At 44.5% G+C, this 57,671-nt stretch carries 51 protein-coding genes and 1 CRISPR repeat array (1 of these 52 running past the window's edge); of the genes, 35 read left to right on the top strand and 16 right to left on the bottom strand.

The genetic code is table 11. The annotated features are described in order from the left end of the window. A protein-coding gene (locus KQI32_RS06525) for a leucine-rich repeat protein (RefSeq protein ID WP_216424380.1) crosses the window boundary here: on the top strand, nucleotides 1–1,577 show its 3' portion. Its footprint begins 1,303 nt before the window's first position; the window shows 1,577 of its 2,880 coding nt (coding positions 1,304–2,880); its start codon lies off the left edge, out of view; it ends in the stop codon at nucleotides 1,575–1,577. Here KQI32_RS06525 and dapA read toward each other — a convergent pair. Continuing rightward, on the bottom strand, nucleotides 1,491–2,090 hold the full coding sequence (dapA, locus tag KQI32_RS06520) for a 4-hydroxy-tetrahydrodipicolinate synthase (protein ID WP_216424379.1): 600 nt from the start codon (nucleotides 2,088–2,090) through the stop codon (nucleotides 1,491–1,493). The two genes, KQI32_RS06525 and dapA, sit on opposite strands and share 87 nt — an antisense overlap. A 426-nt stretch (nucleotides 2,091–2,516) precedes the next feature. Between dapA and KQI32_RS06515 the strand changes: the two genes are divergently transcribed. The 11 genes from KQI32_RS06515 to ftsH all read left to right on the top strand — a co-directional run bounded on the left by KQI32_RS06515 (nucleotide 2,517) and on the right by ftsH (nucleotide 13,992). After that, nucleotides 2,517–3,065 carry a hypothetical protein gene (locus KQI32_RS06515; RefSeq protein ID WP_177690378.1) on the top strand — a complete coding sequence of 183 codons (549 nt, stop codon included), beginning with the start codon at nucleotides 2,517–2,519 and terminating at the stop codon, nucleotides 3,063–3,065. A gap of 22 nt (nucleotides 3,066–3,087) precedes the next feature. Next, nucleotides 3,088–3,495: a hypothetical protein gene (locus tag KQI32_RS06510; RefSeq protein WP_177690380.1), complete on the top strand. Its 408-nt coding sequence runs from the start codon at nucleotides 3,088–3,090 to the stop codon at nucleotides 3,493–3,495. 141 nt (nucleotides 3,496–3,636) lie between these two features. Beyond that, nucleotides 3,637–4,599: a DMT family transporter gene (locus KQI32_RS06505; protein WP_216424378.1), complete on the top strand. Its 963-nt coding sequence runs from the start codon at nucleotides 3,637–3,639 to the stop codon at nucleotides 4,597–4,599. A gap of 2 nt (nucleotides 4,600–4,601) precedes the next feature. Further along, the gene (locus KQI32_RS06500; protein ID WP_177690384.1) at nucleotides 4,602–5,024 is read left to right on the top strand and encodes a PaaI family thioesterase; all 423 of its coding nucleotides are present in this window, start codon (nucleotides 4,602–4,604) and stop codon (nucleotides 5,022–5,024) included. A 179-nt stretch (nucleotides 5,025–5,203) separates the two neighbouring features. Continuing rightward, entirely contained in the window at nucleotides 5,204–5,899 is a 696-nt protein-coding gene (locus KQI32_RS06495; RefSeq protein ID WP_308167042.1) for an ABC transporter ATP-binding protein, read from the top strand. Nucleotides 5,900–6,221: 322 nt separating this feature from the next. Next, nucleotides 6,222–8,228, top strand: a complete 2,007-nt coding sequence (locus tag KQI32_RS06490) for a DHH family phosphoesterase (protein WP_216424377.1) — start codon at nucleotides 6,222–6,224, stop codon at nucleotides 8,226–8,228. Between the two features lie 14 nt (nucleotides 8,229–8,242). After that, nucleotides 8,243–8,689 carry a 50S ribosomal protein L9 gene (rplI, locus tag KQI32_RS06485; protein ID WP_216424376.1) on the top strand — a complete coding sequence of 149 codons (447 nt, stop codon included), beginning with the start codon at nucleotides 8,243–8,245 and terminating at the stop codon, nucleotides 8,687–8,689. Nucleotides 8,690–8,706: 17 nt separating this feature from the next. After that, the gene (dnaB, locus tag KQI32_RS06480; RefSeq protein WP_216424375.1) at nucleotides 8,707–10,041 is read left to right on the top strand and encodes a replicative DNA helicase; all 1,335 of its coding nucleotides are present in this window, start codon (nucleotides 8,707–8,709) and stop codon (nucleotides 10,039–10,041) included. After that, complete coding sequence (tilS, locus tag KQI32_RS06475; protein ID WP_216424374.1) at nucleotides 10,025–11,374, top strand: tRNA lysidine(34) synthetase TilS; 1,350 nt, start codon at nucleotides 10,025–10,027, stop codon at nucleotides 11,372–11,374. Before dnaB ends, tilS begins: the two co-directional genes overlap by 17 nt. Nucleotides 11,375–11,383: 9 nt before the next feature. Beyond that, a complete protein-coding gene (hpt, locus tag KQI32_RS06470; protein WP_177689795.1) occupies nucleotides 11,384–11,923 on the top strand; it encodes a hypoxanthine phosphoribosyltransferase in 540 nt (179 codons plus the stop codon). Nucleotides 11,924–12,033: 110 nt separating this feature from the next. Then, the gene (gene ftsH, locus KQI32_RS06465; protein WP_374197057.1) at nucleotides 12,034–13,992 is read left to right on the top strand and encodes an ATP-dependent zinc metalloprotease FtsH; all 1,959 of its coding nucleotides are present in this window, start codon (nucleotides 12,034–12,036) and stop codon (nucleotides 13,990–13,992) included. Nucleotides 13,993–14,035: 43 nt separating this feature from the next. Here the strand turns inward: ftsH and KQI32_RS06460 are convergent, their stop codons facing one another. Further along, nucleotides 14,036–14,515 (bottom strand): hypothetical protein, encoded by a 480-nt coding sequence (locus KQI32_RS06460; protein WP_216424373.1) that lies wholly within the window; start codon nucleotides 14,513–14,515, stop codon nucleotides 14,036–14,038. A gap of 362 nt (nucleotides 14,516–14,877) precedes the next feature. On the opposite strand from KQI32_RS06460, the gene KQI32_RS06455 reads away from it, so the two are divergent. The 9 genes from KQI32_RS06455 (at nucleotide 14,878) to KQI32_RS06415 (ending at nucleotide 24,926) form a co-directional block, all read left to right on the top strand. Continuing rightward, complete coding sequence (locus KQI32_RS06455) at nucleotides 14,878–15,306, top strand: MarR family winged helix-turn-helix transcriptional regulator (RefSeq protein WP_216424372.1); 429 nt, start codon at nucleotides 14,878–14,880, stop codon at nucleotides 15,304–15,306. Nucleotides 15,307–15,378: 72 nt separating this feature from the next. After that, nucleotides 15,379–17,112 carry an ABC transporter ATP-binding protein gene (locus KQI32_RS06450; protein WP_216424388.1) on the top strand — a complete coding sequence of 578 codons (1,734 nt, stop codon included), beginning with the start codon at nucleotides 15,379–15,381 and terminating at the stop codon, nucleotides 17,110–17,112. After that, nucleotides 17,105–18,961 carry an ABC transporter ATP-binding protein gene (locus KQI32_RS06445; protein WP_216424371.1) on the top strand — a complete coding sequence of 619 codons (1,857 nt, stop codon included), beginning with the start codon at nucleotides 17,105–17,107 and terminating at the stop codon, nucleotides 18,959–18,961. The genes KQI32_RS06450 and KQI32_RS06445 overlap by 8 nt, the downstream gene beginning before the upstream one ends. A gap of 106 nt (nucleotides 18,962–19,067) precedes the next feature. Further along, complete coding sequence (locus KQI32_RS06440; RefSeq protein WP_216424370.1) at nucleotides 19,068–20,006, top strand: LCP family protein; 939 nt, start codon at nucleotides 19,068–19,070, stop codon at nucleotides 20,004–20,006. A 194-nt stretch (nucleotides 20,007–20,200) separates the two neighbouring features. Next, nucleotides 20,201–21,139 carry an LCP family protein gene (locus tag KQI32_RS06435; RefSeq protein ID WP_216424369.1) on the top strand — a complete coding sequence of 313 codons (939 nt, stop codon included), beginning with the start codon at nucleotides 20,201–20,203 and terminating at the stop codon, nucleotides 21,137–21,139. A 275-nt stretch (nucleotides 21,140–21,414) separates the two neighbouring features. After that, the gene (gene yfcE / locus KQI32_RS06430; RefSeq protein WP_177689780.1) at nucleotides 21,415–21,960 is read left to right on the top strand and encodes a phosphodiesterase; all 546 of its coding nucleotides are present in this window, start codon (nucleotides 21,415–21,417) and stop codon (nucleotides 21,958–21,960) included. A 251-nt stretch (nucleotides 21,961–22,211) separates the two neighbouring features. After that, nucleotides 22,212–23,138, top strand: coding sequence for an LCP family protein (locus KQI32_RS06425; protein WP_216424368.1), 927 nt, complete (start codon nucleotides 22,212–22,214; stop codon nucleotides 23,136–23,138). 177 nt (nucleotides 23,139–23,315) lie between these two features. After that, nucleotides 23,316–24,656, top strand: coding sequence for a phosphomannomutase/phosphoglucomutase (locus KQI32_RS06420; RefSeq protein ID WP_177689782.1), 1,341 nt, complete (start codon nucleotides 23,316–23,318; stop codon nucleotides 24,654–24,656). 51 nt (nucleotides 24,657–24,707) lie between these two features. Beyond that, entirely contained in the window at nucleotides 24,708–24,926 is a 219-nt protein-coding gene (locus tag KQI32_RS06415; RefSeq protein ID WP_177689783.1) for a DUF378 domain-containing protein, read from the top strand. 118 nt (nucleotides 24,927–25,044) lie between these two features. Here KQI32_RS06415 and KQI32_RS06410 read toward each other — a convergent pair whose 3' ends face one another. From KQI32_RS06410 to KQI32_RS06400, 3 genes are all read right to left on the bottom strand, one after another. Beyond that, on the bottom strand, nucleotides 25,045–26,502 hold the full coding sequence (locus KQI32_RS06410; RefSeq protein ID WP_216424367.1) for a stalk domain-containing protein: 1,458 nt from the start codon (nucleotides 26,500–26,502) through the stop codon (nucleotides 25,045–25,047). A gap of 10 nt (nucleotides 26,503–26,512) precedes the next feature. Next, nucleotides 26,513–27,979, bottom strand: a complete 1,467-nt coding sequence (locus tag KQI32_RS06405) for a stalk domain-containing protein (RefSeq protein ID WP_216424366.1) — start codon at nucleotides 27,977–27,979, stop codon at nucleotides 26,513–26,515. Between the two features lie 143 nt (nucleotides 27,980–28,122). After that, nucleotides 28,123–28,614 carry a shikimate kinase gene (locus tag KQI32_RS06400; RefSeq protein WP_216424365.1) on the bottom strand — a complete coding sequence of 164 codons (492 nt, stop codon included), beginning with the start codon at nucleotides 28,612–28,614 and terminating at the stop codon, nucleotides 28,123–28,125. A 223-nt stretch (nucleotides 28,615–28,837) separates the two neighbouring features. Here KQI32_RS06400 and KQI32_RS06395 point away from each other — a divergent pair, with 223 nt between their 5' ends. Together KQI32_RS06395 and KQI32_RS06390 are read left to right on the top strand one after the other, a co-directional pair. Further along, entirely contained in the window at nucleotides 28,838–30,208 is a 1,371-nt protein-coding gene (locus tag KQI32_RS06395) for a 2-isopropylmalate synthase (RefSeq protein WP_216424364.1), read from the top strand. Further along, entirely contained in the window at nucleotides 30,205–30,867 is a 663-nt protein-coding gene (locus KQI32_RS06390; RefSeq protein ID WP_177689790.1) for a GntR family transcriptional regulator, read from the top strand. Before KQI32_RS06395 ends, KQI32_RS06390 begins: the two co-directional genes overlap by 4 nt. On the opposite strand, the gene KQI32_RS06385 is transcribed toward KQI32_RS06390, so the two are convergent. Continuing rightward, nucleotides 30,855–31,682: a 4Fe-4S dicluster domain-containing protein gene (locus KQI32_RS06385; protein WP_216424363.1), complete on the bottom strand. Its 828-nt coding sequence runs from the start codon at nucleotides 31,680–31,682 to the stop codon at nucleotides 30,855–30,857. The genes KQI32_RS06390 and KQI32_RS06385 overlap by 13 nt on opposite strands. A 142-nt stretch (nucleotides 31,683–31,824) precedes the next feature. Between KQI32_RS06385 and KQI32_RS06380 the strand changes: the two genes are divergently transcribed. From KQI32_RS06380 to ymfI, 3 genes are all read left to right on the top strand, one after another. After that, nucleotides 31,825–32,613, top strand: coding sequence for a type III pantothenate kinase (locus KQI32_RS06380; RefSeq protein WP_177689792.1), 789 nt, complete (start codon nucleotides 31,825–31,827; stop codon nucleotides 32,611–32,613). A gap of 1 nt (nucleotide 32,614) precedes the next feature. Further along, nucleotides 32,615–33,121: a flavin reductase family protein gene (locus KQI32_RS06375; RefSeq protein WP_216424362.1), complete on the top strand. Its 507-nt coding sequence runs from the start codon at nucleotides 32,615–32,617 to the stop codon at nucleotides 33,119–33,121. 167 nt (nucleotides 33,122–33,288) lie between these two features. Next, a CRISPR array of direct repeats spans nucleotides 33,289–34,397; the repeat unit is 33 nt; unit sequence GTCACGCCTCGCATGAGGCGTGTGGATTGAAAT. A 77-nt stretch (nucleotides 34,398–34,474) separates the two neighbouring features. Beyond that, the gene (gene ymfI / locus KQI32_RS06370) at nucleotides 34,475–35,200 is read left to right on the top strand and encodes an elongation factor P 5-aminopentanone reductase (protein ID WP_216424361.1); all 726 of its coding nucleotides are present in this window, start codon (nucleotides 34,475–34,477) and stop codon (nucleotides 35,198–35,200) included. 39 nt (nucleotides 35,201–35,239) lie between these two features. Here ymfI and KQI32_RS06365 read toward each other — a convergent pair whose 3' ends face one another. The 7 genes from KQI32_RS06365 to rbr all read right to left on the bottom strand — a co-directional run bounded on the left by KQI32_RS06365 (nucleotide 35,240) and on the right by rbr (nucleotide 45,926). Then, the gene (locus KQI32_RS06365) at nucleotides 35,240–35,422 is read right to left on the bottom strand and encodes a DUF951 domain-containing protein (RefSeq protein ID WP_177690132.1); all 183 of its coding nucleotides are present in this window, start codon (nucleotides 35,420–35,422) and stop codon (nucleotides 35,240–35,242) included. 12 nt (nucleotides 35,423–35,434) lie between these two features. Beyond that, complete coding sequence (locus KQI32_RS06360; RefSeq protein ID WP_177690134.1) at nucleotides 35,435–36,100, bottom strand: HAD hydrolase-like protein; 666 nt, start codon at nucleotides 36,098–36,100, stop codon at nucleotides 35,435–35,437. 299 nt (nucleotides 36,101–36,399) lie between these two features. Then, the gene (locus tag KQI32_RS06355) at nucleotides 36,400–38,202 is read right to left on the bottom strand and encodes an S-layer homology domain-containing protein (RefSeq protein ID WP_216424360.1); all 1,803 of its coding nucleotides are present in this window, start codon (nucleotides 38,200–38,202) and stop codon (nucleotides 36,400–36,402) included. Nucleotides 38,203–38,380: 178 nt separating this feature from the next. Beyond that, entirely contained in the window at nucleotides 38,381–41,509 is a 3,129-nt protein-coding gene (locus KQI32_RS06350) for a hypothetical protein (protein ID WP_216424359.1), read from the bottom strand. A gap of 14 nt (nucleotides 41,510–41,523) precedes the next feature. Continuing rightward, nucleotides 41,524–43,992 (bottom strand): stalk domain-containing protein, encoded by a 2,469-nt coding sequence (locus KQI32_RS06345; RefSeq protein ID WP_216424358.1) that lies wholly within the window; start codon nucleotides 43,990–43,992, stop codon nucleotides 41,524–41,526. 77 nt (nucleotides 43,993–44,069) lie between these two features. After that, nucleotides 44,070–45,077, bottom strand: coding sequence for a LacI family DNA-binding transcriptional regulator (locus KQI32_RS06340; RefSeq protein ID WP_216424357.1), 1,008 nt, complete (start codon nucleotides 45,075–45,077; stop codon nucleotides 44,070–44,072). A gap of 312 nt (nucleotides 45,078–45,389) precedes the next feature. Continuing rightward, complete coding sequence (gene rbr / locus KQI32_RS06335) at nucleotides 45,390–45,926, bottom strand: rubrerythrin (RefSeq protein WP_216424356.1); 537 nt, start codon at nucleotides 45,924–45,926, stop codon at nucleotides 45,390–45,392. 287 nt (nucleotides 45,927–46,213) lie between these two features. Here rbr and KQI32_RS06330 point away from each other — a divergent pair, with 287 nt between their 5' ends. From KQI32_RS06330 to KQI32_RS06305, 6 genes are all read left to right on the top strand, one after another. Beyond that, on the top strand, nucleotides 46,214–46,720 hold the full coding sequence (locus KQI32_RS06330; protein ID WP_216424355.1) for an NUDIX domain-containing protein: 507 nt from the start codon (nucleotides 46,214–46,216) through the stop codon (nucleotides 46,718–46,720). Nucleotides 46,721–46,812: 92 nt separating this feature from the next. Then, on the top strand, nucleotides 46,813–47,382 hold the full coding sequence (locus tag KQI32_RS06325; RefSeq protein ID WP_216424354.1) for a nitroreductase family protein: 570 nt from the start codon (nucleotides 46,813–46,815) through the stop codon (nucleotides 47,380–47,382). 204 nt (nucleotides 47,383–47,586) lie between these two features. After that, nucleotides 47,587–47,871 carry a co-chaperone GroES gene (gene groES / locus KQI32_RS06320; RefSeq protein WP_177690144.1) on the top strand — a complete coding sequence of 95 codons (285 nt, stop codon included), beginning with the start codon at nucleotides 47,587–47,589 and terminating at the stop codon, nucleotides 47,869–47,871. A gap of 29 nt (nucleotides 47,872–47,900) precedes the next feature. Further along, the gene (gene groL / locus KQI32_RS06315) at nucleotides 47,901–49,529 is read left to right on the top strand and encodes a chaperonin GroEL (protein ID WP_216424353.1); all 1,629 of its coding nucleotides are present in this window, start codon (nucleotides 47,901–47,903) and stop codon (nucleotides 49,527–49,529) included. A 320-nt stretch (nucleotides 49,530–49,849) separates the two neighbouring features. Beyond that, complete coding sequence (locus KQI32_RS06310) at nucleotides 49,850–50,329, top strand: GNAT family N-acetyltransferase (RefSeq protein WP_216424352.1); 480 nt, start codon at nucleotides 49,850–49,852, stop codon at nucleotides 50,327–50,329. A 70-nt stretch (nucleotides 50,330–50,399) separates the two neighbouring features. Then, nucleotides 50,400–51,911, top strand: a complete 1,512-nt coding sequence (locus tag KQI32_RS06305; protein ID WP_253291090.1) for a Na+/H+ antiporter NhaC family protein — start codon at nucleotides 50,400–50,402, stop codon at nucleotides 51,909–51,911. A 178-nt stretch (nucleotides 51,912–52,089) separates the two neighbouring features. Here KQI32_RS06305 and KQI32_RS06300 read toward each other — a convergent pair whose 3' ends face one another. The 3 genes from KQI32_RS06300 to vanR form a co-directional block, all read right to left on the bottom strand. Then, a complete protein-coding gene (locus tag KQI32_RS06300) occupies nucleotides 52,090–53,025 on the bottom strand; it encodes a M15 family metallopeptidase (RefSeq protein WP_216424351.1) in 936 nt (311 codons plus the stop codon). A 130-nt stretch (nucleotides 53,026–53,155) separates the two neighbouring features. After that, the gene (locus tag KQI32_RS06295; RefSeq protein ID WP_253291089.1) at nucleotides 53,156–54,247 is read right to left on the bottom strand and encodes a cell wall metabolism sensor histidine kinase WalK; all 1,092 of its coding nucleotides are present in this window, start codon (nucleotides 54,245–54,247) and stop codon (nucleotides 53,156–53,158) included. After that, a complete protein-coding gene (gene vanR / locus KQI32_RS06290; RefSeq protein ID WP_216424350.1) occupies nucleotides 54,237–54,932 on the bottom strand; it encodes a VanR-ABDEGLN family response regulator transcription factor in 696 nt (231 codons plus the stop codon). The genes KQI32_RS06295 and vanR overlap by 11 nt, the downstream gene beginning before the upstream one ends. 112 nt (nucleotides 54,933–55,044) lie before the next feature. On the opposite strand from vanR, the gene KQI32_RS06285 reads away from it, so the two are divergent. From KQI32_RS06285 to KQI32_RS06275, 3 genes are all read left to right on the top strand, one after another. Then, nucleotides 55,045–55,593, top strand: coding sequence for a TIGR01440 family protein (locus KQI32_RS06285; RefSeq protein ID WP_216424349.1), 549 nt, complete (start codon nucleotides 55,045–55,047; stop codon nucleotides 55,591–55,593). Next, complete coding sequence (locus KQI32_RS13390; RefSeq protein WP_253291088.1) at nucleotides 55,574–56,809, top strand: stalk domain-containing protein; 1,236 nt, start codon at nucleotides 55,574–55,576, stop codon at nucleotides 56,807–56,809. The genes KQI32_RS06285 and KQI32_RS13390 overlap by 20 nt, the downstream gene beginning before the upstream one ends. A gap of 119 nt (nucleotides 56,810–56,928) precedes the next feature. Then, the coding region (locus KQI32_RS06275) for a hypothetical protein (RefSeq protein WP_216424348.1) at nucleotides 56,929–57,671 on the top strand (743 nt) is incomplete at its 3' end.

Here is a 57,671-nt window from a genome sequence, read left to right as displayed (position 1 = left end):
CGGTGAGTGCCGAAAACAAAAATTATTCATCTTTGGACGAGGTGTTGTATGATAAGGGAAAGACCAATTTAATTACATATCCGGTCAATAAAGCCGATAGTGATTTTACTGCACCGGCAACCGTAAAAACTGTTAGTGAATATGCGTTTGGCGGCAATCAAAACCTTAGAACCGTGAATTTGTCGGGTGTTGAAGAAATCGGCGACAGTGCGTTTGCAAATATGGATATTACAGAGGTAACATTTTTGTCCTCGCTTAAAAAGATCGGCACCTGGGCATTTTCCTGGTGTACAGAGCTTAAAAAAGCAGATTTGCCAGAAGGCGTTGAATATATCGGAAACAGTTCGTTCAACAACTGTGAGGCACTGGAGAATATCAAAATTCCCGAAAGCGTAACCTTTGTAGGCGATTATGCATTTTATTATACTTCTATTTGTGACATAAAAACCAAAAAAGATGTTTATTATCACGACAATTGGCTTTTATATACAAGGTATGACGCAGATTTATCCGAAAACTTTGAGGTTCAGGAAGGCACTGTGGGAATTTGCGAAGGTGCGTTTAGTTATCATGATGAAATCACTTCTGTGAAATTGCCGTTAAGTATAAAATATATAAATGACAGAGCGTTTGCCAAAGTCGACGGCTTGACAGATATTTATTACGGCGGAAGCAGAGCAGCTTGGGCAAACGTAGTAATTGGCAACGACAATGAAGAATTAAAAAAAGCAACGCTGTACTTTACGGAGCCTCCTGAAAAATCGGCGCTTTCGGTAACAGGTACATACGTCTATACAGGAAGTGAGCAGACTGCGCAGGTTAAGGGCTTTGATTCGCAGACGATGACAATTTCCGGAAATGTTCAAACAAATGCCGGCAAATACGAAATCACAGTTGCTCCGAAAACTGCCTGGAGTGACGGCTCAACCGATGCGGCCAAGATAAGCTGGACAATCGACAAGGCGAAGCCGACAGGTAAGCCGAGTGTCGCATTGATTAAAGAATCCGGAAAAACGCTTGCAGACGCACTTCTTTCACTGGAGGCCGCAAGCCTCAGCGTAAACGGAACTGTAATGTGGGTGGCTGACGACGGCGAAACCCCCCTTGATACGACAACCGTTGTTGAGGCGAACAAATATTACAAATGGCTCTTTACCCCGGCCGATAAGGATAATTACGAAACATTAACGGGTACGATTAAGCTCTACTCAAAATCGACAGGCGGCGGAACGACACGCTATACCGTAACCTTTGAAACAAACGGCGGAAGTAAGCTGGTAAGCCAGAGCGTTACAAGAAATACGGCAATGAAAGAGCCGACCGCACCGACAAAAGAAGGGTTTGATTTTGCAGGCTGGTATACTGATAAGGAACTCAAAACAAAGTATGATTTTTCCGGAAAGGTAACAAAGAGTTTTACGCTTTATGCCGGTTGGACAGAAAAAGATAATTCGGAAAATCAGCTCATACTCAAAATCGGCGAAAAATCCTCAAAGGTTTTCGGAAAGACAAAGACGAACGATGTTGCACCGAAAATAGTAAACGACCGCACAATGCGGAAGTTTTTTCATTTGTAAAAAATTTCCGCTTACCTCTTTAACCGCAACGATGTTTGATATAGCGGATAGCTTCTGATACGTTTCAGGAAGAATATTAACGCCTGTTCTTGTGGGAACATTATACAGTATAACCAGAAGGTTAGTGGATTCCGCACATGCTTTAAAGTGCAGATATAACCCATTTTGCGACGCTTTATTGTAATACGGAGTGACGTGAAGCAGGGCGTCGGCACCGCACGCTTCGGCGGCTTTGGATAACTCCACTGCATGCCGGGTGTTATTGCTTCCGACGCCTGCGATAACGGGAATTGCCCCTTTGACCTTTTCCACACAGAATTTTATGATTGCGATATGTTCTTTATCGCTGAGCGTTGCGGATTCGCCGGTTGTGCCGGCTGCGACAATAGCGTCTGTTCCGTTTGAAAGCTGAAAATCAATGATTCTATCCAATGTGTCATAATTTACTTCATAATCTTTCCCCATTGGCGTTACAAGCGCTGCAGCAGATCCTTTAAAAACAATAGGTTTCATAACATGATTTCCTTTCAAGATAATGTGGTGGATACGTTTTTATGAAAAGATTATAGCATGGCTCACACTAAGATGGTAAAAGGATTCGATGAAATATATTAAAATGATATAAAATTCAATTAATTTATATTTAAGCTGGAAAGTGTTCGGTATATCAGCCTGACAAAAGAGATCTTATTCAGATCCAATTCTGGGAATGCCTGGAGAAAGAGAAAGGAAAGCGGTTCTGAAGGTGAGAAATCTATTTTTCTGCCAGATAAAAATGGCCAAGTTGTATCAAACAGCGGTTTTCATGCATACCATTATAGTACACAGACAGGAATACAATTACAACATCCCGGTTTTATCGATTGCATTTCTATAGATTTGCTCCTTCCTTTACATACAGTATAATTTATATTGTATGTAAAGGAAGGAGCAAAATTTATGGATAAAATTAATTTAGGAAAATTATCGCTGGGAAATCAATTTTCTGAAATGAATGCGCAGTCCCAATCGGAAGCAGAAACATCATTCGTCCCAAAAAGTTCAAAAGAATCCTTTTGCAAGTCTTCTCCCTGTTCCAGAAATGAGATTGCCTTTACGTCTTGTGAAGATGCAAAGACAGTTGAGTTAAGCAGACCGATAGAAAATCAGGGAAGAATTCTGGACCTAACCGTTACGCTGCGCAATATATGTCCTGGCAAACGGGTTGCGTTAAGTGTCCAGCTCTATGAACTGGATTGTTTTCAGAGAGAATACCATCGGGGGCTGAAGATAATGACGGTTCCAGCTCATCACAACATGGGATGCACCAATGTTAGAGTGGCGCCGATTCGTTTTATCATGCCGGAGGATATCAGTGTAAGCATGCCGCAGGATGGGTGTAGATCCGGAAGGCGGTTTAAAGTTCGTGTTGACGCCCACTATATTGATATCAATTTAGGGGCCGGTGCAGTTTTGCTGAATGCGGACAACGCAGGCTTTGGCGAATAATATAATAAAAGGAGAGTTTTATATGTGTCATGATAAAAATTATGATGTTCTGTGTTTGCTCATAAGTATTTTAGCGGGGATCGGATTTGCAATTATTGCATTTATAAATTTTATCACATCATTTTTGATAGCACCATGGATTGCCATTGGTCTTGCCGGTTTTTCACTTTTGGTGCTCACGATAGTAGGCTCCAGCCTGCTAAGGCAGGATCCTTCGATTGACAAATGTGTTCGCCAATGCGGGAAACGCTTGCTTGTAGCAGCGCTTGCCCTTTTTGCCGGCAGTGTCATCAGTATTCTTTTTGCCCTTACAAATCTTTTGATTCTGGTTGTGCTTGTATTTTTAGTTACCACTTTTTTTGTGTATACCGTCATCAGCCTATACAGCTTTTTGACATGTGTGCTCAAAGATCAAAATTGTCAGAAGTAGGATTTTTCTTTCCAAAAGCGTCCTGCCTGTTACGGCGGGACACTTTTTTATGGCTGGATATTGTGCATCTTTCACATTGATTTTGCGAATTTGATTTGTTATAATGAATCACACAAAATGAAGAAACGGAGATGCTGTTGGTTGAAAAAGGGGTATTTGTACATTCTGATTGCGACCATACTGTTCAGCAGTATGGAGATTGCTTTAAAAACACTGGCGGGGGCATTTCATCCTATCCAGATGACATTGACGCGCTTTCTGGTCGGCGGAATCGTTCTTCTGCCTTTTGCGCTGCGTGCTCTGGCAAGAAAACAAATTTCACTGGATAAAAAGAGCTTGGGCTATTTTGCTTTGCTTGGATTGATGGGGGTTGTTGTCAGCATGTCCTTTTATCAGCTGGCCGTGGAGCGGGTAAAGGCGTCTGTGGTTGCGGTGCTGTTCAGTTCCAACCCGGTTTTTGTTCTGTTTTTTGCCTATTTTATTCTGCGGGAAGCTATCACAAAAAGGCATATTGCCGCCCTCATTTTAGAGATTGCGGGTATTATCGCCATCATCAATCCCTTTCAGATGGAGATTGACGGAGCAGGATTGCTGTTTACGGTTTTGGCCACTGTTACCTTTGCATTGTACGGCGTGCTTGGTAAAAAGAAATGCCGTCAGTTCGGAGGAGTTGTTGTAACCTGTTTTAGCTTTTTATTTGGCAGCTTGGAAATGCTTTTGCTGGCTGTTTTGACCAAGATTGGTCCGATAGCCGATTTTATAACGGCTCATGGAATGGAGACGTTTGCGGACATACCTTTGCTGGCTGGCTATACGCCGGACAATATCCTGACGGTTTTATACATAGCTGTGGGAGTTACGGGAATCGGATACGCAGCTTATTTTCTGGCAATGGAAGCGGCCTCTGCCAATACGGCCTCCCTAGTGTTTTTCTTTAAGCCAGCCCTTGCTCCGGTGCTCGCGCTTGTCATTTTGGGTGAGGCGATTCCTCTGCATATGTTTCTGGGGATTCTTCTGATTCTATCGGGCTCACTTACGACGATTCTGCCGGATCTGCTGGAGCAGAAAAGACAAAAACCCCCCATACGGACCGAGGAGATATAAGTATGGACTATCAGAAATTTATCAATTACATCAATGAGAAGAATGCGTTCGGTTATTCCAATGGAATTGTATTAAAAAAATGTGGTCCGGGCTTTGCGGAAGCAGAGCTTCTTCCGTCCGGCACCTCAAACAGCAATATTGGGTTCCCCCATATCCACGGAGGTCTTCTGTTTACCATGGCGGATTCGGTTGCGGGGACAGCCGCCATGACCAGCGGGCATATCTGCGTCACTTTAAACAGCAGCATCTCCTACATCAAATCGGCGACAAGAGGGCTTCCCCTAAAGGCGGTTGCCAAGAAGATACATCAAGGCCGAAGCACAGGTGTCTATGATGTGGAGATAACAGAGGATGGTCTTCCAATTGCAAGGGGAACGGTAACAATGTTCATGCTGGAACAGAGAGTGGAAGATACAATGAAATAATTTCCATGTATTTTTCAATTGAATTGATTTAAGATAATAGTGTAGAGTTCGCTAGGTGTAAATAGAGCTTTCAAAACGGTTCATCCGTGAGAATATATGATATGAAGTTGGAAAACAGCATGTGATATAGAGAGCTCGTTTTATATTTAACGGGCTCTCTTTTTTTCGGAACAGATACAATGAAAGCCGGAAGGCAGACAGGAGAGAAAAATATGATCACGGTCAATCATATTACAAAGACATATCAGCTGAAGAACAGGGAACTTTTGATTTTAAAAGATATTAACCTGGAGATCCCAAATCAGTCCTTTGCGGGTATCATCGGTGATTCGGGAAGCGGGAAATCCACTCTTTTGAGTATCATGGCCGGCCTGGAGAAGCCTACAGACGGTGAAGTGCTGGTGAATGGCAAAAATCTGTTTCAAATGAAAGACAGGGAGATCTCACGGTTTCGGAATCAAAGCATCGGCTTTGTATTTCAGTCGTTTCATTTGCTGGATAATTTGACGGCACTGGAGAATGTGATGCTTCCCATGCAATACGGAAATGTGCCGCCGAAACAGAGAGTGGAATCCGCCAGGGAGGCGCTCGGACAGGTGGGACTGTCCGACCGGATGAACCATAGGCCGCAGGAACTTTCCGGAGGACAAAAGCAAAGAGTTAGCATCGCCCGCGCTATCGTCAATGATTCCAGACTGATCATTGCGGACGAACCAACTGGAAATTTGGATTCCAAGTCGGGCGAGACGGTGATGAATTTGTTTCAAAACCTGCACAGGCAGGGGTACACCATTATCATGGTAACGCATAATATGGAGCATCAAAGACTGTTTACCCAGGCGATTCGGATGCGAGACGGAGAGATCGTGGGATAGGAGTTTCCGATAAGAAGGCTTGCATTGCGAAAGGATTCTCATTTCTGAGGTTTTATTTGACTGGAAGAATCCGTTGTGGTATAATTTAATATAACCTTGTCAGCAATGTTTCCTGTTTCTGTAAGCGGTTGAAGCGAATTTATGAGCAGCGGAGGAAAGCAGCCCTCGTTTCGCAGGATTGAAACGTTTGCAGAATGCTTTTGCAAAGCATTTTGTTTTGTTTCATAAGGAGCATTGCCCCGCTATGCAACGATTCGGCGGGAGACCTCTTGCTTTTCGGTATAAACTTAAAATCAGTGCCCTTTTTAAAGGAGTAACCAAAATGAAGCATAACCTGTTGGGGAAAATCACAGGGATGATCAATTCAAAACTGATGATTGTATATTTCCTCATTGTCATATTCGCCTTGTTAATGTTTATATATAATCCCGTTCTTGGGATTATACAGCTGGGAATTATTATTCTTGTCATCCTGTGTCAGACGGTTTTTACCAGTGAGAAGAATCGGAAGCTGTCTGACTTTATTGAAGATGTGTATCTTTCCAGCGATTCCATCACAAAGAATTTTATTGTGAACAGCAATTTCCCTTTGGTCATTCTGACAGAAAAGAATCAGATGATCTGGGGAAACGATAAATTTTGTGACATTCTGGGAAAGCGGATTATCTCCACCGAAAAGATCACTGACGTTGTGCCTGATTTTCCTAAGCTGACCTATGAAAAGGGACGGAAGGAACTGAATTTCACCTGCCGGTTAAACGATCGGGAGTACAACGTGGTTGGTTCGGTAGAAAATTTTCAGGAGGAAAAATCAAAAAAATGGGCTCTGCTTTATTGGGTGGACATCACACAGTATGCGCAGCTGGAGGAAAAGTATGAAAACGAACGGCTGGCATATGCCTCCATCGTCATAGATAACTACGAGGAGAGCATCTCCGGTTTAATCGGAAGCGATATCGCACAGCTGACCGCAAAGATAGATAATTTGATTTTCCAGTGGGCAAAAAACATATCCGGTTACATCAAGAAACTGGAAAAGGATCGCTATATCCTGCTGATCCAGGAAAAATACTTAAAAGAATATAAGAAGAACAACCGCTTTGAAATTTTGGAGAGCGTAAAAAATATTGATATGGATTTGAGCATTCCGGTTACATTGAGTATTGGAATCGGTGTATCCGATGAAAATCCGATGACGGCGGATGAGTATTCAAAGGCGGCACTGGACATGTGCCTGGGCCGTGGCGGAGACCAGGTTGTCATTAAGGATAAGGATGGATTTTCCTATTATGGGGGAAACACCAAGGAGACGGAAAAGCGCACCAAGGTTCGTGCGCGGGTGATTTCCTTTGCGTTCAGGGAACTGATCGAGAGCAAAAAAAATGTGATCGTCATTGGACATAAAAATCCCGATCCGGATTTGCTGGGAGCTGCGCTGGGAATTTACCGTGCTGTCAGGACCCTGAACAAGAATTGTTACATTGCGCTGGACACCATCAATCCTTCTATTCACAATATGAAGGAACGTATCGACAGCGACGACGAGTACAACGATACGTTTATCTCGAAATATCAGGCGGAGATGATGATGAATTCCGATGCGGTTCTCGTGATTCTGGATACCCACAAGAAAAGTGTGGTGTCTTTCCCGGAACTGGTGGATATGGCGGAGAGTATTGTTTTGATTGACCACCACCGCAAAAGTGCAGACTTTATCACCAATACAGTGCTTTGTTATCATGAGCCCTATGCATCTTCTACTTCCGAGTTAATCATTGAGATGCTGCAATACATTGATGACAAGGTAAAACTGACCAAGGTAGAATGCGATTCCCTGTATGCAGGGATACTGGTTGATACCAAGAATTTTGCTTTTAAAACCGGTGTGCGAACCTTTGAGGCCGCCTCCTTTTTAAGGAGGGCAGGGTTGGATCCTATCGCCGCAAAGGAAATGGTGAAATGTGATCTGGATACCTATTTAATCCGTTCCAGCATGGTGCGGAATGCAAAGATTTACCGGGATCAGATTGCCATCAGCGCTTCCTCAGGCAGTGAGCTGGAAGATCTCACTATTATCGCCCAGGCGGCGGATGATCTGATAAATATCAAGGGCATCACCACGACATTTGTTCTCTACCATTATAATCATATTACGAAAATAAGCGCCCGTTCTGTGGGAGATGTCAATGTCCAGGTGATTATGGAGCAGTTGGGGGGCGGAGGGCATCAGCTTGCCGCTGGAACCGAAGTTTCCGGAAAAACGCTGGAGGAGGTTACCGCGGAACTGGAAAAGGCGATTGATCACTATCTTGAAAACAACAACACATAGAACGGAGAGATATCATGAAAGTAATTTTATTAAAAGACGTGAAAGCGCAGGGCAAGAAAGGCGATGTCATCAATGTCAGTGATGGGTATGCCAACAACTTTTTGCTGAAAAAAGGATTGGCGGCTCCTGCGACCAACGATAATATGAACAAGCTGAACAACGAGAAGAGCGCACAGGCGCACCGCAGGGAAGTGGAATGGAACAACGCACAGCAAATTAGGGAAGCAATTCAGGATAAGACGGTTTCCCTGCAGGCAAAAGCCGGAGATGGAGGCAGACTGTTTGGTTCTGTGACAACGATGGATATTGCGGAAGCGGTGAAAAAAGAATTAAAGGTAGAGATCGATAAGCGCAAAATCATTTTGAGCGATCCCATCAAAAATATCGGAAACTATACGGTGGAAGCAAAAATTCATCCGGAAGTTACCGCGACCTTTACCGTTGCGATCAAAGAGCTCTAAAAGTAAGGAGAAGCCATATGGAAATCGGGAGAGAGGTGCCATATTCCAGCGAAGCGGAACAGGCCATTATCGGTTCGATTTTAATCAAGCCCTCCTGCCTGCCGGAGGTGCTGGAGGCGGTTGCCCCCCACAATTTTTACATAGAAAAAAACAAACTGATTTTCACAGCGATTGTGGAGCTTTTTAACAGCAATAAGCCTATCGATGTGGTGACGCTGGGGGAAAAGCTGATTGAAAATGATGTGTATGATGCGGTTGGCGGCAAGATATACCTGCAGGAGATCATCACCAATGTGCCTATTGCTCTGAATGTTCTCTCCTACGCGGAGATCGTCAAACAAAAATGGGAAATCCGCAGTTTGATTGACGCCTCCAAGGATATTGAACAGGCATGCTTAAACAACGGAGAAGCCAATGATGTGATGGAATACGCGGTGCAGAAGATATTTGATGTGGCACAAAACCGTGATTCCCAGGGAGTTTCCCATATTAAACCCATCATTTATGAAAATTATAACCGTCTGTCGGAGCTGATGAAAAACGGAAATAAGATTTCCGGCATTTCCAGCGGCTATACCGATTTGGACAGTGTACTTCTGGGATTGCAGCCCGGTCAGCTGATTCTGATCGCGGCTCGGCCGGGTATGGGGAAATCCAGTTTAGCGGTCAATATTGCGCAGAACGCAGCAATCCGCGGCAATATTCCTGTGGCGATTTTTAATCTGGAAATGGCGAAGGAGGAGATGGTAAACCGTATCATCTGTTCCGAGGCAAAAATCAGCTCCCAGAAATTAAAGACCGGCGATATTAATGCGGAGGAGTTGGGGCGCTTTATCGATCTGCTTGAGCCGATTGCGGCTTCCCCGATTTATATTGACGATACCTCAGCTATTTCCGTTACCGAGCTTCGGGCGAAATGTAAGCGGCTGAAGCTGGAGCGGAATATTGGTTTGGTTATCATTGACTATCTGCAGTTGATGCAGGGTTCTGGAAAGGAATCCCGGCAGCAGGAAATTTCAGAGATCAGCCGTTCTTTGAAAATTCTTGCGAAGGAACTGTCGATTCCTGTCATCGCGTTGTCCCAGCTGTCCAGGGCGGCGGAACAGAGAAAGGACGACCCTGTACCGCGGCTTTCCGACTTGAGGGAATCCGGTGCGATTGAGCAGGACGCGGATATTGTCATGTTTTTATATCGGGAAGAATATTATAATGCAGAGACCGAGCGTAAAAATATCTGTGACTGCTATATATCAAAAAACAGGGGCGGTTCTACCGGCAAGGTGGAACTGGTCTGGCTTGGTGAATACACTACGTTCTATAACAAGGAGATTTCCCATGATGTTCCTTACTAAAGTAAGCGCTTTCATGGATGAATATCAGATGCTTCAAAATGGCGGCAGGGTCCTGGTCGGACTTTCCGGCGGTGCGGACTCGGTTGCCCTTTTATGTTTATTGCATGATATGGCCTCCCGGGATCCGTCTATCCAGATAGCCGCTGTTCATGTCAACCATATGCTGCGGGAGGATGCGCAGAGGGATGAAGCTTTTTCCCGTGAGCTGTGCAGGAAAAGGGAGATTCTGTTTTTTGCAGAGCGGGCGGATGTGGCTGAGGTCAGCCGCAGGAAGAACATTTCCCTGGAGGATGCAGGCCGGCAGGAGCGGTACCGGATTTTTCAGAAGTACCGCAAAAGACTTTGCTGCGATGTCATTGCGACGGCACACCATAAAGACGACGCGGCGGAGACCGTGCTTTTAAGACTGCTACGGGGTTGTGGTACGGAGGGGCTCAAAGGGATTCTGCCGGTGAGAGAGGATGGCGTGATACGTCCCCTTCTTTGTGTTTCCAAGGCAGAAATTCTGGATTATCTAAATCAAATCAGTCAGGTTTATGTGACGGATGAAACCAATTTTTCCTGCGATTATACCCGCAACAAAATCCGCAATGAGTTGCTTCCCTGCCTTGAAAGGGAATATAATCCGGGGATAAAGGAGGCACTTTTCCGGCTTTCCGCCCTTGCCTCGGAGGACTGTGCCTGCCTTGAAAAAAGGGCGGAAACGCGTTTTGCATCCCTCTGTAAGATTTGGGATGGCGAGGCGAGGTTTTCCAAAAAAGAACTCCAACACGAGGAGCCGGCAATTCGCTCCCGCTTGATTCGGAAGGCCTATCAAAAACTGGCAGGGAAGCGGCTTGCGTATCATCATATCAAGGCGGCGGAAAAACTTTTGGCCAATCAAACGGGAAAACAGATATCTCTACCCGGAGGAATCCTGGCTGAAATCCGGTATGATTCTTTTGTTATGCACCCGCGGTCTTCTGCAGAAAAGACGTTTTCCTTTGCGATTACCGATGGCTTTTCCCATCTGTTCGCAGAGACTGGTTTTCGTATCAGCGCGAGGCTCTCCTCCCAGAAGGAAGCGGGAAAAAACCTTTTGTCTCTTCCGGCAGACGGACGGATTACGGTTCGTTCCCGGAGAGAGGGAGACAGCATGCAGCTTCCGGGAACCGGAAGCAAGAAGGTAAAGGATATTTTTATAGATAAGAAAATTCCCCGTTCCATGCGGAATGCTTGGCCTTTTATCACTTATCAGGATGAGATTGTATGGATGGCGGGTTTTTATAAAAATGAGGTCCGGCAGAACGGAAAGCAATATTATATTATAACCATTGAAAAACAGGAGAGATAACCTATGATGATGCACAGTGACTGCGAAAAAATTCTATTGTCTCAGGAGCAGCTGAAAGAGAGAATTGCCCGGATGGGAAAAAAGATTTCAACAGATTTTGATGAGAGTGAACCGATTATCGCCATTGGTATACTCAAGGGATCTGTTATCTTTATGGCCGATTTAGTGCGGGAGATTGAAAAGAGCGTGGAGCTTGAGTTTATGGCGGTATCCAGCTACGGAGCTTCCACCAAGTCCTCCGGTGCCGTAAAAATTTTAAAGGATCTGGATATTGACATCAGCGGAAAAAATGTTTTGATTATAGAGGATATTATCGATTCGGGAATCACTCTGTCCTATCTGAAGGAAATGCTGTTAAAACGCAATCCAAAAAGCTTGAAAATATGCACACTGCTCAATAAGCCGGAACGCAGAAAGGCGGATGTAAAGGTAGATTACATCGGTTTTGATATTCCGGACGAATTTGTCATCGGCTATGGATTGGACTATGACAACAAATACCGAAACCTGCCCTATATCGGAATTTTGAAACGTGAAATTTACGAATAGTTTTATTGTTCGGTTTGAAATGCTTAAAATAGGTAACAATATTATACGGAAACGAATGTTGTAATTTTGGAAAATATATGTTAGAATTATCATAATTTGATTTGTAAGGCATGGTGCGCTGTTTTTTTCGCACGAGGAGGTTTGGACGTTTGAAAAAATACGTAAAAGAGATCAGTTTCTATCTGCTAATGTTTGTTTTGTTTATTTCGATGGTCTTTTTGCTGACTAACAATAACAAGATGGATCAGAAGACCTATTCCCAGCTGGTGAGGGATATTCATTCCGGGCAAATCAAGCAGATGGAAATTACCGAATCCAACAAGGCCTATATTATTTATAACAATGATAAGAAGGCGGAGGTTGATATTCCAAGCAAGGATATTCTATACCGTGACGCAGGGGCTGCTATCAATGAACAGATACTCAAGCAAACGCTGGATATCACAACACCTGTCTCACCTGGAATGCCCTGGTGGGTTACTTTGATTCCGCCTCTGGGAATCGTTTTGGTTGCCGTATTCTTCTGGATGTTCTTCATGAAACAGTCCCAGGGCGGCGGAGGAAAAGCGATGTCCTTTGGAAAGAGCCGCGCGAAAGTGGCGGATACCGATAAAAATAAGGTAACCTTTGCCGACGTTGCAGGCGCTGACGAAGAAAAGGAGGACTTGAGTGAAATCGTTGATTTCTTAAAAGATCCTTCCAAATTTACGGAAATCGGTGCGAGGGTGCCTAAGGGCGTACTTTTGGTAGGCCCTCCCGGAACGGGTAAAACATTGCTGGCAAAAGCCATTGCAGGCGAAGCAGGCGTTACCTTTTTCAGTATCAGTGGTTCTGACTTTGTGGAAATGTATGTGGGTGTCGGCGCGTCCCGTGTGAGAGATTTGTTTGAACAAGCGAAAAAGAGCGCTCCCTGCATCATCTTTATTGACGAGATTGATGCTGTCGGCCGGCATAGAGGTGCTGGCTTGGGCGGTGGACATGACGAGAGAGAACAGACATTAAACCAACTGTTGGTGGAGATGGATGGATTTGCATCCAATACAAATATTATTGTAATTGCAGCCACCAATCGTCCTGATATTCTGGATCCTGCACTGCTGCGTCCCGGACGTTTCGACCGCCAGATTGTTGTAAATTATCCTGATATCAAGGGCAGAGAAGAAATTTTGAAGGTTCATGCGCGCGGGAAAAAGTTTGAGCCGGATGTAAGCTTTAAGGTTTTGGCAAAGACCACTCAGGGCTTTACCGGGGCAGATTTGGAAAATCTTTTGAATGAAGCTGCTTTGCTTACGGCAAGAGGAAACCGCAAGCTGATCGGCAACCGGGATTTGGAGGAGGCAATGATCAAAGTCATTGCCGGGCCGGAAAAGAGATCCAGAAAAATTACCAAAAAAGAAAAACGCCTGACCGCATATCACGAGGCAGGCCATGCGATTGTCACAGCGCTCCTGCCTTCTCAGGACAAAGTACATCAGATTTCCATTATCCCCAGAGGAATGGCGGGGGGATATACCCTTTCTCTGCCTTCCCATGATAAGAGCTATTCCTCCAAAATCGAGATGGAGGAGGAGATTGTTGCTCTGCTGGGCGGACGTGTCGCTGAAAAGTTGATCTTGGATGACATCAGCACAGGAGCATCCAATGACATTCAGCGTGCGACCAAAATTGCGAAGGATATGGTCACAAAATATGGTATGAGCGACAGGCTGGGAACCCGCTGTTTTGGCACCGGCCACGATGAAGTCTTTATTGGCAAGGATTTTGGCCAGACACGAGACTATTCCGAAAGTATTGCGGCAGAAATTGATGAGGAAATCAAATCCATCATTGATACCGCTTATGAAAAATGCAAGGAATTATTGGAAACCAATATTCAAAAACTGCATGAGGTTGCACAGGCCCTTTTGGAGAAAGAAAAACTGGACGAGGAAGAATTCATGGTAATCTTCCCTTATGAAAAGGAAGAGCAGGAAGACTTGCTGGCCGATGAGGTCGAAAAGGATGTGCAAAAGGAAGAGATAGCATCTCAGGAACACCTGAAATCCTCAGAAGAAAGCACAAAAGAATGAGAAAAAGCGCACTGCATTGTATTGCGGTGCGCTTTTAAAATTTTTAAGATTTACGTCTTATCTCTTCTATCTGATGTAATTTTAGAATGACCGCCCGGGCGATAGGCTGAGCGATGATTGCTTCCACTGCAAAGGATATTGCAAAATTCCGAGGCCATTTATAGAAGAACAGAAGGATTGGCTCCCAGGAGATTTGCCGGCTGCCGATTACGGTCAAAAAGATAGACATCAAAAAGACAGTACACAAAATATTGATGGTAATGTGTGAACAAAAGCTGTCACCCTCCGCTACGATTTTTGATGTCAGCCATTCAGCTGGTTTATAGGTAATGAGAACCAATGCGATGACACTCAACCATAGAAATGGTATCACTTTTAAAACATCCGCCCATACATGCAGGTGAAATCCAAATTCAAAGCAGGTGATAAGCGGTGCAATGATATTCACGGACAGGATTGAGATGACTGCCATAAACAGTGCGAATTCTTTTTTGTTTCTCGGTAATTTCATGTAAAATTCCATATGCGTTCTCCTTTTATTTCATTCTAAATTTGTTTTAAGCCAAAAAGAAAGCGTGAAATCAATCTCGATTTCACGCTGAACCATTATACGCGTTAATGATAACATAAGTATAACGGAAAATCCGGAATTTTTCAATAGAAATTTTGGATAAAATTTATATGAGCAATTCCCGATAATTTTGCAAAAATCGGAAAAATATTGTCATAATGGCATGTGAAAGCATATCTTTGCTTCTACATATTCACTTTGCAAATAGCTGCGTCCTATTCACAGAAAGTTCATTTTTGATTTTCTTCATACGGTTGACATGAACACGAGACAGAGATATAATGTAAGCATGCTAACAAAAAGGAGGGGTGAGGATGAGAAATGAAATCGGTTATCAAATCAGAACGCTTTCCAACCTGTTGAAGAGGAAGGTATTTGAGTACGCGCCTCCTCCGGACCGGTTTGGATTGACAGGCATGCAGGCGGGAATTGTTGCTTATCTCTATGAAAACAGGGATAAGGCAATCTATCAGAAGGACATTGAAGAGAGATTTTCCATCCGCCGTTCCACCGCCTCCAGGTTTTTAAAAGCACTGGAAGAGAAAGGAATTTTAGAAAGGGAGACTGCAGATTTTGACGCCAGGCTGAAAAAACTTTCTTTGACGCCCCAAGCCCTAACCCAGCATGAAAAAATTGCGGAAAAACTTCAAATTATTGAACAGCAGGCAGCCAGAGGATTGTCGGAGGAAGAAATCAAACAGTTTATGGCCATAGCGGAAAAAATCAAACAGAATTTGAGATAGCAGGAGGAGATGTGGTCAGAAAGTGAAACCTATTTTCGGAAATTTGAGACAGAAAAAGATTGGAGTGTTGTTATGATTAAACGGCTTGCGGCCTGTGTCAGAGAATATAAGAAAGATTCGATTCTGACGTCGGTAACCGTTACATTTGAGGTGCTTATGGAGGTTATTATTCCATTTTTTATGGCATTCCTGATTGACGAAGGAATCAATGTGGGGAATATCTCCAATATATATAAATATGGTGCGATGCTGGTTGTTTTCGCATTGCTGGCGTTGCTGTGCGGAGTATTGGCGGGAAAGTATGCGGCCAGGGCTTCGGCAGGGTTTGCAAAGAATCTGCGCAGGGATGTCTTTTACCGGGTTCAGAACTTTTCCTTCTCTAATATAGACAAATATTCAACAGCCGGGATTGTCACACGGCTGACAACAGATATCACCAATATACAGAACGCCTATCAGATGATTATCCGCATCGCTGTCCGCGCACCGCTGATGCTGATATTTTCATTGATTATGACGTTTACCATCAATTCCAGACTTGCAGTGATCTTTCTGGGAGTTGTCCCAGTGCTGGCACTTGGGTTATATCTGATCATACGGTATGCCCATCCGATTTTTAAACGGGTTTTTAAAACCTATGACAGGCTGAATAATGTCGTGCAGGAAAACCTGCTTGGAATCCGTGTTGTGAAATCTTATGTAAGGGAAGAACATGAAAAAAAGAAATTCAACGAGGTTTCCGATTCGATTTACCGGGACTTCACCAAGGCGGAAAAAACAATCGCCTACAACATGCCTTTGATGCAGCTGTGTGTTTATTCCACGATCCTTCTGATTTCATGGCTCAGTGCAAAGATGATTGTGGCCTCCACGATGACAACCGGGCAGCTTACCAGTCTGATCTCTTATACACTGCAGATTTTAATGAGCCTGATGATGGTTTCTATGATTCTGGTCATGATTACAATTGCCAGAACATCTGCGGAACGGATCGATGAAATTCTGCAGGAGCAGAGCGATCTGCACAATGGACCAAATCCGGTTCGGAAAGTACCGAACGGTGCGGTTCAGTTTGAAAATGTCAGTTTCAGTTATGCAAAATCAAAAGAAAAGCTTTGTCTCCATCAGGTGAATCTGGATATCAAATCCGGGCAAACCATTGGAATTATAGGAGGAACCGGTTCCGCAAAAACCACTTTGGTGCAGTTGATTCCCCGCTTGTATGATGTGACGGAGGGTACTGTCAAGGTGGGAGGTATCGACGTAAGGCAATATGATGTTGAAACCCTGCGCAATGAGGTTGCTATGGTATTGCAGAAGAATACTCTCTTTTCGGGAACCATCAAAGAAAATCTGCGCTGGGGAAATGAGAGCGCGACCGATGAGGAGATGATACACGCCTGTAAGCTGGCACAGGCAGATGAATTTATACGCAGTTTCCCGGATAGCTACGATACTTATATTGAGCAGGGCGGTGCCAATGTTTCCGGAGGACAGAAGCAGAGACTGTGTATCGCAAGGGCACTATTGAAAAAACCAAAGATTCTCATTCTGGACGACTCCACCAGTGCTGTGGATATGAAAACCGACGCATTGATTCGCAGAGCATTTCAGGAACAGATCCCCAACACAACGAAATTTATTATTGCGCAGCGTATTTCCTCGGTGGAGGATGCGGATAGAATTATTGTGATGGATAATGGAGGAATTAATGGGTTTGGAACCCATGAAGAGCTGATGCGGGATAATGCGATCTATCAAGAAGTATATACCTCCCAGGTGAAAGGAGGAATTATCCATGAATAAGAAAAAAGGTACCTTGAGACGGCTGATGAAATATGTGACGGCCGGGCATAAGCTACAGTTTCTCATCGTCCTTGTCTGCATTTTGATAAGCGCTGTGGCCAACGTTGCGGGATCTATGTTTATTCAGGTACTGATCGACGATTATATTTCACCGCTGCTTTTGGATCCCTCCCCTGTCTTTACCGGACTTCTGAAAGCAATTCTCATAATGGGAATGATTTATCTGACCGGCGTTGTTTCCACTCTCTGCTATAACCGGCTGATGGTGACGATCTCCCAGAATGTCCTCAAAGACATCCGGGATAATATGTTTGACCATATGCAGGAACTGCCAATCAAATATTTTGATACGCATTCTCATGGGGATGTTATGAGTCATTATACCAATGATACCGACACGCTGCGGCAAATGATTTCACAGAGCATTCCTCAATTGTTCAATTCTGTTATCACAGTGGCCGCCGTGCTCTGTGCCATGATTGTGATGAGTATCCCATTGACCATTCTGGTCCTTCTGTGTGTTGCTGTCATGCTTGTGGTGGTGCGAAAGGTAGCGGGCAAAAGCGGTACCCATTTTGTGAAACAGCAGCAGGCACTTGGAAAAATGAATGGTTTCATTGAAGAGATGATCGGCGGGCAGAAGGTCGTCAAAGTATTTTGTCATGAAGAGAAAGCCAAGAAGGAATTTGACGGACTGAATGAGTCGCTGTTTGAAAATGCCTATAAGGCCAACAAATTTGCGAATATTATGGGGCCTATTATGAATAATCTGGGGAATCTGCAGTATGTTTTGATTGCCGTTCTGGGAGGAGCTATGTCTATCATTGGATTTGGCGGGATCAGCCTTGGCATGATCGCTTCCTTCCTTCAGCTTTCCAAAAGCTTTTCACAGCCCATCAATCAGATTTCTCAGCAGATGAACTCTATTGTTATGGCGCTGGCCGGAGCACAGCGTATTTTCGATCTGATGGACGAAGAGCCGGAACAGGATGATGGGTACGTTACGCTGGTAAACGCAATACTGGAGAACGGACAGCTGACAGAAACCACCGAGCACACTGGAATCTGGGCTTGGAAGCATCCCCACGGGGACGGGACAGTCACTTATACAAGAGTCCAGGGAGACGTTCGTTTCTTTGACGTGGATTTTGCCTATGATCCTGGAAAGACGATTCTGCACAATGTAACCCTCTATGCTCAGCCTGGTCAAAAAGTAGCCTTTGTGGGGGCTACCGGGGCAGGGAAAACCACAATCACCAATTTGATTAACCGGTTTTATGACATCGAAGACGGGAAAATACGGTACGATGGAATCAATATCAATAAGATAAAAAAGAGCGACTTGAGAAGGTCGCTGGGAATTGTACTGCAGGAAACAAATCTGTTTACCGGTACAGTGAAGGAAAATATTCGGTACGGCAAACTGGATGCCACGGATGAGGAGATTATTCGGGCGGCGAAGCTGGCCAATGCGGATGAGTTTATCCGGATGCTTCCCAACGGATATGATACCCAGCTATCCGGAAACGGCGCCAACCTTTCCCAGGGACAGCGCCAGCTGATTGCCATTGCCCGCGCGGCGGTGGCAGATCCTCCGGTCATGATTCTGGATGAGGCTACCTCCAGTATTGATACCAGAACGGAATCTATCGTGGCGCAGGGAATGGACGGTTTGATGCATGGACGTACGGTTTTTGTCATTGCGCACCGGCTGTCAACCGTACGCAATTCGGATGTCATCATGGTGCTGGAGCTGGGCAGAATTATCGAGCGGGGAACGCATGAGCAGCTTATTGACGAAAAAGGAAAATATTATCAGTTATATACCGGTGCCTTCGAGTTGGAATAGAAATGTTTGCAAAATGTTTACAAAGAAAGGATAGACATTCCAAAAGCGCTATGCTATGATAAATATGTTTTGAATCATTTGAAAAATTTATCATAGGGTGAAGAATATGAAAAAGAGAGTGCTTAAAATAGCAGCGTTCAGTCTGGGTATCTTTCTGCTGGCTTCGGCAGGCGTGTTTGCCTCCCGGTATTTTATCAATTATGCGGTGGAGGAGGAACCAGAGATAGATGAATCCCAGCTGCTTCAGGGAACAGCTACCCTGGAGGGGGACAGCAAACAGATAAATGTTCTTTTGATGGCTACGGACCTGGGCGGCGTGCATACGGACAGTATGATGATCGCATCCTATGACAAGGAGCGCCAAATGCTCAATATCATAGCGGTTCCGCGGGATACCCGGGTCATGATCAATGAAAAGCCTTATAAGCTGAACACCGCTTACGCGTTAGGAAAAAAGGGACAGCAGCAAGAGCTGACGATCCGCAAGATCAATGAGTTTATCGATCTTCCGATTCACTATTACGCTGTGGTAAACACCAAAGGCTTTCGCAATATTGTGGATATTTTGGGCGGTGTGGAGATTAATGTGCCCATGCGGATGAAATACGACGATCCGGAGCAGGATTTGCATATCGATCTGTATCCCGGGCTGCAGGTGCTGGATGGAGACAAAGCGGAACAATTTTGCCGCTTCCGAAAAGGATATGTGGATCAGGATTACGAGCGTTCTATGGCTCAGCAGCAATTTTTAAAAGCACTGATCGATCAGAAGCTGAAACCGGAATATTTCTTTAAAATCGGCAGTATCTTTCAGGAGATATCGGCAAATCTGGATACCAATGTAGGAATTGGGGATATCGCCAGCTTTCTGCCGTTTATCAAATCGATCAATAATGGAAATACGAACATGTACTATATGCCTGGGGAAGACAAGGTGATTGACGGCGTGTGGTATTTCCTGCCTGATCAGGAGAAGACGGACGCGCTGATCCGGGAAAAATTTTTGAATCAGCCTGCCGGAAACTCCGCGGACGCGGCGGCATAGTGCTATCGATACTATCTTTTTTAAGCAGCGGATCCTCCGCAGATTATTTGCGGAGGATCCGCTGCTTTTGTGAATGGAACAAAAAAAAGTTGAATTTCAAGACTGATATGTTATAATAGAATAGTGACTGGCTAAAACCAAAAGTCAAAGTTGTTACGCAAACGAAAAGAAAAATATGGAGCTGAACCGAATCGATGAATTTCAAGAAATACATAAAAATTGTTTTATTGGCTGCTGTTATCTGCACAACCGTGCTGGGTGCCATTTACGCCTCCAGTTATTTTATCAATGGAGACGGGGACGGAGGCATGGTATCCAAGCAGAACAAAGAAAAAAGGGTAAATGTCCTTTTAATGGCTACCGACAAGGGCGGTTTGCTGACAGACACCATGATCATTGCCTCCTTTGACAAGGAGCGCAATATGTTAAATATGCTCTCTCTGCCAAGGGACACCAAGATTACCATCAATAATAAGACGCAAAAGCTGAATGCGGCTTATGCGTTTGGAGAAAAGGGTAAACGGCAGGAACTGGCGATCCAAAAAATAAAAGAAATCGTGAATCTTCCGATTCACTATTATGCAGTGGTTGACCCGGAGGGATTCGGAAAGATTATAGATATTCTGGGGGGTGTAGAGATTGACGTGCCCCAGAGAATGAAGTATGACGATCCGGCTCAGAATCTGCATATTGACCTTTATCCGGGCGTTCAGGTGCTGGATGGTGACAAGGCGGAACAATTCTGCCGGTTCCGGAAGGGGTATGCCGATCAGGATTTGGGACGTCAGAGAGCCCAGCAGCAATTTTTGAAAGCCTTGGTGGAACAGAAACTGAAACCGCAGTATATTCTCAAAGCGCCGGAACTTTTCAGTGAGGCTTCCAAGTATATTGATACCAATATCGGGCTGAGCGATGTAACTACCTTTCTGCCTCTTATCAAAATGTTCAATGCAGAAAATATGTATTCCTATCAGCTGCCCGGCGATACCAAAACAATTAACGGTGCGTCTTATTTCATCTGTGACCGGGAAGAGACGGATAAACTGATAAACGAAACCTTTTTGAATATTCAGCCGTCGCCGTCGCCGGAAGCGACAACGGCGTCCGCAAAACAGGGGAATTCTAAAAAATAACGAAAGGAAGATGTCCCCCCTGTCTCTTAGGCGGCGGGTTCCGCTTCATTTTTCTGTGGCGGTACAATTCCATCACAGAAACGGGGCATTCCGGGGCTTTGCCCCTTATTGAACGAAAAGCAGGATATTCCCTGACAAAGGCTGTATTCCAGGGCAAAATCCTTTATTCAAACAAATAAAAAAACGGTGCAGCGGTCTGGTATGCACCGTTTTTTTCATTCAGAATACGGTAAACGATCTACAGAAAGAATCGTTTAAGGAGAGGAGAAAGAAAAATGAAATTTATGATTGCATCGGATATCCACGGCTCTGCCTTTTGGTGCCGTAAAATGCTGGAGGCGTTCGACAGAGAGCATGCGGATCGATTGCTTATTCTGGGCGATATCCTGTATCATGGCCCGCGCAATGATCTTCCAGATGAATACGCTCCGAAAGAGGTGATTTCCCTGCTGAACCGGAGAAAGGAAAAACTTCTGTGTGTCCGAGGCAACTGCGATACGGAAGTGGATCAAATGGTGCTGGAATTTCCGATTATGGCGGAATACTGCCTTCTTTCGGAGGGGGAGCGTTTGATCTTTGCAACCCATGGACACCGTTTCAACCTCTCCTCTCCGCCGCAGTTAAAGCAGGGCGATATCTTACTGCACGGGCATACCCATGTACCAGCATGCGAGGTGGAAAATAAAATCATCTATATCAACCCTGGTTCCATCTCCATCCCGAAAGAAAATAGTCCCCACGGTTACCTTATCCTTGAGAAGGGATCGTTTCTTTGGAAGGAGATTGATGGAAAGGAGTATAAGACCTATCAGATGGAATAAAAGCCAAGCGGATGCAGTTTGCCCCTGAAATGCGGAACAACAGGGATAGAGATAACAGACGGGCAAATAAATTACCGTTCTTATTTTTCGGTAAATATGAATGAAATCTTAAGAATAAAGCAAAACGGTAAAAAATAATTGAAAATATGATTGGATATGATATATAATAATTCATGTAATAGCATGAAATGAAAGATTTCAATGCATCGGGAATACGGAAAGAAACGAGACGGCAGATTGGAGTTTCACAAATGAATGTCAAGAAATATATGAAAATCATCTCTTTAGCTTTGGCTTTTTGTCTGGTGCTGTGGTGCGGCTTTGCCGTAGCCGGATATGTGATAAACAGAGAGACGGATACCAGTGATGAGGAGCTGGGGCTGTCAAAACTGAAAGGCAAACGGGTAAATGTTCTACTGATGGCTACGGATGAGGGAGGTCAGCGGACCGATACCATGATGCTTGCTTCTTTTGACAGGGAGCGGGAACAGCTGAATATACTGTCCATTCCACGGGATACCAAAGTTACCATAAACAATTCGGCACAGAAGATTAATGCGGCCTATGCAATTGGAAAGCATGAGCTGGCGATCAAGACCGTTCGAGATATGGTTGGAATGCCTATTCACTATTATGCGGTGGTCAATCCAGACGGTTTCTCAGCTATTATAGATGTGCTGGGAGGTGTCGATATTGATGTGCCCCAGCGGATGAAATACAGCGATCCCGCCCAGAATTTATATATTGATCTCTATCCCGGTATGCAGCATTTGGACGGCGATAAAGCAGAACAATTCTGCCGCTTCCGCTCTTATCCGGAGGGGGATATCGGCAGGGTAAAGGCACAGCAGATGTTCATCAAAGCCCTGATTGAGCAGAAGCTGAATCTGGATTTGATTTTTAAAGCAAAGGATATCTTTGCGGAGGTAGAAAAGTATCTGACCACCAATATTTCACTGGCGGATATTGGGACGTTTATACCCCTCATGAAGCTGGTCAGCGCGGAGAAGACCAATACCTATCAGCTGCCGGGAGAACCCAGATATATCAATAATATCTCTTATTATATTTGTGACCGGGAAGAGACCGATAAGCTTATAAACGAGGTGTTTTTAAATATTGTGCCGGAGGAAAGTACCAATCCTTCCGGTAATCCTGTACCAACTGCGAAAAAATAAAAAAGTTTTTCCTTCCGAAAAACGCGGCTGCGCTTCGCACACTGTTTTTTGAAACAAGCAACTGTGTACAAATCTGTACCGTTTTCTATGTTAAAAAGATATGGGGCGTCTCAGTACGTCCCATTTTTAAAAGGAAGGGCTTCCACTCCAAAAAATATATGGGAGGATTTATTTCATATGTCAGCTTTTAAATCTTATGATATCAGGGGGATATATCCCACAGAACTGAATGAGGAAAGGGCATATCGGATCGGCTATTTTTTAAAGGATCTGTTTGGTGCGGATAAAATATTGGTGGGACGTGATATCCGTCTTTCCTCCGAAGCGCTGTTTCAGGCATTGGCGAAAGGGATTTGTGACAGCGGTGCCACGGTATATGATGCCGGACTCTGCACAACTCCGATGATCTATTTCGGCTCCTTTTCCAACGATTTTTTGACTTCCGTTATGATAACGGCATCCCATAACCCAAAAGAATACAATGGTTTTAAGATTTCCGGTCCAAAAGCAGCTCCGGTGGGGGAGGACAGCGGACTGAAAATCCTGGAAGAAAAAGTACTGCATGGTGTAATAGAAATATCCCCAAAAAAGGGAGACGTAATTTCTTTTGATTTAAAGGACAAATATCTTCCCTTTATGAAGAATAAGCTTCTGGATATCAGCGGACTGAAAATTTCAGTTGACTGCTCGGGAGGTATGGCCTCTTTACTGGCGAAGGAAATCCTTGGAACGGATGGAGTATCCTATCTTTTCGACTCCTTTGACGGCTCTTTTTCAGCGCACAGTCCAAATCCTCTGGAGCCGGACAGCAGAGAGGCACTCCGCAGGGATGTGCTGGAGAAGAAAAGCGATATTGGAATCATTTTTGACGGGGACGCAGACCGCGCCATGTTTATTGATAATAAAGGACGCTTTGTCTCGCCAGATTTGATCATTGCCGTTCTGGCAAATGTGCTGGTGGACGAGGCGGGGCAGAAGGTTGTGATGGATATTCGCAGCTCCAAAGCGGTTTCCCAATATATCAAATCGATCGGTGGGGATCCGGTGATCTGGAAGGTAGGGCATGTCTACGCCAAGGCGAAAATAAAGCAGCTTGATGCAGTGTTCGGAGGAGAATTGGCAGGACATTACTATTTCAGGGAGTTTGGCTGCTGTGACAGCGCTTTTCTGGCCGCAATCTACCTGTTAAATGCTCTGGCGGAATGGAAGAAGGATAATATTTACCTCTCGGATGTCATCGATGAACTTTCTGTTTATGCTTTTTCCGGAGAGCTGAATTTTAAAGTGGAAAACAAAGATGCAGTCATAAAGCGTGTGACAGATTCTTTCAAAAAGCAGGGCGGATATCAGAAATTTTATGATTTTGACGGCATCCGATTTGATTTTGATGACTGGTGGTTCAATATCAGAAAGTCAAATACAGAGCCGTATCTGCGGCTGGTTGCAGAAGCGGACAATCAAACCCTTTTGGAAGAAAAATTAAAAATTTTAAAAGAAAAAATGGGAGTCGATGTATAAAAACATGGAAGCGGCGCCATACTAAAAGCAAAAGATAAAGGAGAGATCTTTATGGATAATCTGGCTTTGATTTTAGTGATCATAGGCGCCATCAACTGGGGATCCATCGGATTGTTTGGTTTCGATCTTGTTGGCTCGCTGTTTGGCGGGCAAGGTGCTATGTTCTCCAGAATCATTTTTACTATCGTTGGTCTTGCCGGGCTATGGGCAATCACCATCCTGTTTAAGGACAAAATACCGGCTCATGACGAGTCCATTGACAGAGAATAAATAATGAAAAGAAAGAGGTATCCTGCCTGTGAAAAGTGTTAGGATACCTCTTTCTGTTTTAGTGGAAGCCGGAGCAAAACAAATCTTCATTCATTTTTATCTTTTATTTTCTTCTCACTTAGATTCCCTTCATGATTTTATCAATTTCATTATAATTGACATAGTCCTCATCCTTCGGCTTCGAAATATCCTGGTTCCCAATTTTCTGCTGGTTGTCCTCGCGGACAATCAGCTCCACCGAACCGATTTCCAGGCCGTAAGGATTTGGAATGTTGGAAAGACCGATTTTGCAATAACTTTTAACCGTGATATCATTGGATTTCATATATGTAGCTGTCATGTCAACATCATAGTTAAAATATTGGAGCAGCTGTTCGTTGCCGTCTGAAAAACCCAGGCTTTTTATCAGGTTTTGCAGATCCTTTGTATCGATTTTATAAGTTACCGTTGTCTCTTTTTCTGTCTCATTGACCGTGAAATAGGGAGCGTTGGTCAGTTTTGAGATCAGCTCAAAACATTTCATGACATTGTCGTATCCCTCCGGCCCGTTCGATTGAAGAATCATCGTTGTTATGGACTCGACAAACTCTTCTTTTTCCCGACGGTAGGTACTGTTCTCCAGTGCCGTAAAAACTGGATCCATGATATCTTGCACATATTCATCATCGGAAATACCTATCTTTATTCTTCCGTTTTTTGTCCGTTCCAATGCCTGGACGAGTTTTTCTTCTGCGGCATCGCAATAATCCTGATAAATAACGATAGGAGTTGCCGTTTCCGAGTCCAAATACAGCGCGTCCTTATCCAGATAAAGATTTGCTTTGAGCGGTTTGGAAAGATCAATCTTTTCCCGCAAGGCTTCCATCCCGGTGAAAACAGCAGGTTTGGTCTGCAGATCTAAAAAATGGAACAGTCCGTCATTTTTCATTTCCAGCTGCAGTCCTAACATGGTTCCCTGCTTTTGCAGATTCATGGAGATATCGCTGGTTCCGTTAATATGGATACCGAATAAGTTACTATTGGCGTGGAACTCTATTTTTGACTGCGAAGAACTGGAAAATTCAGAAGGGATATCCAATGAAGTGATATAATCCAGATAGGTCTTGCAGTTTTCCTCAACATATTTTATATAGCGCTCCATGCAATAGAGATGGATAGAGCTGTCTTTGTAACTCCTGACCGTCAGCACTCCAAGCAACATATCCAAATCCCAGTACATTAGGTAAGTGACGCCGTCCTTTTCAACGGCCTGCGATGCAAGCATAACAGGAGTGCTTTCCTCTCCTTCCTGAATGCCGGCGATACGGGAACCGATTTTTATGGTAACCGTTTTTTCGCCCTTTACTGCTGTGACTTCACAGGTAGACTCCTGATAGGACACCTGATAGCCGAGCTTTCTTGCCACTGCCGCAAAGGGAACGTGAGAGCTGTACATTTGATTGGGAGAGGCAACGATTTCTTCCCCGTCCAGATATATTTTTACTTGAGGCGGTGTGTAATCTTCCGTTGCACTGACAAAGCAGGATGTAGAAATCATCAGAAATGAAGAGATGACTGCAATTATTCTTTTTCGCATTGGTTGCCTCCTATTCATCCGTATTTTTTTCATTTAACAGATCCAATATTTCCGTGTTGGAAACCGTCTGGGAGGGTTCTGGGCGGCTTATATTCTGTGCCCCTTCTTTTACTGTATTTTTTCCCAACACCGTATATTGAAGCGAACCGCATTCCAAGCCAAATTCATTGGGAATGTTGGAGAGGGAAAGTTCCATGAGAAGCGTTTGTTCCGCTTGGGAGGTTTTGTCTGAGACGGAGTCAAAACGGAGGTCAAAAGAAAGAAGAGGGAATGCCTTATCAAAAGCGTCTTCCTGATAAACATAGAAGAAGCTTCCGGTTGCTTTTAAAAGACTTTTTAGTGTCGTCTTGTCCAGACGATAGGTGACCGTTCTCTTTCCGTCGGTGTCCGTCACGGAGAGATGATTGCTGTCCCAAAGTTCAGCAAGCTCTTCGATATCAGACACAATCTTTTGGTAACTTTGGTGACCATAAGCTTCAAAAACATTGTCTGTTAAAGTTGTTATCCACTGCTCATAGTTAGCGTACTTCCCATCAAACAAGAAAGAAAATTCCTGTTTTTTCTCCTCATTAAAGGGGAAGAAGATCCATTTGTCCTTGACAAAGGCGTTACATTTATCGATGATCCCCTGTTCAATATAGCGAAGGGGAGCCACATAATTGTCGACAACGTCCATGGATAAGGCTGCCGCTTTTACATAAAGCCCTTCATCGTCCAGAAAGAATTCCAGTTCTACTGGCTTTCCAACAAGGGAGGCAGGTTTCCCCTCCGGATCGGTGAGCATATCTGTCAGCATCAAGTTATAGAAATTATACAGTCCGCTGTTTTCCAGTTTGACCGAGGCATAGAAATTTCTGCCTTGTTTTTGAAGGGTAAGATTACCGTCGCTGATGCCATCCAACTCAATTCCAAACAATTCGCTTTTTCCGGAAAAGCCCGACTGAAACGTAAAATCAGACCGGCAGTTTTCAAACATCTTCTCCGTTTTCAGAAATTTTTTCAGCGGTTCTGCTTTTTCTCTGACGAGATCGGTGACCGCATCCTGAGTGATGGCATGCACTTCTCTTTGTGCGGAGAATACAGAGACAGAAATGTGAAATAATATGTAGAAGGAATATTGGCTGAGATAGACCGTGCCGTCAAATTCACAGGGAGAATATCTTATATATTCCGTCCATTGGCTATCCTGATTAGACATTTGTGCGAAATTGTTCCCTGGAACAATAGCAATTACCAAATTGTCTTTTTGACAGAGTACTTTGTTTTCTGACTCATCATAGGTGACGGTATAGCCCAGTTTTCTTACAATAGGCGCGAGGGGAATCACATCATAATACTCCATCCAGATGGGATCCTTCGCTTCAATTTTTTCTCCGTTGACATAGGTGGTAAAGGGAGCCTTTTCCTCTTCGGCCCAGGTTACGGTTGAAAAAAGAAGGCAGATTGACAGGATGGCGGAAGCTATTTTTTGAAACATATTTCGTCCTCCTATATGATTGTTTTGATAGGAATATCATACCATATTATGAGAATTAATGCAATAAAAAACGGATTATTCCAAAATAATCAGAATAATCCTTAAATAAGTCTATGTAATGCGGAAGGCGTTTTGGTGATAAGCTATTCTTTACAGGAAACCAGTTCCGCCACGATATCCTCTGTACTTTTATCCGTACAGCAGACAGTTAGGGCTGCATATTTTTGATACAGCGGGATGCGCTCCCGGAAAACATCGTCAAGAGTTTGTCCTTTTCGCACGGCAATGCCGCGCGTACGAATATTCAGGATTCTGCGTTTGCATTCCTCCAGAGTGACATCTAAGTAAACGCATTTGCCGCAGCTTTGAAGATGCGCCATGGCTTTTTGGCTGAGTACGGCGCTTCCACCGGTGGCGATCACAGTATTCCGGCAAGAAAGGGAACAGATAGCCTCCTCCTCGGCCTTTAAAAAAGCGTCAAGACCCTGCGTGTCAATAATTTGCTGAAGGCGCTGCCCTGTGTTCTGCTGAATCACCAAGTCGGTGTCACAGAAATTCATTCCCAATGTTTTTGCCAGAATAACACCGATGGTGCTTTTTCCCGCACCCGGCATACCGATCAATATCATATTCATTGTCTTACCTCCATATGTCAGGCTTAAGGAGAATCGAGTCCATACGTTATTATAACAAGATGAGATACTTTTGTAAAGAAAAAAAGAACGGAAAAGGAATATCAGCTCTTTTGGAAATATTCCATTGTTTTTCTTCTTTTTTGCTGTGATCGAAGAGGAGGATTGACTTTTAAAACATATGATTGTATAATTGTATACAATAATGCGATAAGGAGGATGCCTTATGTTAGAACTGAGTAAAAACACCCATGTTCTGGAGCAGGATCCATATCATTACACTCTGCAGGACGTGAAGGAACCCAATTTATTTCGGGAGATGTTCCCCTATACAGAAGTGCCGAAAATTCCTTTTAATTTCCGAAAAGTCCCTATGAATATGCCGGAGGATATTTGGATTACGGATACCACTTTCCGGGATGGACAACAGTCCCGGACACCCTATACCGTGAAACAGATTGTAGACCTGTACGATATGCTGCACAGGCTGAGCGGAGAAAAAGGGATTGTCCGCCAGACAGAATTTTTCGTATACAGCAAAAAGGATCAGCAGGCCCTTGCCAAATGTATGGAACGCGGATATCAATTCCCTGAAATTACAACCTGGATACGGGCTTCCAAAAAAGATTTTCAGCTGGTGAAGGATATCGGCATCCGAGAAACAGGAATTCTAGTCAGCTGCTCGGATTACCATATTTTTAAAAAGCTGAACATGACTCGCCGCCAAGCGCTTGAACACTATTTGTCGGTCGTGTCCGACGCCATAGAGGCAGGGCTGTCGCCCCGCTGTCATTTTGAGGATATTACAAGAGCTGATTTCTATGGTTTTGTCGTCCCCTTTGCCAGCGCATTGATGGAAATGTCCCGCCAGTCCGGCATACCGGTCAAAATCCGCGCCTGCGATACAATGGGATACGGTGTACCCTATACGGGAATTGCGCCGCCCCGCAGCGTACCGGGGATTGTTTACGGACTTCAGCACTGTGCGGAGGTTCCCTCCGAGCTTCTCGAATGGCATGGGCACAATGATTTCTATAAAGGAGTTGCAAATGCATCCACTGCATGGCTGTATGGAGCATCCGCTGTAAACTGTTCCCTTCTTGGGATCGGGGAGCGGACAGGGAATGTACCCCTGGAGGCAATGGTGTTCGAATACGCATCCCTGCGGGGTACGACGGACGGTATGGATACAACCGTGATCACCGATATCGCTGAATATTTTGAGCGGGAACTGGGTTATCAGATTCCGCCTATGACTCCCTTTGTAGGAAAACACTTTAATGTCACACGCGCTGGAATTCATGCGGACGGCCTGTTGAAGGATGAGGAAATCTATAATATTTTTGATACAGACAAGCTGCTGAACCGTCCGGTTTCCGTGGCTGTCAGCAACACGTCCGGGCTGGCCGGAATCGCATACTGGTTAAATACGTATTTTCGATTCACAGGGGATCAAAAGATTGACAAAAAAGATCCCATTGTCTCATACATCAAAGAATGGGTGGACAAGGAATACGAAAACGGCAGACAGACCGTCATCAGTGATGAAGAGATGGTGGAACGGATCCGCACTGCAAAGGATGGGCGGTTTGCATGAAAAAGATTGAATGGAATCACGCTTCTTTGGGAGGAAAGGTATTTGAAGCGATAGAGCAGGCCATTCTGGGCGGGACTTACGCCGCCGGAGACAGCCTGACAGAGCTTGGACTGTCCGCCGAACTGGGGGTCAGCCGTACCCCGGTAAGGGAGGCACTCCGTCAGCTGGAACTGGAGGGATTGGTTCAAAGCGTGCCCAACAAAGGAACGGTTGTGGTTGGAATTTCGCAAAAGGACATTGAGGATATTTACACCATCCGTATGTCCATTGAGGGACTTGCCTGTGAGTGGGCGGCTCAGAAAATCAATGGGAAAGAGTTGGAGAAGCTGAAAGAAATTATAGAATTACAGGAATTTTATGCACAAAAAAATGATGTTCTGCAGGTATGGCAGCTGGATCGGAAGTTTCATGAAACCATTTATGACGCTTCCCGCAGCCGTCCTTTAAAACATACCCTTACTAATTTCCACAATTATATTCAAAAGGCTAGAGAACTCTCTTTCAAAAGCGGGGGCAGAACAGCACTTTCCGTAAAAGAGCACAGGGATATCTATGAGGCGGTTGCTCAGCACGATGGGGAGAAAGCACGGGTGCTGACACGGCAGCACATTGCAAATGCCCGAGAGAATTTTCTGAATCATATTTCTCAGGAGAGATAAAGTGCTTTATGGGGACATTCCTCAATGCACTGTAAGCAGAGAATACACTCGGTTCCATTGCGTCTTCTGCGGGCATTGTCTGTCATATCTACATTCATTGGACAGATTTTTCGGCACCTACCGCAGGAGACGCATTTTGTTTTATCATTTTTTATCCGGAGCAGTGAGAAATAGCTTGCGGGCTTCAGAAAAACGGTAACCGGGCAGATATACTTGCAGAAAGCCCTGTTATCCCTGTATAAAAAAGCGAGCAAAATCCCGGCAGTATAGTAGAGAAGATTGCCGATGAGAAAGCTTCGGTAAATGATTTTATCCTTTTCGGGAACGCCTGTAAGAAACAGAAGGGTGACAAACAGCAGGGAAAGAGCAAATGTGATATAGCGGAGAAAACCGAGCTTTTTCCGCGGGCGATCCGGTATTTTATAGGGGAGTAAATCCAAAACCATGGCCGTCCAGCAGGCGTATCCGCACCATCCGCGGCCGAAGAACAGAGGTCCGAAAAGCTTGGCGACGGCGTAGTGGATGACAGCAGCTTCAAAGACGCCGAGGAACAGATAATACCAAAAGCCTTCTATCTGCATATTTTCCTTTGAAAAAATTCCAAGGTAAAACAGCATATAAAGACCGACTGCAAACTGCACCATATTTCTGGCATATTTCAGCTTTTTGGTATAAAGAAAAATGCCTAGAGCAAGGCAGGTTCCGATGTAAGAGAAATTGAACAGGTAAAACGGATTGTCCATTGTAAGCCAAAGCGAAACGGCAATGCTTTCAAACAGAAACCACAGAATTAGAGCCGTGAGAGACTTTCTCATTGTTTTCACTCCGTTCTATACATTATTTTTTATTATTCTATCATATCCGGAATCCGATTACAATAGCATGTATTCCTTCTGCGTTGACATTTTACGCATAAAAAGATATAATAAAAAATATGAATGTTTAGGAGGTTCTTCCATGATTTTAGCAGTGGACATCGGCAATATCCATGCGGTGATCGGGGTGTATGACGGAGAAAAGCTGGTTTTTAAATCCAGAATCAGCACGGATACGGCAAAGACGGACGATGAGTACACGATTATTCTGGGCTCTCTTTTAGAACTGTATGGGGTGCGCAGAGAGGAGATTACCGGCGGAATTATCGGTTCGGTGGTTCCTCAGATGATAACTATCTTTTTGCGCGCTGTCAAAATGGTATGCGGAGTGGAAGCACTGGTTGTCGGTCCTGGGATCAAAACCGGACTGAACATCAAGATCGATAATCCGGGGCAGCTCGGAGCAAATCTGGTCTGTGTGTCGGTGGGGGCATTGGAGAAATATCCGGCACCGTCCATTGTCTTTGACATGGGCACGGCGACTACGATATCCGCTTTGGATGACACGGGTGCTTTTATCGGGGGCTCTATTATGCCGGGGGTAAACATTATGCTCAACAGCTTGGTGGAGAAAACTGCCCAGCTGCCTCAAATTAGCTTGGAAGCACCGAAAAATGTCATCGGAGCAAACACGGTGGAATGTATGAAATCTGGTATTGTCTATGGCACTGCAAGCATGCTGGACGGAATGGTGGAGCGTTATCGACGGGAAATGGGAGAAAAATTGACGGTCATTGCAACCGGCAGTCCCGCCGGATATATCATACGCTACTGCAGCCATCAAATGATTTATGATAAGAGCCTCTTACTGGACGGACTGCGCATTCTGTATGAAAAGAATCAAAAAGAAAATGGAGAAAAGAGGTTATAAAATGAAAAATTTTCATGAAATTGCACCGGAGCAGCTGCAAAAGACACCTTTTCAAATGATAGGAAAAGAGTGGATGTTGGTTACAGCCAAAAAAGGAGATAAAGTAAATACAATGACGGCATCCTGGGGCGGCCTTGGGGTGATGTGGGGGAAAAATGTTGCTTTTGTGGTTATCCGTCCCCAGCGGTATACAAAGGAATTTATTGATGCTTCCGATTCCTTTTCTTTGTCCTTTTTGGACGGAGCGTACAAGGAAAAGCTCAGTTATCTGGGGTCTGTTTCGGGACGAGATGAGAAGAAAATTTCAAAAACAGGGCTGACTGTGGCAGAGGAGAACGAAATTCCCTATTTTGCAGAGGCAGATACCGTGTTGATCTGCAAAAAGCTTTATCAGCAGGAGTATCAAAAGGAATGCTTTTTGGATTCGTCCATCTGTGAGCGTTGGTATCCAAATAGTGATTATCACACGATGTATGTGGCGGAGATTGAAAAGGTTCTTATCGTTTGAAAAGCTGGTGCGAACCTTAAGTGAACATGAGGTTACAGGAGGATTCGCACTGATTTTCTTACAAAAATACAAGAGAATTTTTAACAAAGCAGTGCTTTTTATCATTTTATACTGACTTTTTTGGTATTTTTGCACAGAGCAGAGTAGAAAATTTGTGTGTTTTTGCTGTCACGCCTCGCATGAGGCGTGTGGATTGAAATTCTGCAACATTGTATTTGGCTCCTATGGACGCCGCGTCACGCCTCGCATGAGGCGTGTGGATTGAAATATTTTTTTGCGTATGCTTTCCCACATCTTGCGATGTCACGCCTCGCATGAGGCGTGTGGATTGAAATTCTGCTTAACTCTTCAAAATTTGATACGCGAACGGTCACGCCTCGCATGAGGCGTGTGGATTGAAATCAAAACGATGCGGCACATGCGATTATTGCAGGGGTCACGCCTCGCATGAGGCGTGTGGATTGAAATATCATATCACCGGTTCTCGGATCGGGATGGGGAAGTCACGCCTCGCATGAGGCGTGTGGATTGAAATAACAACAATGTTGTCATATCCCTGTATGTACTTAAGTCACGCCTCGCATGAGGCGTGTGGATTGAAATGTCACTGTCACATAATCAGCTATGGTACCTTCAGGTCACGCCTCGCATGAGGCGTGTGGATTGAAATGGTTCGTTTCCATATCCGAAGCGGTTGTTTTTCCGGTCACGCCTCGCATGAGGCGTGTGGATTGAAATGGAGAAAGGTCAATGATTCCAGTCAGGCAAGGTGTTGTCACGCCTCGCATGAGGCGTGTGGATTGAAATAGCGAAACCCCATTCTGATTTTTGTAGGCAAGCAGTCACGCCTCGCATGAGGCGTGTGGATTGAAATCCTTGAACCAGTGATGCGGATTGTCTGGATTGGTTGTCACGCCTCGCATGAGGCGTGTGGATTGAAATGGTTTGATGGGGAGGACGAAGAAATGATCGTTAAGTCACGCCTCGCATGAGGCGTGTGGATTGAAATCCATTGTGGTAAGATAGTAGTCTCCTTCCTGCGGTCACGCCTCGCATGAGGCGTGTGGATTGAAATATATTGCTTCCGTCTGACCAAAATGGGTCATTGCATGTCACGCCTCGCATGAGGCGTGTGGATTGAAATTGTCTATGGATGTGCTCTATGGTTACAAAACCAGTCACGCCTCGCATGAGGCGTGTGGATTGAAATCTCATATGTTTTGCGCGATAAGATTTCTTCGCAGTCACGCCTCGCATGAGGCATGTGGATTGAAAACTCAAAAAATCGGTCATTATTGCATATGATAAAGACACGCCTTGCACAAGACGTGTGGAAAGGCAGGAGAAAAATCTTTGAAACAGACAGTTCTGATTACCGGCGCTTCCCGCGGAATTGGCGCGGCTGCCGCAAAAAGATTTGCACAGGATGGCTGTCGTCTGATTCTAAATTACCAGAAAAATGAAGAAAAAATAAGAGCACTGAGGGAATCACTGAAGACGGAAGTGCTTCTTTGCCGGGCGGATATCTCAAAAGCAAGGGATGTGGAGCATATGGTACAGAAGGCTCTGAATGCTTTTGGAAAAATCGATGTGCTGATCAATAATGCGGGCATTGCGGAACAGAAACTGTTCTCCGATATTACAGAGGAAGACTGGGATAGGATGTTTGATGTCAATGTCAAGGGGATGTATCTGGTGACGAAAGCTGTTCTGCCCGGCATGATTCATGAAAAAAAGGGTAAGATTGTAAACATATCCTCTATCTGGGGCATGACAGGCGCTTCCTGCGAGGTACATTATTCCGCTTCCAAAGCGGCGGTCATCGGTTTTACAAAAGCACTGGCAAAGGAGCTTGGCCCCTCCGGTATTTGTGTGAACTGTGTGGCGCCGGGCGTGATTGCAACGGATATGAATGCCCATTTGCAGGAAAATATCCTGCAGGAGCTCAGGGAGGAAACCCCTTTGGAAAAACTGGGGACACCGCAGGATATTGCGGAGGCAATTCATTTTCTTTCCTCACAGCAAGCGAATTTTATTACAGGGCAGGTACTGAGTCCAAACGGGGGAATTGTAATTTAAAAAGGAAAAAGATGGGACTCCCCATCTTTTTTGTTTTTGTTACTGCTGCCGGTTAATGGCTTTGATACTTTTTGTTAGTTTATTTCTGGGCAGAAGCATATAGTGTCCGCAGCCCAGACATTTGATGCCGATATCCGCACCTGTGCGAAGCACTTTAAAGTCATAGCTTTTGCAGGGATGCGGTTTTTTGAGAGTGACAATATCGCCGATTTGAATATCCAAACAAAATCCTCCTTACTTTTTGATACTTTGGCCGTTTGTTAGAAATGACGCGATGGATTGTACAGTCGGTGCTGTTCCTATGCGGGGAAATGGAGCAAAACTGTCTTCTTCGCCGAAACCATAGAGCACAGCAAGAAAATCAATTTCCGTCTGCATAGCTCCCTCCGCATCAAATTTCGTGTCACCTATCATGAGGGTTTCGGATTTTTTCAAATTGTTTTCATGAAGTAAACTGCCAATGACAGCAGATTTTGCTGAGGAGGCGGGATTCTTTAAAACGCTTCCTTGAATTTTTTGAAAACAGGATGAAATTTGAAAAGATTTGAGAATGGACTGTGCAAAGACTGTGGGTTTGGAGGTAGCGACATAGAGATGAAAACCCGCTTGGCACAGCTGGTTTAGAAGGGGTAAAATCCCATCATAGAGAGCGCATTCCAATTGTCCTTTTTCATTGTAATACTGTCGGTAAATAGCTACGGCTTCCAATGCGGTTTCACTATCCAGTCCGTAATAGGTTTCAAAGGACAAATGGAGGGGAGGTCCTATGAATTTCTTTTGAATAGGGGAGGGCAGTTTGGGTAAATCCAATTGTGTTCTTGCATATTCGATACCGTTTTGAATTCCTTCCTCGGTGTTGACCAGAGTTCCGTCCAAATCGAAAAAAATATTTTGATACATGATCCGTTCCTTTTCTATTGTATTCCGCTTTGATGGTTTCATACGATAAAGCCTTGCTCATATGCTTCTGCTTCACAAGGCTAAAACGCTTGTATCGTGGCTTTTGTCGCACACTGTACAAAAAGCATTTCATTTTGTTCAATAAGGGACTTTCGTCCCGTCATTCAACGTTTTCAGTGGGGGATTGCACCCCCGCTGAAAAAATGAAGTGAAGCCCGCCGCCTATAGAAGAGGCGGGGGACATCTTCATTTAGTTATAATGATAAAGAAAAGGGAACGGTCAACCGTTCCCTTTTGAATTAATTTGCAATGACAATGGTTTGTGCTTCAAAGGCACCGTTGACCGATTTTCCAACAACGATGATAAAATCACCGGGTTTAATATCCTGCAGACGTTTTGTGGTTCCAGTAGAATTATCCGTTATCGTCGTATTTCTGGAGTTGACAAAAATCTGTTTGGTAGTGCCGTCGGTCAGCTTCAGATTGATATATCCGTAAGAGGTATTGACTGATTCCACGTTACCGGAAACCTGTGCAACCTCAGAGGTGACTTTTGAAACCTCAATCTTTGTGACAGTGCCGCTGTCGGTTGTAACTTTTGCGGACATATCCAGACGGAGGGAATAGACATCTTCCTCTGCGCCGTCCACAAGAATCTTAATATTCTTATTGAGACTGTAGCGTTTTCCGGAGATAACAACACTTGGATCAGCGGAAATTACAATTTCCTCGATCTTTCCATTCAGTGTGCCGATTTCACTTTTTACTTCCAGACGAGTAATCCTTCCGTAATTTGTGACGCACCGGACAATGGTATCGCCTTTTACCACATCGCGGAAAGTAGCGTCAGAGCCATTGCGCTTGATGACGACTTCCGATTTTGTCAGATAGGTCTCTGTTTTACCGCTGTCTCGTTTGATTTTTACTTTCAAATCATTTTCCAGCTCAATGGATTCGATTGTACCGCCGGAAAATTCAGAGGTGCTGTCCTCAATATCAATTCGAATAACGATATCATTTTCATCAAGAGAGAGGGTTGCATAGTCCCGCGTACGGACCACGGAAAGCGTTGCCTTGGAACCGTCAACATAAACCTCGCAGGTACTGAGAGCCTGATAGGTTTTTGTGACGCCGTCTGTCTGGTCGATGAGCTTCACCGTATTGGTAGCTCCCGTGTTGACAGCGGTAACCTCACCTTTTACTGTGTTGGATACGGTGGGAGCCTCATAAAGCATTTCGACACGGAAGACCATGCCGTCCTGGAACATAACGATAACATTTTCGTCAATCTTCAACTCTTCTTTGTCGACCGTTTCCCCGTTTAAGGCGAACGTGGTCAGACTGCTGATATCATACTGTGTGGTTTTACCGTTGGAGGCTTCCAGAGTCAACTTGTCCGAAGATATTTTGTAGAGTGAGCCATATGTAAACATAATATTCTGTTTTTCCATTGCACGGTACAGAAGAACAGCTGCCTGCGCTCTTGTCACATCATAGTTGGGATCAAAAGTGGTTGCCGTCATCCCCAGCATCAGCCCTTCATCTTTTACATATTTCACAAATTTCCTGGCACTGGTAGGAATGCTGGATTCATCCGAATAGCCGGTATTGGAATCGTAATTGTCGCTGACATAATCATACTGGTTCATCACCTTTGTCAGATAAATGGCAGCCTCATAACGTTTGACCGGTTGGTTAATGCCAATGTTGTTGACGATATTTTCCACCTCGTCAAGTGTCAGAATCCCTCTGTACAGAAGGAAGGAAACCTCATAGGGATAAGGAAGGGTAAGACCGGAGAGATCCTCCGCATACAGGCCCTTGATCTCGTCCTTGTGCTCTGCATATACTGAATCGCTGGAACCGAGGATTCTGGCGATTAAGAGCATCATTTCATTCTGCGTCACTTTGTTTTCCGGCATATAGGTACCGTCCGGATAACCGTTTATAATACCTTTTTGCGCCATTGCGGTAATCTGCTGGATCGCCCAGCTGTATTTTGTCTCATCCAAATCAGAAAAGCTTGACGCGCCAAATCCGATCACAAAGGTGGAGAACAGCAGCGTAACAGCGGCGATTGTCGAAATTAATTTTTTAACCACAAGTATTCCTCCTTAATTCTGCATAAGCATGTACTTTTATCGTTATTTTATCATAAATTTCTGCAAATTACAACAAATAAATCGGATTATTAAAGAGGGGGATATAAGCTTGTAATCAGATATATTATATTTCAAAAATATATGCCTCTCGCAGAATTATTCTGCGAGAGGCATATTGCTAAGATTCAGGAATATCCCTTTTCACACGGTAAAGCTTATCGTTTTTATATGTATAAATTGTTTTGCCATCGTCTGCAAGACTTAATTGATTAACACCTGTCAAGTCCGGTGCGATATTCTTATATTCCATTGTTTGAATATCGATGACAAATAATCTGCCATGTGCCGCTACATATAAAAAACCGTCGCTGTCAAATTCAACGCCATAAGGAACCCAGCTAACCGGAGAATTGGTATATCCGTTGACATTCAATATTTTCTGTGCAACACCGGTTTCAGGATCTAATCCGAATACCAGTCCCTGAGAAACAGACCATAAAAGTCCATCTGAACCAAATGCCAGTCCGCCGAACATTTTTGGCTTTTCATAATCGCCAATAATAAGCTCCTTACCCCATTCCATAGTTTTATCTTCCAGGTCATATTTGAACAGCTGCGCTGATGTTTTAACAGGTGTACTTCCAAGTCCTCCGTATATTGTGGTGGAGCCATAGAGTTTTCCGTCCTTATAAGCCAAATCGGTTACACTTAGATCTTGTGGGGCGTTAACAAACTCTAATGCTTCTGTAACTGGGTCATAAACAGCAAAACCTCCTTGAAGGAGCGTATAATTTGCAATACCGCCCATCACAATTTTACCATCTGCTTCAATAATCGTCATCGGCCTGTTCTGTTTATAATCCTCATGAAGGGAAAATAATTTCTTTGGATTTTCATTCTGTATAGCTGGCAAATGCGGATCAAAGACCCAAAGCTCAGCATTGGGATAGGCTCCATAATAAATCTTGCCCCCGATTTCAGCAATCGGGTTGCATTGCTGCATATCAAACGAAACATCTGCCGTTTTGGTTTCTGGATTGTATTTGGATGAAGTCGGTCCCATATAACCCGATACATAAACATATCCGTCAGCAGGGCAGATACCGACGATTTCTGTTCCGACCGCTTCCATATTTTTAGGATAGTTCATTCTTTTACCCGTCTTATAGTCTATCAGAGTGACAAATCCGGACCAGTCAAAATTAACAAACACAGGGTTTGGGAATTCCGGATTGTTTTCAAGCGTAATAACGCCGCCACCGCGTATCGTCCATGCGCTGGTTGGTACAGTTTTCTTCTCTCCGGTATCCAAATTGTATTGTATACTGCCCGAAGGGCCACTGATATACGTATATCCGTCAATTTCGGGGGTAGGGCACAGGCCCCACTTTGTAATGATTTCTTCGTCCAGGAAGGCACCGGTTACTGTATCAAAGATAAGATAAGAAGTCGTTGCATCTGTTTTTTCTGTATAGATAAATATTTTATCCCTCACAGTCTTTGCGTAGTAATAGCTAGTGATTTTTCCCACTAATGATTCCGGAGGAGGAATGAGTTGTTTTTCCCGGGTATTCGTATTAATTTTGTAAAATTCAGGATCACCATTCTCCATTCCGCCGCCGTACAGAAAGCCGTTGTGGTAGGCGAGGGATTTGAAGTAACTGTTTCGAAGCTGTCTGCCCCAGTCAATTTTGTTGCCTTCCTTATCATACTGGATGATTTTTGCGTTTGGATAAGTGGCTAGATAGACATTGTCTTTTTCATCAATGGCGATCTGGCAGACAGCCGATTCCCCAACGCTCCCCAAGTTGTACAGTTGTTTATTCGCTGGAGAATATTTGTACAGAACAGGATTAGAATATCCTGCGAAGAATACGTTTCCTTCTGAGTCTACGGCGTGGCTCCAGAAAACTTTACCTTCTACCTCGAAGCTGCGCAGTAAATTTCCCGTTGTTAAATCGACCACATTAAATTTTGCCGGTGTTCCGGATGCGGTGGTGCAGCCAATCGGCTTTCCGTCTTCCAAACTTACTGTTCCTTGGATAAGAGAAGTCGATTTGATCGGCTGTCCCAAATCCTCGTAGGGTAGATATTTAAGCTGTGCAATTGATTTTGCTGAGGGTTCGGTGATGAAACCTTTGAAATAAGCACGGGAATTCCATTTATCTCTGAATTCATTATTTGCGTCATGTCCATGAAAATGGACGGCAGGTTGTTCAGATAAGCCTATTATGACCGTTATCAGATCTTTCATAGAAGCGGGAATCGTACCCAAAGGAAACTCCCTTCTGTAATTTACTCCATTATATTGTACGAGGTTAAAGGCTGTAGCTTTCGTTTTACTGGAACCGGAAATCAATGCTTCTACCTGAGAAAGGGTAATGCCGGTTTCCCAGAGAGCGTCAGTAATATAATAATTTGCGTAGACTCCACCCACTTTGCCTCCGGTTGATATCAAAGCATTCAAGTCTAGTTTGATGTCCTGACCCGGATTTGCCTGCCGTATCTGTTTCAAATTCACTTGGATTAACCCGTAAGTTTTCTTTCTGGATGAAGTCATCTGGTACCTATTGAAATATTCACTCACCGATACAGAGGCTGCTGAAATCAAAGTGCTGTTCACGGCCGGTAAAAGATAAGGGTTCGTGTCTGTTCCAGAGCCTGTATATCCACTGCGGATTGTAACGTATGGTTTTTCATGTACGCTGTCACAACCCGCGGAGAAACCACCGATATATTCTTTCCCGAAATAGTAGCATTGGGTACTGGAAGAATGAAATTCATAAATCAGTGTTAGAGATTGATGTTTGGTGTTGTCCAACATATCAGCAGTTAATTTTGAAGTGACATTGATATGGGATAAGGTGTCGCCTACTCCTTTCACATGTCTTTGTTTTTTAACAAATACCGTTTCGTCACTGGATTCGATGTTATCTTTAATTTCCGCAGAAGTTATGGTATTTGTCCAGTCCATATTCGTAATATATGTCTTGGCATACAGCGAGGTATTACTGTTTGCGGTATGCAACGAAAATTCCACATTCGCTCCCTCTAAAACGGCTTCTGCTGGGATATGGTTTAAATCTAATTTTGCTAGAACATATACGGTACCGCTATTTGCATTTGATGTGTATTCCCCATGGTTTTTCTTTGACATATCCCCGCCGACTGCGAAATCTTCTGTTATAGGAATCTTAAAAGGTTCCGATATCGTACCTAACCCTAAATCCGACGTGGTATATCCTGTCTGAGGTATCATGCTTAGCATGATACAGAAGCATAATAATACTGATATTCTCTTTTTCACATTAAACTTCCTTTTTACTTTAATTCCTGAATCATTTTTTCAATATAGCTGTTGTCTTTTCCTTGTTCCGGAACGGTGTCGCCAACTACGATCAGTCCCCGGTCATCCCAAAAAACTTTTTTGCCGATGGATTCGCAGATGACGCGGAGCGGCAGCATTGTCCGGTCATTTCTTGTCACTGCGGCAGTGTCCATGTCTTTTTGCTGTCCGTTCACAGTAATCTGATTTTCTCCAATTACAACTCTGCTTTCGATCCCATCTATTGAAACCGTGGCAGTCTGGGTCGATTCTTCCCAGCCGACCTGGGCGCCGAAGCTTTCAGAAATAAATCTGACTGGCACCAAAGTTCGATCGTTTTCCGTAAAGGCAGGGACATCGAGCTCTTTTTTCTCACCGTTCACAAGTGCTTTCTTGCTTCCGACCAATAAATTGACGGTATCACGGAACGGTTCCTCGTTGTCTTTGCCGGGTGCAAACGCGTCCGTACGTTTTACACGATACAGAGTCATCTCATTATTGAAATAGATGCTGTCTCCGGATATCTCCAGCTTTTCGCAGTTTGGCACGCCGCCGGACAGATCCTTATATGCAAGGGTATAGGGGTCGATGGCATGCGGCTGGTTTCTCGGCGACGCATATAAAATTCCCTGACTGTCAAATTTGATTGCGAAGGGGGTGGTGGAATTGGTGTACCGGTTAAAGTCAAAACCCAGTATATTTTTTTCTTTGACTACCTTGCAGGTTTCCGGATCCATGGCAAATATCAAGCCATCCGCAACAGTCCAGATATTTCCGTCCGGTCCAACGGCAAGCCCTCCAAACATCCGAAGGTCGCCGGAAGCAGCAATATCTGGAGTGCCTTCATACAGCTTCTGTTTTGTCCTCATATCGTATTTTACGATTTTTGCCTCCGTCTCTACCGGCCGCGAACCGAGGCCTCCGTAAACCGTGCTGGAAGCATAGAGGATACCATCCTTATAAGCAAGTCCTGTGATGCTCTGGTTCTTTACCATTTCAATAAATTCCATCTCGTTTGTCGCTGGATCATAGATAGCGACGCCACCCTGAGTGATGGTATAGTCCGCAATCGTGCCGATGGCAAGCTTATCTCCGGCAACGATCATGGTGTTGGGGCGGCTCTGCCTGTGGGTTTCCAGCAGGGAGAAAAGGATCTTTGGATTTTCTGAGCCGTTCGGATCATACACCTTCAAGTCACAGGAAGGATAGTCCATAAAATAGATTTTCCCGCCATATTTCACAATCGAACCGGATTGGCCGATTTTATATTTTTTCGTCACGGTTTTGGAATTGAGATCAAACTGTGCGCCTTCTCCTCCGATCATCGGCGAGGCGTACAGCTTATCCCCATCGACAAGCATTGCGGATATTTTTGAATTGGATCCCTGCAATACGCCGGGGTAAAGCTTCATTCTGTTATTCGGAAAATCCACCAGCATAACGTCGCCGCCGAAGGTTGCTACAGCATAGGTTAGTCCTTTAAAATCTGCATTTTCCTTTAATGTCACCAGATCTCCCCCGCGCATGGAGCCGGTATTCACACTGGTAAGAGAAACTTCGTTTGTTTTTAAATCGAATTTTACATTTCCGGACATCGTTGTCAGATAAGCAAAGCCGTCAATCTCACCGCTGGGATAGAGGCCGTTTGCATTGCTGATTTCTCCTTCCACCCAGGTGTCCGTTTTGGTGTCCAGAACAACATAAAAAGTGTCGGTTCTTCCAACGCCTTCACACCAGATAAAGATCTTATCCCCGACGGCTTTTCCAGAGTAATAGGTTTTGACGGTTCCCTGACTCAGCTTCGGCGGCGCGATAACCTTTTTTTTCATAGTTTTGGCGTCGATCTTCACAAACTCGGGATTGGATTGCCCCATGCCGCCGCCGTAAAAATAACCGTTGAGATAGACAAGGGACTTGAAGTAGTCGCTGTCCTTAATTTGATTTCCATAATCAGTCATTTTGTTGGTTTTTGGATCATATTTGATCAGTTTTGCGTTTTGATAGGTTCCCATCCAAACGTTGTCCTGTTCGTCGATAGCGATTTGACTGACTGCATATTCTCCTGAAGGGCTTCCCAGATTAGTGACCTTCTTATCCGCAGGGGAGTATTTGTACAGTTCGGCATGGACATAGCCCGCAAAATAAACATTTCCCTTGGAATCCGCTGCATGGGTCCACACCGTGTGGCCGACATCGACATCGAATGTCCTCAAAAGCTGCATACTTTCCAGATCAAGGATATTCAGTTTCATCGGTGTGCCGACAGATGCCGCAACTAAAACAGGACGTCCATCCTCCATTGTTGTGCAGCTGTTGAGTATGGTCACATTTCGTAACGGTTGCCCCAAATTCTCCGGCTGGGACCAGGTTGCCTTAGAGAACATGCTGGTTTCTTCTGCTCCCAGGGCGGGCAGGCTGATTAATCCCAATGCTAGGGTAAGCAGAATTGCGAATAATTTTTTCATGGTAATCCTCCTTGATTTGATATTTTGTATAACAAATTGCACTATATATGCAATCGATTGCATTATGCGGTAAAACATCAGCTACTTTCTCCTATGTAAAGTTCAGGAGTGACAAAAACAGTAGTTTCCTGATTTCCCTGGATGACAGAGAGAAGCTTTTTTGCTGCCATACTGCCGATTTCATAGAGTAATTGCTTGGTTCCGGTCATAATGGGATGGAAGAGCGAAAAAATGTCATCATAATTCTGTGTAACGACTGCAATATCATCAGGAATCCGCAATCCTTTTTTCATTGCAAAATCCAGAAGCCAATAGGCGTGCTCATAATAGGTACATAGGTAAGCTCTTTTAAGCCCTTGCTCCAAATGTCTTTGTAACTGCTTTTGATATTCTTTCTTCTGGGGATTGATGAAGTCAATTTCACTTTTTGTGACGATAATTGAGATATCTTTTTTTCCTTTTTTAAACGAATCGATGGCATGGAATGCCCTTTCGTCATTTAGAGGTGTGTCATGATGATAAAGCACTTCGATTTCCCTGTAACCCTGCTGATACAGATGCTCCAGCAAAATATGTATGGCCTGCCCGGCATCATTTTCAACTGAAACATAGCTATCCGGGGGCAGAGCGTCGTTATGCCAGTTAACCTGGACATGCGGGATTTTGTATTCCATAATATTTTTGCTCATCTCAATATCAAACCGGTCGAGCGAAAGAATCCCGCATAGGTTATTTTTCATGACAATATCCCAGATATCTTCTTCTTTATAGTCCCGGATAAAAAGGGACGCATTGTATCCTGCCTTTTCAATTTCACTGCAGATACCGCATATTTTTTCGTTCATATGTATAGGCGTTATCTTTTCGTGAACGTGATTGGTATAAAAAATACCTATATTCTTATTTTCCATATTTTTAAGATTTTTTGCATACTGGTTGGGCATATATTTAATGCGCTTTAGTTCCTGCAAGACTTTTTTCTTTGTTGCTTCACTGATCCTCTTGTCATTATTCAGAACCCGCGAGACCGTTGAAGCACTTATATTGAGGTTTTTGGCCACATCATATATAGATGTTCTTTTCATTTTATCGTCTCTTTTCTTATGCTATCGATTGCATTAGGTGCTGTTACTATATCATTTTCAAGAATAAATGTCAATCATAATTAATTTTTTTCAATTTTTAAAATAATAAGTCTGCTTCCTATACTGTTTTATAACGAAAGGAAGATATCTCCTGCCTCTGCAAGCGGCAGGAGAAGCTCCATTTTTTCAGCGGGGAATTATAATCCCCGCTGAAAATGTTAAATAACGGGACGAAAGTTCCTTAATGAATCCGGACACTATACGCAATGGTATGTTCCGGAGAGATAATATACGAAGCGGACTTAATTTTGTTTAATAGTTTGTGGCTTTGATCTGGAAGTAGGCCTTTGGTTTTTTGCAGATAGGGCAACTCTCCAGTGCCTGAGGACCTTCGTGCACATAACCGCAGTTACGGCAGACCCAGGTGGTGCTGTTAGTTTTTTGATAGACCGTGTCACCGTTGATATTGTCCAGCAGAGCCTGATAACGCTGTTCATGTGTTTTTTCCACATCTGCGACCATTTTAAACAAGGCGGCAATCTGGGGAAGGTTTTCTTCTTCCGCCTGCTGCTGGAAGACAGGATACATTTCTGACCATTCTCCGTGTTCCCCTTCAATCCCCACCTGAAGGTTTTCCTTGATGGTACCGATGGTGGAGAGTATCTCATACCATAGCTTGGCATGCGCACGCTCATTGATGGCGGTTTCCTCAAATATTTCGGCCATCTGCTGATATCCTTGCTTGCGTGCGGCTTCTGCAAAATACAGATATTTATTGGTGGCCATGGATTCCCCCGCATAGGCGTTCCATAAGTTTTTTTCGGTTTGCGTTCCCTGAATTTTTTCCATCTGTTTTTTTCCTTTCTTTTTTGGTTTGATCAATCTTTACTTCAATAAGGGATTTCCGTCCCGTCATTCAACGTTTTCAGCGGGGATTGCAACCCCCGCTGAGAAAAATGAAGTGGAACCCGCCGTCTGCAGAGGCGGGGATATCTTAATTTAGTTATATATTTGACAGAAATTTCTTTTTTATACATCATTCTGTGATTTTTGTGTGATTGACAAAGGATTGATTTTCCGATACTATAGTGTCGATGAAATGTGTTTTGAAATAGGAAATGGATAGGAGGGACAAAATGGAGCAATGGGATGCCTATACACGAGACGGCCAGCTTGCCGGTGAAACACTTACAAGAGGAAAACAGATACCGAATGGACTCTATCATCTAGTTTGTGAGGTTCTGGTAAAACATGTGGACGGCAGTTATTTATGCATGAAAAGAGCGGTATCCAAGCCAGACTATCCAGGGTATTTTGAAGCGACAGCAGGAGGTTCTGCACTTATCGGTGAAAATAAAATGCAGTGTATTCAAAGAGAATTAGAGGAAGAGACAGGTATCCTTTGTGATGAATTTGTTGAGATAGGTCATAAAATATGCGATGAGGAGCATTGCATTTTTTATTCTTTTATTTGTATGGTTGATTGTGATAAAAATTCAGTTGCGTTACAGGAAAATGAAACAGAAGGTTATAAATGGATGACAGAAACGGAATTTATAGATTTTGTGAATTCTTCTGACATGATTGAACCTCAGAAAAAAAGATATTTTCATTATTTCGCTTCTTTACATTATTTGAAATAAATTTTTGTTGCAGAAATTGCTTTGGTGAAAATATTGAGGAGGAAAAGTGAAGTATAGAAAAAATGATAAAAAAGAAAGGCAAGGTGGAATAAATGAGCGCGTATACGTCTATATTAAACAGGAGAACCATAAGAAAATTTACCCAGCAGCCCATCGAGCAGGAAAAACTGGTGAAAATGATCAATGCCGCAAGATTGGCTCCCTCGGGCGCAAACCTGCAGCCGCTGAAATATGTGGTGGTGACAGACAAAAACTTGCTGGAGGAGGTATTTAGGACAACCAAATGGGCGGCTTATATTGCACCTCACGGAACACCGAAGGAGGGGGAGAAGCCCACGGCATATATTGTCGTCCTGGTGGATACCGCTGTGCGGAAGGATGCAGACAACGATGCGTCGGCTGCCATTGAGAATATCCTGCTGACCGCAGAGGATGATGAAATCGGCACGTGCTGGATTGGCTCGGTGGATCGAAAAACGCTTGCGGGAATTGTCAGAATTCCGGAAGGCCAGGAGATCCATTCGGTGATAGCTATGGGATATAAAGCACAAGAGTCCGAAGCGACAGAGATGGAAAACGGCGATGTCAAATACTATATGGATGAGCACGGTGCGATTCATGTTCCAAAGCGGAAACTCTCGGATATCGTACGGTTTCTTTGATTTTAAATGAAAAGTGAAGAAAATAAAAGAAAACATGAGCAAGAAAAGATTTTTTATGAAAAAACAGCAATTATTTCAGGAAAATAACGGTTGAAAAAAAGGAACCAAATGGTTATTATAATGTTAGCACTCAACGATGATGAGTGCTAACATTTTGGTTAACATTGTTAAAATTTATATTTATCTATACAGGAGGTAGTTCAAATGAAATTAAAACCATTAGGCGACAGAGTTGTATTGAAAACAGTTGAAGTGGAAGAAACGACAGCCAGCGGCATCGTCCTTCCCGGCAACGCAAAAGAAAAACCGTCCATGGCAGAAGTGATTGCAGTAGGTCCAGGCGGGGTTGTAGATGGCAAAGAAGTGAAGATGGAAGTGAAAGTCGGCGACAAGGTTATCACCAGCAAATATTCCGGCACAGAGGTAAAACTGGACAAAGAGGAATATATTGTTGTCCGGCAGAATGATATTCTGGCAATTGTTGAATAATTTGAAATGAAACAAGGAGGTAATATAGAATGGCTAAACAGATTACATTTTCCGAAGAAGCAAGAAAGAAACTGGAAAGCGGGATCAACCAGCTGGCTGATACTGTAAAAATTACACTGGGTCCCAAAGGCAGAAACGTTGTATTAGATAAAAAATTTGGTTCTCCTCTTATCACAAATGACGGTGTTACCATTGCAAAAGAAATCGAATTGGAAGATCCCTTTGAAAACATGGGTGCACAGCTTGTCAAGGAAGTTGCGACCAAGACAAACGATATCGCCGGTGATGGTACTACAACAGCAACGTTGCTGGCACAGGCTTTAATCCGGGAAGGACTGAAAAATCTGGCTGCAGGCGCAAATCCTATGATCGTGAAAAAGGGCATTAAAAAAGCAGTTGACGCCGCGGTGAAATCCATCGAAGCAAACTCTCAGAAAATCAAAGGCAAAGAGGACATCGCAAGAGTTGCGGCGATCTCTGCTGCAGATGAGACGGTTGGTTCCCTGATTGCGGAAGCAATGGAAAAAGTAACTGCTGATGGTGTTATCACCGTTGAGGAATCCAAAACGGCCGAAACCTATTCCGACGTTGTGGAAGGCATGCAGTTTGACCGCGGATACATTTCTCCTTACATGGCAACCGATACAGAGAAGATGGAAGCAGTCATTGATGACGCATACATTTTGATCACAGATAAGAAAATCTCCAATATCCAGGAAATTCTACCCCTGCTTGAGCAGATTGTGCAGACTGGTAAGAAACTGGTTATCATTGCCGAGGATGTGGAAGGCGAAGCACTGGCAACTCTGTTGGTGAACCGTTTGAGAGGAACCTTTACCGTTGCTGCTGTCAAAGCGCCAGGATTTGGTGACAGAAGAAAAGCGATGCTGGAAGATATCGCAATTCTGACCGGCGGCCAGGTTATCACCGAAGAGCTTGGTCTGGACTTGAAAGAGACCACAATGGAACAGCTGGGGCGTGCAAAACAGGTTAAAATTCAGAAGGAAAATACAATCATTGTTGACGGTGCAGGTGATTCCGATGCAATCAAAGCAAGAATCAACCAGATCAAAGCACAGATTGAAGAGACTACCTCTGATTTCGATCGTGAAAAATTGCAGGAAAGACTGGCAAAACTGTCCGGCGGTGTCGCAGTGATCAAAGTTGGAGCTGCAACTGAGACAGAAATGAAAGAGATGAAACTGAGAATCGAGGACGCTCTGGCTGCGACTAAGGCTGCAGTGGAGGAAGGTATTGTTTCCGGCGGCGGTGTTGCTCTGCTGACTGCTTCCAAGGCAGTTTCCGAGTTGTTAAACAGCGCGGAAGGCGATGAGAAGACGGGTGTGCAGATCGTACTGAAAGCTCTGGAAGAACCGATTCGTCAGATCGCAGTCAATGCCGGCCTGGAAGGCTCCGTCATCATTGACAAAATCAAAGCCTCCAATGAAGGAATGGGATTCGACTTCCTGAAAGAAGAATATGTGAACATGATTGAGGCAGGTATCGTTGATCCGACTAAGGTGACACGTTCCGCTCTGCAGAATGCGGCTTCCGTGGCTTCTATGGTTCTGACCACAGAAAGTCTGGTAACCGATATTCCGCAGCCCGAACCTCCGATGCCCGCAGGCGGCGCACCTGGAATGGGCGGCATGTATTAATTCGAAGAATATCATAGAATGCAATAAGAAATATCCCTCGCATTTTTGCGGGGGATATTTTTATAACATGGGAAACTGTGTGAAATTGTGCGCAATTGCATGTTTCAAAAAATAGCGTGCGAAGCGCGGCTGCATTTTTCTGAAAGAAATCTCTATGAATACAGGAGAAATCTTTTATTTATATATTTTTATCCAGAACGGACAAAGTAAGAGATGAAATTTCAAGATAAATTTAGCATTTTAAACAAAAAAATCTTGTCAAAATGGTTCATTTATATTAAAATGAAATTAATTTGGAGAAAGGGAAAGAATAGAAAGAGATGGAAAATTTTCAGATCCGTGCAGCTGAGAAGAAGGATTCCCAGCTGGTACTTGATTTTATTAAAGGAATCGCTGCTTATGAGAAGATGTCCGACTGTGTAACCGCTACCAAGGAGCTCCTTGAAGAATTCGTGTTTGACCGAAAGGCAGCCTCTGTTTTTATTGCAGAGTGGGAAGGAAAACCGATTGGTTTTGCCCTTTTCTTCGAGAATTTTTCCACTTTTGTGGGCAGGACAGGCTTATATCTGGAGGATCTTTTCGTCTTGCCGGAAGCAAGGGGAAAAGGGATCGGGAAAAAGCTGTTTCAGGCCGTGGCACAGGAGGCGGTAAACAGAGGCTGTCAGAGAATGGAGTGGACATGTCTGGACTGGAATCAGCCGTCCATTGAATTTTATCTGCGCATGGGGGCTGTTCCGATGTCGGAATGGACAAACTACCGGCTGAGCGGGGATGCAATCGCGGAAGCTGTAAAAAAGTAATCCGCAAAGCCTGAGCGGGAACAAGCTTCTTTCAGGCTTTGTAATTAATAACAAAAGAGGGGGAAATAAAATGCAGGAGACTTTTATGCTCCAAGGTTCTTTTTGGGTATTGGTGCCGCCCATTATAGCAATTGGATTGGCGCTTTTGACAAAGGAGGTTTACCTTTCCCTGTTGGTTGGAATTTTTTCGGGCGCGCTGTTCTTCACAGATTTTCATTTTCTGCGCGCGACGGAAACGACTTTTGAGGTGATGGGGGAAAAGGTTTCGGGAAATATCAACATTGTAATATTTCTGGTATTTTTGGGGATTTTGGTTTCCCTGCTGTCCAAGTCTGGTGCGTCTAAGACGTACGGGGAGTGGGCGGCGAAATCCATCCGTTCCAAAAGAGGAGCCTTGCTCTCCACCTGTGGCCTGGGCGCATTGATTTTTGTGGATGATTATTTCAATTGCCTGACGGTGGGAACGGTTATGCGGCCTGTGACCGACAAATATAAAATTACCCGCGCAAAGCTGGCTTACGTGATCGATGCCACTGCGGCGCCGATCTGTATCATTGCACCAATTTCCAGCTGGGCTGCGGCGGTGGGTTCCTCCTTGCCGGAGAGCTCTTCCATCGACGGCTTCAACCTGTTTCTGCATACCATACCCTTTAATCTTTACGCTTTGCTCACCATCCTGATGATGCTGTTTTTGATCGTATCAAAATTTGATTTCGGGCCGATGAAGCGCTATGAAACAATTCATCAAAAAGAGATTGAAGAGGACTGTGAGGCGAATGAAAAAAGTGCTGGCGGAAAGGGAAGGGTATTTGATCTGCTGATTCCGATTGGGGTTTTGATTGTGCTTTGCATTAGCGCTATGCTGTATACCGGCGGTATTTTGGAAGGAAACTCCATTACAGAGTCCTTCGCAAACTGCGACTCGGCAAAATCCTTGGTTCTGGGCTCTTTCTTTACCCTGATTATCACCTTTTTGCTGTACATTCCTAGAAAGGTTATCACCTTTAAAGAATTTGCAGAAGCCATTCCAGAGGGGTTTAAGGCAATGGTTCCGGCAATTTTGATTCTTACGCTGGCCTGGACATTGAGCGGTATCTGTAATGAAAATTATCTGGATGCGGGCGGTTATGTCAGCACCTTGGTTTCCAATTCCAGCATCGGGATCGGAATTTTGCCGGCAGTGTTTTTCCTGATTTCTCTTGGGCTTGCTTTTGCAACTGGTACTTCCTGGGGAACCTTCGGTATTCTGATTCCTATCGCCGTCGCCGTCTTCCCGGGTGAGATCAGCCAGATGCTGGTACTCACCGTTGCTGCAATTCTTGCGGGAGCTGTCTGCGGGGATCATGTATCTCCGATATCGGATACCACGATTCTGGCGTCCACGGGTGCGGATTGCAATCATATTGAACATGTCTCCACCCAGATGCCTTATGCCCTTATCGTGGCGGCTTGCTGTTTTATCGGCTATATCATTGCAGGGTTGACTGGAAACGGATGGCTGGGTCTAGGAATCGCAGCTGTTCTGTTGATGGGAACGCTGCTGACAATTTACTGGGTTTCCGAAAAGAAACAGAAAAATTGAGAAAAATAACGGAAAGAAAGATGTTTTCCGCCTTTTTCCGGCGAGGGAAACTACTTTCTTTCTTCAGCGGGAGTATAATCTCCCGCTGAATGGGTGTATTCGGGAGCAATGTCCTCTTATTGAAAGCTGTGGCGCGGTGCATAGAGGCAACCGCGCCGTTTTTATGTTCTACGCCTTATCACAGTGTAACAGTGACGATGAAACCATCTGTATTGTTTCCGGAAAGGTTATATGTTTTGTTTTTCGGTACCGGAATTTTTGTCTTTTTGCCATCTGCTTTGACAAAATAAATTTCATAACTCTTCCCTTCAGCGGTCACTTGCAGATGCTCTCCATCGTAAGGAAATTGCCGGAGATAATCGATATATTCCTCCAGACAGAAGCCTTTTTCGCGGATGGTCGCGGCGTGGGGAAGCCCTACATAGCGGAAATGCCAGGGCTCATATAATATGCCGGTCAAATCCGTCTTATCGGAGGGATAGCGGACGATAAAGCCATATTTCCAGCAGTTTTCGTTGATCCAGCCGTATTTTCCCTGTCCGGTGTAATCCTCGCTTTTTCCGGAACGAGTGTATATACCGAAATCGAGGGCGTATCCAGTATGGTGCTCGCTTCCGCCGGGCTGGGCAACCCATTTGGCAGCTTCTGCAGCGCCGTCTTCTTTGATTCGCTGTTGCAGAAGACCTGCCTGATACTCTTTGGTACGGTAACCACTTATCACAATCAAATCATTCTCGCCCTTCTCTTTTCGGAAGTCTGACAGCATTTGATTCAGAGGGGACATGATCTGCTCGACCAGCAGCACGTCCTTGTCCTTGACCTGATAATCATTGTTTTTCAGATTGAATACGGATTTTAAGCGGTTGTTTTCGGGAAATTTGTATTCTGTTTTATTGTTGACAAGCACCAGATCCCCGCTGTGAATGTCCTGTGTTTTTTTCTCAACCGTTTGATAGCTGAGACTGGAATTTGTACCTTTTTCGGCAGATGGTTTGGAGGAAATATCGGAAAAGCTGCGTATTCCCGCCACAATGGCACAACTCAGAAAAAACAAAAAAAGGCAGATGACAATCCTGCGGTTGCGGTAGATTTTTCTCTTCTGTTTTCTTCTCATTGAAAAAACTCCTTTCTCTCTGTAAAAAATTTTAACAGAGAGAAAGGAGTTGTACTTTACATTTTTCCGTACAAAACCTTAACTTTTTCTTACGTTTGATAGCATGAAAAAAATCCACCGTTTTCGCGCTCTAATGCTGAATTGGCAGAAGAACATGAAAAGAGGTTATCCGCGCATTGCTGCTGGCTGAGATTTTTCCTTGGTGCAGTTCCACAATTTGCTTGGCAATGGCTAATCCCAGGCCGGACCCACCAGTCTTGGTGGAGCGGGAGCTGTCCACTCGAAAGAATTTCTCAAAAATGCTGTTGAGCTGGTGCTCCGGGATCTGCGGTCCCTCGTTGGAAAAAGTGATGGAGAGATTCCCCGCTGTTTGGGAGGCGGAAACCTGTATGGCGGTTCCCGGCGTACTGTAGCTGATGGCGTTGCGCAGAAGGTTGTCAAACACCCGGGCCAGCTTGTCGGCATCCCCGAAAAGAGTCAAATTGGGAGAGATATCCGTGTGGATGGAAAGCTCCTTCTCCGACAGCATGGGATAAAATTCGTCTGTCAGCTGCATCAGCATGTGAGACAAATGAATCCTGCTGTTTTCCAGCGTAATGCTCTGCAAATTAAAGCGGGTAATCTCAAAAAACTCGTTGATGAGCTCCTCCAGACGCTCCGATTTTTTGCGGGCGATGGTGAGATATTTTTCCTGCAATTCGGGAGAAATCTCCTTCTCGTCATTCAGAAGAGTCAGATAGCCGATAACCGAGGTCAAAGGTGTTTTTAAGTCGTGTGCCAAGTAAACAATCAAATCATTTTTTCGCTGTTCCGCTTCCTTTGCTGCACGCTCATTGCGCAGGCTTTCAAACTTTATCTCATTAAGCTTCGTCTCCACGTCCTTCAGATCATCCGGTAGCTCAATGAGCAGATCATCCTTCTTTAGAAGTGTATCGACGGAATTTACCAGCTTTTCGATATATCCGGTTGTTTTCCGGAGTGTTCTGCTGATTGTGTAAAGCACAATGATGAAAAACAACACAATAAAAAATTCGATTTTATGGCCCAGAAAAAAGTAATAAAGAGACCGATCTATGCTGCTGACAACCATGGCGAGAAAGTCGTTGAATACCGTGTCGCATAGAATGATGATTGCCGCTAGGATAAGAGAACTTGCCAGAAAATTGCGCACCATCTCATAAAACAAACGGCGGTTTAGTTTTGCAGTCAGTTCATTTTTCAATTTTATAGCCAACCCCCCATACCGTTTTGATAAACTTCGGCGCTCTGGGCGGTTCCTGCATCTTTTCCCGCAGCCGCCGGATATGAACCATCACTGTGTTGTTGGATTCCAGGTATTTCTCGCCCCATACTCTTTCAAACAGCTCCTCGGAGGAGAGAACCCTTCCTCTGTTCTCGCACAGCAGCCATAGAATCGAAAACTCTATGGGCGTCAGGCAGAGCGGCTTGCCGTAAAGGGTACACTCATGGGTTTTGCGATTGATGATAAGACCGGAGAAATCGATGATATCCTGCTGTAAGTCAGCGGTCTCATTGTATCTGAGATAACGCCGCAGCTGTGCCTTTACCCGTGCTGTCATCTCAAGAGGGTGAAAGGGCTTGGTGATATAGTCGTCAGCTCCGGCGTTTAACCCAGTAATCTTGTCAATGTTTTCTATTTTAGCGGTCAGCATGATGACTGGATAGGTGTGGAGCTTGCGGATTTCGCCCAAAAGAGAAAAACCGTCTACATCCGGCATCATCACGTCCAGTATGGCCAGGGAAAAGGTTGTATTTTTGATTGCCTCCAAGGCTTTTCCAGGATCGTAAAACTTAGTGACGCGAAATCCCTCGTTCACTAGATACAATTCCACCAAATCCGCAATTTCCGCTTCGTCATCCACCACAAGGATATGTATATTCTGCATGATTTCACCGTCCTTTGCTTTGCATTATACTATCTTAAAGAGAAATTGTAAAGACTGGTGTATTGACAGAATGTCCCATGCGTGTTAATTTAGTTACATAGGAGATGATAAGATGAAAACAATCAAAGAGGATGCAAGGAATGCGGTGCAGGAGCTGTTGGAGAAGGCCGCTCTTCACAGAGGAGATATTCTGGTAGTGGGATGCTCTTCCAGTGAAATCGCCGGAAAATGTATTGGTTCCGGATCCAGTCTGGAAACGGCGGAAGCGGTTTTTGAGGGTATCTATCCGGTTTTGAAGGAAAAAGGAATTTATCTCGCGGCGCAGTGCTGTGAGCACTTAAACCGGGCCATTATTCTGGAACAGGAAGCGGCCGAGAAGCGGGGGCTTCCCATTGTCAATGCAGTACCACAGCCGAAAGCGGGAGGTTCTTTTGCCACGACGGCCTACCGTAATATGATTTCACCCGTTGCCGTGGAGGAGATTAAGGGGCAGGCCGGGATGGACATCGGCGACACCTTTATCGGCATGCATTTGCAAGCTGTGGCGGTTCCGGTGCGTCTTTCTGTCCGGCAGATAGGGGAAGCGCATCTTACCTGTGCCAGAACCCGGCCGAAATATATTGGCGGGGAGCGTGCTTGTTATGACGAAACGCTTGGTTAAAAGAACGGCGGGATTTCTGCTGGGCATGTTTCTGATTTTAATTCGCGTTTCTGCGGGAGATCTTGAAACGGTATTGATTGAGGTCAATGAAATGTATCGTTTGCGGGAAGAAGGAAACTATCAGGAATGTATCAGCCTTGCAGAACGAATGCTTCAAGAAAATCCTGCTTTTATGGAGGCCTATTTCAATAAGGCGGTCAGCCAGTATGAGCTGAAACGATATGTCCAGACGTTAGAAACATTGGAAAGGCAGATTGAATGGAATCCGGAAAATGAGCTTGCTCTGTTTAATGCGGCCTGTGCAAGCGCACTTACCGGAAAGCCTGAGAAATCTATGCAATATCTGAAAAAGAGAATGGAGCTTAATACGGATACGAAAAATCTGATGCGGGAGGAGACGGATCTGAATTCTCTCCGTGAACTGGAGAAATTTCAGAATATGCTGGCACCATCGGTCCGAATAGGCGGAACCTTGCTCTGGCCGGAGGTGCCCCCAGTCAATGTGGAAGGACGGATTATGGTCCCTATGCGCGCTGTCTTTGACGCGCTAGGTGCTCAAGTTGTGTGGGACAGTGCAGCTCGTTCCGTTACGGGAAGAATGGGCAAACATTCTGTGAAGCTGGTGATTGACAGCAAGACGGCCTATGTGAACGAAAAAGCGTATGGATTGGATGTTCCTCCAATGATTGTGCGGGACAGAACAATGATCCCTGTCCGGTTTGTTGGGGAATCGCTTGGTGCGGATGTCAGGTGGAATCATGAAACCCAGACGGCGGATATCCTGCCCCGAGACGCAGCCGGGACAGTCGATGACAGCTCTCAAGGACCTGAGGCGGTGACACTGATGACCGACGGTATGTGGCCGGAGCCTTATTATCTGAAAGATCATGAGGGATTGGCTATGCTGCTGCTTGAAGAGGACGAATTTCCCCTTCTTCAGCGGATGACTTCCGATGCAAAAGAGGACTATATGTTATACTGGCTGAATCGTTACCGCAATATGATTCCGGACTGTGATCCGGTCTATGTAAAAGTGGTATGCGACGGGAAAGCTTATTATACCGGAACGGTCTGGAAGGATAAGCCGGGGGAGCTGGTGGATTTTACATATTTTCAAAACGGTCTGCCTGTAAATGTGGTTAAGCAGTACCGCAACCGGTTCAATTATCTAGATTACCGGCAGTCCAACCAGCAGCCCTCCAGCTTGGAGGACTGAAGCTGGCAAAGAATTTGATCTCACAAAATGAATGTTTTATCATCTTTGGAAATTGACATCTTTTATTCTTTATGTTTTACTAAAAAAATAAGAAGAGAATGAAGGAGGAACCGGCTTTTATGAGAAGGAAATTTCGGATGGCTGTCGGACTGCTGCTCGGTATCGTTGTGCTGGCACAATGCCTGCCTGTGGCCGGGGCGGAATACCAGTCGTCAAAGCTGAACCAACTGGAGGTTGGTGAGACAGAGGAATTGGGATATCCGGTGAGAGATATTCAGATCCTGGGGTGTAGCACGGTGGTCAACGAGGATGGGGACAACATTTTTTATGCGGTGACGTCAGGTCCGCCCGCCCTGTTCTTCGTGTACAACATCGATACAAAACAGGTGCTGGCAACCCATTACCTGGAGGCAGAGCTGCCCTACAACGGCGGCACATACAATTATACGGCAAAAGTGGCCTATGCGGTGGACGTGGGGCCGGACGGAGTGGTTAACATCGCTACCCAGTCCAACACACTGTTTTTCCGCTATGATCCAAAAACCGACGAACTGAAATGCTATGGCAGGATTGAACATGACGGGACAGCGGAGACCGCTGTGATGCACCAGGGTGTGTTTGACTCGGAGGGAAACTACTATTTCGGCACCTATCCCAATGCCATGCTGATCCGTTACAATGTGAAGACAGACAAGCTGGAACAGCTGGCAAAGAACCTGGTTGTAGGAGACTATGTGAAGGCAATGTCCATCTATGATGACAAAATTTATGCTGGCGCGTTTGGCTATCAGGACACCGGAACCGGCGCGATGATATGCAACTTTGTTGAGTATGATACCAAAACCGGCCAGGCGACAGAGAT

The organism is Acetivibrio sp. MSJd-27 (assembly GCF_018918095.1).
Lineage (GTDB): Bacteria > Bacillota > Clostridia > UMGS1840 > HGM11507 > HGM11507.
The sequence above is the reverse complement of the archived record's forward strand: the minus strand, read 5'-3'. Positions and strand labels throughout refer to the sequence as shown.

Coding starts and splice junctions, on each gene's coding strand:
- hpt (WP_177689795.1), top strand. CDS start 11,384: ATGCACAGTGACTGCGAAAAAATTCTATTGTCTCAGGAGCAGCTGAAA.
- KQI32_RS06455 (WP_216424372.1), top strand. CDS start 14,878: ATGAGAAATGAAATCGGTTATCAAATCAGAACGCTTTCCAACCTGTTG.
- KQI32_RS06300 (WP_216424351.1), bottom strand. CDS start 53,025: ATGAGAAGAAAACAGAAGAGAAAAATCTACCGCAACCGCAGGATTGTC.
- KQI32_RS06450 (WP_216424388.1), top strand. CDS start 15,379: ATGATTAAACGGCTTGCGGCCTGTGTCAGAGAATATAAGAAAGATTCG.
- tilS (WP_216424374.1), top strand. CDS start 10,025: ATGATGTTCCTTACTAAAGTAAGCGCTTTCATGGATGAATATCAGATG.
- KQI32_RS06495 (WP_308167042.1), top strand. CDS start 5,204: ATGAAAGCCGGAAGGCAGACAGGAGAGAAAAATATGATCACGGTCAAT.
- KQI32_RS06325 (WP_216424354.1), top strand. CDS start 46,813: ATGAGCGCGTATACGTCTATATTAAACAGGAGAACCATAAGAAAATTT.
- rplI (WP_216424376.1), top strand. CDS start 8,243: ATGAAAGTAATTTTATTAAAAGACGTGAAAGCGCAGGGCAAGAAAGGC.
- KQI32_RS06410 (WP_216424367.1), bottom strand. CDS start 26,502: ATGCGAAAAAGAATAATTGCAGTCATCTCTTCATTTCTGATGATTTCT.
- KQI32_RS06415 (WP_177689783.1), top strand. CDS start 24,708: ATGGATAATCTGGCTTTGATTTTAGTGATCATAGGCGCCATCAACTGG.
- KQI32_RS06400 (WP_216424365.1), bottom strand. CDS start 28,614: ATGAATATGATATTGATCGGTATGCCGGGTGCGGGAAAAAGCACCATC.
- KQI32_RS06420 (WP_177689782.1), top strand. CDS start 23,316: ATGTCAGCTTTTAAATCTTATGATATCAGGGGGATATATCCCACAGAA.
- KQI32_RS06425 (WP_216424368.1), top strand. CDS start 22,212: ATGAATGTCAAGAAATATATGAAAATCATCTCTTTAGCTTTGGCTTTT.
- KQI32_RS06435 (WP_216424369.1), top strand. CDS start 20,201: ATGAATTTCAAGAAATACATAAAAATTGTTTTATTGGCTGCTGTTATC.
- KQI32_RS06385 (WP_216424363.1), bottom strand. CDS start 31,682: ATGAGAAAGTCTCTCACGGCTCTAATTCTGTGGTTTCTGTTTGAAAGC.
- KQI32_RS06395 (WP_216424364.1), top strand. CDS start 28,838: ATGTTAGAACTGAGTAAAAACACCCATGTTCTGGAGCAGGATCCATAT.
- KQI32_RS06305 (WP_253291090.1), top strand. CDS start 50,400: ATGCAGGAGACTTTTATGCTCCAAGGTTCTTTTTGGGTATTGGTGCCG.
- KQI32_RS06515 (WP_177690378.1), top strand. CDS start 2,517: ATGGATAAAATTAATTTAGGAAAATTATCGCTGGGAAATCAATTTTCT.
- KQI32_RS06340 (WP_216424357.1), bottom strand. CDS start 45,077: ATGAAAAGAACATCTATATATGATGTGGCCAAAAACCTCAATATAAGT.
- KQI32_RS06310 (WP_216424352.1), top strand. CDS start 49,850: ATGGAAAATTTTCAGATCCGTGCAGCTGAGAAGAAGGATTCCCAGCTG.
- vanR (WP_216424350.1), bottom strand. CDS start 54,932: ATGCAGAATATACATATCCTTGTGGTGGATGACGAAGCGGAAATTGCG.
- KQI32_RS06360 (WP_177690134.1), bottom strand. CDS start 36,100: ATGTATCAAAATATTTTTTTCGATTTGGACGGAACTCTGGTCAACACC.
- dnaB (WP_216424375.1), top strand. CDS start 8,707: ATGGAAATCGGGAGAGAGGTGCCATATTCCAGCGAAGCGGAACAGGCC.
- KQI32_RS06345 (WP_216424358.1), bottom strand. CDS start 43,992: ATGAAAAAATTATTCGCAATTCTGCTTACCCTAGCATTGGGATTAATC.
- dapA (WP_216424379.1), bottom strand. CDS start 2,090: ATGAAACCTATTGTTTTTAAAGGATCTGCTGCAGCGCTTGTAACGCCA.
- KQI32_RS06405 (WP_216424366.1), bottom strand. CDS start 27,979: ATGTTTCAAAAAATAGCTTCCGCCATCCTGTCAATCTGCCTTCTTTTT.
- KQI32_RS06510 (WP_177690380.1), top strand. CDS start 3,088: ATGTGTCATGATAAAAATTATGATGTTCTGTGTTTGCTCATAAGTATT.
- groL (WP_216424353.1), top strand. CDS start 47,901: ATGGCTAAACAGATTACATTTTCCGAAGAAGCAAGAAAGAAACTGGAA.
- KQI32_RS06490 (WP_216424377.1), top strand. CDS start 6,222: ATGAAGCATAACCTGTTGGGGAAAATCACAGGGATGATCAATTCAAAA.
- KQI32_RS06440 (WP_216424370.1), top strand. CDS start 19,068: ATGAAAAAGAGAGTGCTTAAAATAGCAGCGTTCAGTCTGGGTATCTTT.
- yfcE (WP_177689780.1), top strand. CDS start 21,415: ATGAAATTTATGATTGCATCGGATATCCACGGCTCTGCCTTTTGGTGC.
- KQI32_RS06460 (WP_216424373.1), bottom strand. CDS start 14,515: ATGGAATTTTACATGAAATTACCGAGAAACAAAAAAGAATTCGCACTG.
- KQI32_RS13390 (WP_253291088.1), top strand. CDS start 55,574: ATGACGAAACGCTTGGTTAAAAGAACGGCGGGATTTCTGCTGGGCATG.
- rbr (WP_216424356.1), bottom strand. CDS start 45,926: ATGGAAAAAATTCAGGGAACGCAAACCGAAAAAAACTTATGGAACGCC.
- KQI32_RS06285 (WP_216424349.1), top strand. CDS start 55,045: ATGAAAACAATCAAAGAGGATGCAAGGAATGCGGTGCAGGAGCTGTTG.
- groES (WP_177690144.1), top strand. CDS start 47,587: ATGAAATTAAAACCATTAGGCGACAGAGTTGTATTGAAAACAGTTGAA.
- KQI32_RS06375 (WP_216424362.1), top strand. CDS start 32,615: ATGAAAAATTTTCATGAAATTGCACCGGAGCAGCTGCAAAAGACACCT.
- KQI32_RS06380 (WP_177689792.1), top strand. CDS start 31,825: ATGATTTTAGCAGTGGACATCGGCAATATCCATGCGGTGATCGGGGTG.
- KQI32_RS06500 (WP_177690384.1), top strand. CDS start 4,602: ATGGACTATCAGAAATTTATCAATTACATCAATGAGAAGAATGCGTTC.
- KQI32_RS06330 (WP_216424355.1), top strand. CDS start 46,214: ATGGAGCAATGGGATGCCTATACACGAGACGGCCAGCTTGCCGGTGAA.
- KQI32_RS06445 (WP_216424371.1), top strand. CDS start 17,105: ATGAATAAGAAAAAAGGTACCTTGAGACGGCTGATGAAATATGTGACG.
- ftsH (WP_374197057.1), top strand. CDS start 12,034: ATGGTGCGCTGTTTTTTTCGCACGAGGAGGTTTGGACGTTTGAAAAAA.
- KQI32_RS06390 (WP_177689790.1), top strand. CDS start 30,205: ATGAAAAAGATTGAATGGAATCACGCTTCTTTGGGAGGAAAGGTATTT.